Source organism: Pseudoselenomonas caprae (assembly GCF_008271345.1).
Taxonomy (GTDB): Bacteria; Bacillota; Negativicutes; order Selenomonadales; family Selenomonadaceae; genus Selenomonas_A; species Selenomonas_A caprae.
Genome location: NZ_VTOZ01000022.1, coordinates 1 through 50,748, shown reverse-complemented (window position 1 = coordinate 50,748; position 50,748 = coordinate 1). Strand labels below are relative to the sequence as shown.

The 50,748-nt window shown below is 51.9% G+C and carries 48 protein-coding genes and 1 pseudogene; 39 read left to right on the top strand and 10 right to left on the bottom strand.

Going from position 1 to position 50,748, the window contains the following annotated elements; all coding sequences use genetic code 11:
* The 13 genes from FZ041_RS10465 to FZ041_RS14840 all read left to right on the top strand — a co-directional run.
* The coding region (locus tag FZ041_RS10465) for a DapH/DapD/GlmU-related protein (RefSeq protein ID WP_304621481.1) at positions 1–371 on the top strand (371 nt) is incomplete at its 5' end.
* Positions 372–398: 27 nt separating this feature from the next.
* On the top strand, positions 399–1,487 hold the full coding sequence (locus FZ041_RS10460) for a DegT/DnrJ/EryC1/StrS family aminotransferase (RefSeq protein WP_149189505.1): 1,089 nt from the start codon (positions 399–401) through the stop codon (positions 1,485–1,487).
* 123 nt (positions 1,488–1,610) lie between these two features.
* Complete coding sequence (locus tag FZ041_RS10455) at positions 1,611–3,005, top strand: glycosyltransferase family protein (RefSeq protein WP_149189504.1); 1,395 nt, start codon at positions 1,611–1,613, stop codon at positions 3,003–3,005.
* 27 nt (positions 3,006–3,032) lie between these two features.
* Positions 3,033–4,019: a GNAT family N-acetyltransferase gene (locus FZ041_RS10450; RefSeq protein ID WP_222931156.1), complete on the top strand. Its 987-nt coding sequence runs from the start codon at positions 3,033–3,035 to the stop codon at positions 4,017–4,019.
* Between the two features lie 24 nt (positions 4,020–4,043).
* Positions 4,044–4,454 carry a sugar 3,4-ketoisomerase gene (locus FZ041_RS10445; RefSeq protein ID WP_149189503.1) on the top strand — a complete coding sequence of 137 codons (411 nt, stop codon included), beginning with the start codon at positions 4,044–4,046 and terminating at the stop codon, positions 4,452–4,454.
* A gap of 79 nt (positions 4,455–4,533) precedes the next feature.
* Positions 4,534–5,583 (top strand): acyltransferase, encoded by a 1,050-nt coding sequence (locus FZ041_RS10440; RefSeq protein ID WP_187626364.1) that lies wholly within the window; start codon positions 4,534–4,536, stop codon positions 5,581–5,583.
* A gap of 29 nt (positions 5,584–5,612) precedes the next feature.
* Positions 5,613–6,779, top strand: coding sequence for a nucleotide sugar dehydrogenase (locus tag FZ041_RS10435; RefSeq protein WP_149189501.1), 1,167 nt, complete (start codon positions 5,613–5,615; stop codon positions 6,777–6,779).
* A 16-nt stretch (positions 6,780–6,795) separates the two neighbouring features.
* Entirely contained in the window at positions 6,796–7,752 is a 957-nt protein-coding gene (locus FZ041_RS10430) for a glycosyltransferase family 92 protein (protein WP_187626363.1), read from the top strand.
* A 20-nt stretch (positions 7,753–7,772) separates the two neighbouring features.
* Positions 7,773–8,876 carry a polysaccharide pyruvyl transferase family protein gene (locus FZ041_RS10425; RefSeq protein ID WP_149189499.1) on the top strand — a complete coding sequence of 368 codons (1,104 nt, stop codon included), beginning with the start codon at positions 7,773–7,775 and terminating at the stop codon, positions 8,874–8,876.
* Positions 8,869–10,410, top strand: a complete 1,542-nt coding sequence (locus FZ041_RS10420) for a lipopolysaccharide biosynthesis protein (protein ID WP_149189498.1) — start codon at positions 8,869–8,871, stop codon at positions 10,408–10,410. The genes FZ041_RS10425 and FZ041_RS10420 overlap by 8 nt, the downstream gene beginning before the upstream one ends.
* Positions 10,411–10,412: 2 nt before the next feature.
* The gene (locus tag FZ041_RS10415) at positions 10,413–11,657 is read left to right on the top strand and encodes a Coenzyme F420 hydrogenase/dehydrogenase, beta subunit C-terminal domain (RefSeq protein ID WP_149189497.1); all 1,245 of its coding nucleotides are present in this window, start codon (positions 10,413–10,415) and stop codon (positions 11,655–11,657) included.
* A 98-nt stretch (positions 11,658–11,755) separates the two neighbouring features.
* Positions 11,756–11,947 (top strand): ribbon-helix-helix domain-containing protein, encoded by a 192-nt coding sequence (locus FZ041_RS10410; RefSeq protein WP_149189496.1) that lies wholly within the window; start codon positions 11,756–11,758, stop codon positions 11,945–11,947.
* Between the two features lie 4 nt (positions 11,948–11,951).
* Positions 11,952–12,308, top strand: coding sequence for a helix-turn-helix domain-containing protein (locus FZ041_RS14840; protein ID WP_255449355.1), 357 nt, complete (start codon positions 11,952–11,954; stop codon positions 12,306–12,308).
* A 13-nt stretch (positions 12,309–12,321) separates the two neighbouring features.
* Here the strand turns inward: FZ041_RS14840 and FZ041_RS14835 are convergent.
* The 3 genes and pseudogenes from FZ041_RS14835 to FZ041_RS10390 all read right to left on the bottom strand — a co-directional run.
* Positions 12,322–12,534, bottom strand: a pseudogene (locus FZ041_RS14835) (type II toxin-antitoxin system YafQ family toxin); the annotation flags it as partial.
* On the bottom strand, positions 12,527–12,796 hold the full coding sequence (locus FZ041_RS10395) for a type II toxin-antitoxin system RelB/DinJ family antitoxin (RefSeq protein WP_075428542.1): 270 nt from the start codon (positions 12,794–12,796) through the stop codon (positions 12,527–12,529). The gene FZ041_RS10395 and the pseudogene FZ041_RS14835, both read right to left, overlap by 8 nt.
* A 140-nt stretch (positions 12,797–12,936) precedes the next feature.
* On the bottom strand, positions 12,937–14,346 hold the full coding sequence (locus tag FZ041_RS10390) for an acetyl-CoA carboxylase biotin carboxylase subunit (RefSeq protein ID WP_149189493.1): 1,410 nt from the start codon (positions 14,344–14,346) through the stop codon (positions 12,937–12,939).
* Positions 14,347–14,629: 283 nt separating this feature from the next.
* On the opposite strand from FZ041_RS10390, the gene uvrC reads away from it, so the two are divergent.
* The 9 genes from uvrC (at position 14,630) to tadA (ending at position 23,704) form a co-directional block, all read left to right on the top strand.
* Positions 14,630–16,480: an excinuclease ABC subunit UvrC gene (uvrC, locus tag FZ041_RS10385; protein WP_149189492.1), complete on the top strand. Its 1,851-nt coding sequence runs from the start codon at positions 14,630–14,632 to the stop codon at positions 16,478–16,480.
* Positions 16,467–17,327: a PHP domain-containing protein gene (locus FZ041_RS10380; protein WP_149189491.1), complete on the top strand. Its 861-nt coding sequence runs from the start codon at positions 16,467–16,469 to the stop codon at positions 17,325–17,327. Before uvrC ends, FZ041_RS10380 begins: the two co-directional genes overlap by 14 nt.
* Before the next feature lie 30 nt (positions 17,328–17,357).
* Positions 17,358–18,332: a LacI family DNA-binding transcriptional regulator gene (locus tag FZ041_RS10375; protein WP_075428538.1), complete on the top strand. Its 975-nt coding sequence runs from the start codon at positions 17,358–17,360 to the stop codon at positions 18,330–18,332.
* Between the two features lie 165 nt (positions 18,333–18,497).
* Complete coding sequence (locus FZ041_RS10370; RefSeq protein ID WP_075441312.1) at positions 18,498–19,883, top strand: glycoside hydrolase family 32 protein; 1,386 nt, start codon at positions 18,498–18,500, stop codon at positions 19,881–19,883.
* Between the two features lie 27 nt (positions 19,884–19,910).
* Positions 19,911–21,209 carry an oligosaccharide MFS transporter gene (locus tag FZ041_RS10365; protein WP_255449354.1) on the top strand — a complete coding sequence of 433 codons (1,299 nt, stop codon included), beginning with the start codon at positions 19,911–19,913 and terminating at the stop codon, positions 21,207–21,209.
* A 114-nt stretch (positions 21,210–21,323) separates the two neighbouring features.
* Positions 21,324–21,485: a rubredoxin gene (locus tag FZ041_RS10360; RefSeq protein WP_075428535.1), complete on the top strand. Its 162-nt coding sequence runs from the start codon at positions 21,324–21,326 to the stop codon at positions 21,483–21,485.
* Between the two features lie 285 nt (positions 21,486–21,770).
* Entirely contained in the window at positions 21,771–22,739 is a 969-nt protein-coding gene (locus tag FZ041_RS10355) for a malate dehydrogenase (protein WP_075441314.1), read from the top strand.
* A 175-nt stretch (positions 22,740–22,914) separates the two neighbouring features.
* Positions 22,915–23,202 (top strand): hypothetical protein, encoded by a 288-nt coding sequence (locus FZ041_RS10350; RefSeq protein ID WP_075428533.1) that lies wholly within the window; start codon positions 22,915–22,917, stop codon positions 23,200–23,202.
* Positions 23,189–23,704 (top strand): tRNA adenosine(34) deaminase TadA, encoded by a 516-nt coding sequence (gene tadA, locus FZ041_RS10345; RefSeq protein WP_075441315.1) that lies wholly within the window; start codon positions 23,189–23,191, stop codon positions 23,702–23,704. Before FZ041_RS10350 ends, tadA begins: the two co-directional genes overlap by 14 nt.
* Before the next feature lie 19 nt (positions 23,705–23,723).
* On the opposite strand, the gene FZ041_RS10340 is transcribed toward tadA, so the two are convergent.
* Complete coding sequence (locus FZ041_RS10340; protein WP_149189490.1) at positions 23,724–24,428, bottom strand: tetratricopeptide repeat protein; 705 nt, start codon at positions 24,426–24,428, stop codon at positions 23,724–23,726.
* 79 nt (positions 24,429–24,507) lie between these two features.
* Here FZ041_RS10340 and FZ041_RS10335 point away from each other — a divergent pair, with 79 nt between their 5' ends.
* Positions 24,508–26,220: a phosphoethanolamine transferase family protein gene (locus tag FZ041_RS10335; RefSeq protein WP_255449347.1), complete on the top strand. Its 1,713-nt coding sequence runs from the start codon at positions 24,508–24,510 to the stop codon at positions 26,218–26,220.
* Between the two features lies 1 nt (position 26,221).
* Here FZ041_RS10335 and FZ041_RS10330 read toward each other — a convergent pair whose 3' ends face one another.
* The 5 genes from FZ041_RS10330 to FZ041_RS10310 all read right to left on the bottom strand — a co-directional run bounded on the left by FZ041_RS10330 (position 26,222) and on the right by FZ041_RS10310 (position 33,245).
* A complete protein-coding gene (locus tag FZ041_RS10330) occupies positions 26,222–27,853 on the bottom strand; it encodes an amino acid ABC transporter ATP-binding/permease protein (RefSeq protein ID WP_149189489.1) in 1,632 nt (543 codons plus the stop codon).
* Entirely contained in the window at positions 27,850–29,493 is a 1,644-nt protein-coding gene (locus FZ041_RS10325; RefSeq protein ID WP_149189488.1) for an ATP-binding cassette domain-containing protein, read from the bottom strand. Before FZ041_RS10325 ends, FZ041_RS10330 begins: the two co-directional genes overlap by 4 nt.
* 31 nt (positions 29,494–29,524) lie before the next feature.
* Complete coding sequence (gene cydB / locus FZ041_RS10320; RefSeq protein ID WP_149189507.1) at positions 29,525–30,538, bottom strand: cytochrome d ubiquinol oxidase subunit II; 1,014 nt, start codon at positions 30,536–30,538, stop codon at positions 29,525–29,527.
* Positions 30,538–31,905 (bottom strand): cytochrome ubiquinol oxidase subunit I, encoded by a 1,368-nt coding sequence (locus FZ041_RS10315; protein WP_149189487.1) that lies wholly within the window; start codon positions 31,903–31,905, stop codon positions 30,538–30,540. Before FZ041_RS10315 ends, cydB begins: the two co-directional genes overlap by 1 nt.
* 122 nt (positions 31,906–32,027) lie before the next feature.
* Positions 32,028–33,245, bottom strand: a complete 1,218-nt coding sequence (locus FZ041_RS10310) for an HAD-IC family P-type ATPase (protein WP_149189486.1) — start codon at positions 33,243–33,245, stop codon at positions 32,028–32,030.
* A 144-nt stretch (positions 33,246–33,389) separates the two neighbouring features.
* Between FZ041_RS10310 and ispE the strand changes: the two genes are divergently transcribed.
* The 8 genes from ispE to FZ041_RS10270 all read left to right on the top strand — a co-directional run bounded on the left by ispE (position 33,390) and on the right by FZ041_RS10270 (position 41,646).
* A complete protein-coding gene (ispE, locus tag FZ041_RS10305; RefSeq protein WP_149189485.1) occupies positions 33,390–34,250 on the top strand; it encodes a 4-(cytidine 5'-diphospho)-2-C-methyl-D-erythritol kinase in 861 nt (286 codons plus the stop codon).
* 42 nt (positions 34,251–34,292) lie between these two features.
* Positions 34,293–35,021 carry a GntR family transcriptional regulator gene (locus FZ041_RS10300; RefSeq protein ID WP_075441328.1) on the top strand — a complete coding sequence of 243 codons (729 nt, stop codon included), beginning with the start codon at positions 34,293–34,295 and terminating at the stop codon, positions 35,019–35,021.
* A 30-nt stretch (positions 35,022–35,051) separates the two neighbouring features.
* Positions 35,052–36,419 carry a bifunctional UDP-N-acetylglucosamine diphosphorylase/glucosamine-1-phosphate N-acetyltransferase GlmU gene (gene glmU / locus FZ041_RS10295; protein ID WP_075441330.1) on the top strand — a complete coding sequence of 456 codons (1,368 nt, stop codon included), beginning with the start codon at positions 35,052–35,054 and terminating at the stop codon, positions 36,417–36,419.
* A gap of 147 nt (positions 36,420–36,566) precedes the next feature.
* Complete coding sequence (locus FZ041_RS10290) at positions 36,567–37,514, top strand: ribose-phosphate diphosphokinase (protein WP_075441623.1); 948 nt, start codon at positions 36,567–36,569, stop codon at positions 37,512–37,514.
* Between the two features lie 132 nt (positions 37,515–37,646).
* Positions 37,647–38,321 (top strand): Crp/Fnr family transcriptional regulator, encoded by a 675-nt coding sequence (locus FZ041_RS10285; RefSeq protein WP_075441625.1) that lies wholly within the window; start codon positions 37,647–37,649, stop codon positions 38,319–38,321.
* Positions 38,322–38,452: 131 nt separating this feature from the next.
* Entirely contained in the window at positions 38,453–39,727 is a 1,275-nt protein-coding gene (locus FZ041_RS10280; RefSeq protein WP_149189484.1) for an SPFH domain-containing protein, read from the top strand.
* Positions 39,728–39,741: 14 nt separating this feature from the next.
* Positions 39,742–40,845: a TFIIB-type zinc ribbon-containing protein gene (locus FZ041_RS10275; RefSeq protein ID WP_149189483.1), complete on the top strand. Its 1,104-nt coding sequence runs from the start codon at positions 39,742–39,744 to the stop codon at positions 40,843–40,845.
* A gap of 12 nt (positions 40,846–40,857) precedes the next feature.
* Positions 40,858–41,646, top strand: a complete 789-nt coding sequence (locus tag FZ041_RS10270; RefSeq protein WP_149189482.1) for a TPM domain-containing protein — start codon at positions 40,858–40,860, stop codon at positions 41,644–41,646.
* 48 nt (positions 41,647–41,694) lie between these two features.
* On the opposite strand, the gene trxA is transcribed toward FZ041_RS10270, so the two are convergent.
* Positions 41,695–42,003, bottom strand: coding sequence for a thioredoxin (gene trxA, locus FZ041_RS10265; RefSeq protein WP_149189481.1), 309 nt, complete (start codon positions 42,001–42,003; stop codon positions 41,695–41,697).
* A 221-nt stretch (positions 42,004–42,224) separates the two neighbouring features.
* Between trxA and FZ041_RS10260 the strand changes: the two genes are divergently transcribed.
* The 8 genes from FZ041_RS10260 (at position 42,225) to FZ041_RS10225 (ending at position 50,588) form a co-directional block, all read left to right on the top strand.
* Positions 42,225–43,073 carry an undecaprenyl-diphosphate phosphatase gene (locus FZ041_RS10260; RefSeq protein WP_173371064.1) on the top strand — a complete coding sequence of 283 codons (849 nt, stop codon included), beginning with the start codon at positions 42,225–42,227 and terminating at the stop codon, positions 43,071–43,073.
* Positions 43,074–43,179: 106 nt separating this feature from the next.
* Complete coding sequence (gene pth / locus FZ041_RS10255) at positions 43,180–43,806, top strand: aminoacyl-tRNA hydrolase (RefSeq protein ID WP_149189480.1); 627 nt, start codon at positions 43,180–43,182, stop codon at positions 43,804–43,806.
* Entirely contained in the window at positions 43,799–45,040 is a 1,242-nt protein-coding gene (locus FZ041_RS10250) for a radical SAM family protein (RefSeq protein ID WP_075441340.1), read from the top strand. Before pth ends, FZ041_RS10250 begins: the two co-directional genes overlap by 8 nt.
* 4 nt (positions 45,041–45,044) lie before the next feature.
* Entirely contained in the window at positions 45,045–46,199 is a 1,155-nt protein-coding gene (gene nagA / locus FZ041_RS10245; RefSeq protein WP_149189479.1) for an N-acetylglucosamine-6-phosphate deacetylase, read from the top strand.
* A 225-nt stretch (positions 46,200–46,424) separates the two neighbouring features.
* Positions 46,425–46,982 (top strand): 4Fe-4S dicluster domain-containing protein, encoded by a 558-nt coding sequence (locus FZ041_RS10240; protein WP_255449346.1) that lies wholly within the window; start codon positions 46,425–46,427, stop codon positions 46,980–46,982.
* The gene (locus FZ041_RS10235; RefSeq protein WP_149189478.1) at positions 46,979–47,749 is read left to right on the top strand and encodes a 4Fe-4S binding protein; all 771 of its coding nucleotides are present in this window, start codon (positions 46,979–46,981) and stop codon (positions 47,747–47,749) included. The genes FZ041_RS10240 and FZ041_RS10235 overlap by 4 nt, the downstream gene beginning before the upstream one ends.
* 1 nt (position 47,750) lies before the next feature.
* The gene (locus FZ041_RS10230) at positions 47,751–48,296 is read left to right on the top strand and encodes a cytochrome c3 family protein (RefSeq protein ID WP_149189477.1); all 546 of its coding nucleotides are present in this window, start codon (positions 47,751–47,753) and stop codon (positions 48,294–48,296) included.
* A gap of 9 nt (positions 48,297–48,305) precedes the next feature.
* Entirely contained in the window at positions 48,306–50,588 is a 2,283-nt protein-coding gene (locus tag FZ041_RS10225; protein WP_255449345.1) for a molybdopterin oxidoreductase family protein, read from the top strand.
* Positions 50,589–50,748 lie beyond the last annotated feature (160 nt).

Genomic DNA, 50,748 nt, shown 5'->3' with positions numbered 1-50,748 from the left:
TGAATATAGGTGAATATGTGCATATTGGCTGCACTCATCGTGTTGTTATTGGTAATGACGTACTGATGGGAAGCAAGATATATATCACTGATCACAATCATGGCGTATATCGTGGTGATGAATGTGATAGTCCTGATAGTCTGCCAGCTGATAGGCGTTTGACTGAGGGAGAGTGTGTAGAGATTGGCGATAGGTGTTGGATTGGTGAATTTGTAACGATATTGTCAGGCGTTACCATTGGTGAAGGGTGCATTATCGGTAGCCATAGTACGGTAACACATGATATCCCCAAAAACTCTATCGCTGTAGGGAGCCCGGCAAAGGTGATAAAGCAATGGGATAAAACTTCGAAAAAGTGGTTGCGGGTTTGATTTTGAAAGGGGATAGATTCTGTGATAATGGCAAATAATCTGTTGCGGCAGTTTGAACTGCATAGCAAGGAATATGAAGATAAAGCGCTGGAGGTCTTGCGGTCTGGCTGGTATGTGTTGGGGAAGGAAGTTGAGGCTTTTGAGCAGGAATGGGCTGACTATATTGGAGCTAAGTATGCTGTAGGTCTGGCTAGTGGGCTGGATGCATTGTGGATCAGTTTCCGTTTGCTGGATATCAAGGCGGGGGATGAAGTCATTGTATGCTCCAATGCTTATATTGCCTGTGTGATGGGCATTACCATCAATGGGGCTACGCCAGTTTTTGTTGAACCCGATGAGTATGACAATATCGATGCAGATAAGATTGAAGCGGCAATTACAGATAAAACGAAAGCTATTCTGGCTGTACATCTCTATGGTCAAGCCTGTGATATGACGAAAATCATGGCGCTTGCCAACAAATACAATCTAAAGGTAGTAGAAGATTGTGCGCAGAGTCATGGTAATAAATGGCAGGGACAGACTGTGGGTACTTTCGGGGATGTAGGTTGTTTCAGTTTCTATCCAACTAAAGGATGCGGAGCATTTGGAGATGCGGGATGCATTATCACAAATAGTGAGGAACTGGCGAAGAAGTTCAAGGTGTTCCGTAACTATGGCAGTGAAAAGCACTATCACAATAAAGTGGTTGGCAGCAATAGCCGATTGGATGAATTACAGGCAGGGCTTTTGCGGGTAAAACTCAGCCACTTGGATGAATTCAATGCGGAACGTTGCCGTTTGGCGGATAGATATATGGAGGAGATAAAAAATCCTCATGTAAGACTGCCGAAAATTCGTACTGGAGCTGATTCCACTTGGCATCAGTTCGTGATTCACACGGATAAGCGGGACGAACTGCAGGCATTTTTAGCGGAGCGGGAAATCAAGACGCTGATTCACTATCCAATTCCACCACATCTTTCTGAGGCATATGCATATCTGGGGAAGAAAGTTGGCGACTATCCAATTGCAGAGAGGTATGCCAATGAAGTGTTGAGCCTGCCTATGTATAACGGTATGACGTCAAAGGAACAGACGGCAGTGATTGATGCTATAAACGAATTTTCTGTGTGAAGAGGATTCGAGAGAACTGACTTGTCATGGTGGTGAGAAATTATTAAAGGAAAAGTTTTTTCAGAAATCAGGCAGAAGAATTTGCTGCTTATAAGGCACTGTATTGCAGCGGGGAATCTTGCCTTGGCCATGCGTATTGTTTCCCTGCAAGCAAATATGTCCTACCAATATAATCAGTATTATTTGGATGGCGAACTAGAAAAGGTATGGCAATCGTTGTTGTCATACTTGCCTAGGGAGAATAAGCGTCAAGCTACAGACAGTAAACGGGTGCTATGGTATGACGCCTTTGGACTAGGAAATCGGGGGCTGGCATATATTTATCTGCAGGCACTTGACAAGTTAGGCTATGAAATCCTCTACATAACTTATGATGGTGTGCAGTCAACCTTGACACGAATAAATGAAATCGTGGGAATGGGACGACATAAAACCATTTTCTTGCCGCATGGGGATTTTATCAGTCAGTATGAGGCATTGACCAGACATATTATCGCATGGGGCGCGACATATAATTTCCTTTATACAACGCCACATGATGTGACGGGGATAGGTGCTTTTCAGAATCTGCCTGCCGGATTTCGGCGTTATCAAGTGAATCTGACGGATCACGCATATTGGCTTGGCATGGATGCTTTTGATATCTGCATTGAGTTCCGTGACTTTGGGGCGTATATTTCCCATGCCTTGCGGCAAATCCCCAAGAAAAAGCTGCGGAAATTGCCTTATTATCCTACGGTGGATAAAGAAGCCAAATTCCAAGGTTTTCCGTTTGATAGGAAAAATGGAAGCAAGGTGATGTTTTCTGGTGGCAGTATCTACAAGACGGTGGACAAGGAGAGCACATTTTATCAGATTGTAGCAGAACTTTTAACGGCAAATCCAAATCTCCTTTTTTGGTATGCAGGCAATAAAAGAGTTCCGGCCTTTAAGGCCTTGGAACAGAAATTTCCTGGACGGGTGACTTTTACGGCTGAACGCAGTGACTTGTATCAAGTATTGGAGAAGGTTGATGTGTATCTCAATACATATCCCGTGTCTGGGGCTTTGATGCTTCAGTATGCGGCATTGGCGGGAAAGGTTCCCTTTACCTTGATACATGATGATGATGCGTACGGTATTCTGCTTAGCGATGATGGTGTGTATTATTTGTCCCGGGATGAGATGGTAAGGAGTATCAATCGTTATATCAATGATGAGGAATATCGTCGTGACTTAGATATGCCTATGAAAGAGGCGGTAATAACACCTGATAAGTTTCAGGATAATTTACAGAAGCTGCTTACGGAAGATTATACGGATTATGGCATCAAATATCAGGCTGTGGATGTGGCGAGTTTCCAAAAGGTGTACAAGGAAAACTGGCAACGCGGTGATTGTTATCGCATGATAGTGGCCCAGAAAAATATATGGCTATACAGACATTACCTGCCAGAAATCTTTATATGGACTTGGTTGACCTTACAGGATGGTATATCCAAACTTGGAAAAAATTTCATTGGTAAACATAAAATTTAATATAAAATTAGGAGGCATAGATTTCCTTTGGAAAGTGATAAAGACAAAACACCCCCATATACTGGGGGACACTCTTATAATGTGTACCGCTATGATGATACATTTCACCAAAAGTGGAACGAATTTGTAAAGAATGCTCGTAATGGACATTTTATGTTCATACGGGAATATATGGAATATCACAGTGATAGATTTGCTGATTGTTCACTGATTATCCTTAATGAGAAAAATAACATCGTAGCATTGCTGCCAGCATCTACAAAGGATGGAATACTTACAAGTCATGGCGGGCTTACTTTTGGTGGTTTTGTGGTAGATAGCAAGATGACTGTGGAGCTGATGCTGGAGATTTTTGCATTGGTTAGGGGGGTTATCAAAGGATTAGGGATAAAGGAAATTATCTATAAATGTATTCCTTATATCTATAATCAGTATCCCGCGGAAGAAGACCGCTATGCTCTATGGCGCAATGATGCCCAGCTTTTCCGCCGTGATGTGTCCACAGCGGTGGTTCTCTCCACACCCTATAAGTATCAAAAAGGGCGTAAGTGGATGGTGGCTCGAGGACGTAAAAGCAATATTGATGTACATGAAAGCCAAGACTTTGCTGCATTTATGGATTTGGAAAACCGTGTACTGGCTGAATATCATCAAGCGAAGGCCGTTCATACGGCTGAGGAGATGAAGCTGTTAGCTGATAGATTTCCCGATAATATTCACCTGTGGGTGGGGGAAAGAGAGGGAGAACTTTTGGCAGGGGCGCTTGTCTTTGTTAATCGCAATGTGGTTCATACGCAGTATTTGGCTAATTCTCCAGAGGGCAGAGAATTGGGTGCTTTGGACAGGGTAATAGATCATCTACTGAAGGAAGCGTACGCTGGGTATAAGTATTTTGATTTTGGTACATCCAATGAGGAGCAGGGCAGAGTCTTGAATAAGGGCCTTATTGGCCAAAAGGAAGGCTTCGGTGCCCGGGCTGTGGTGCATGATTTCTATAGATGGAATATAACCTGACAATATAAATGAGGAGTAGTTCATATGACATTGAAAGAAAAATGCCCCATCTTGCAATTCAGTAATTTAGGGGATGAACGAGGAAAATTAGTGGTTATCGAAGGGGCACAGGCAATCCCTTTTGATATCAAACGGGTATTTTACATTTATGATTCGGATTCTATGGTAGTGCGGGGACAACATGCCAATCGGGAATCGGAGTTTGTACTCATTAACGTGGCGGGGCATAGCAAGGTGCGCATTACGGATGGAAAGGAGGAGTTTGTGGTTTCCTTGGATAAGCCCATGATGGGCGTATATATTCCCAAGATGATATGGAAAGATATGTATGAGTTTTCTTCGGATTCGGTACTGTTAGTGCTGGCCAGCACGCATTATGATGGTGGCGAATATATTCGGAATTACGATGATTATCTTAAGGAGATGGCGAATTGATTAATAGGTTGGTTGAGGAAAGAAGATGATGTTTTATCGGCTAGGTTGTAGTGAAAGAGGTTGATTAAAAGAATGGATTGTGTCAAAATTTCACAGACAGACAGACAGACAGACAGACAGACAGAATAATTATGACTTACTTCGAATAATAGCAGCTTTAGCAGTAATATGTAATCATACAACTGATTATTATATATGTCATCCACAGGAGAATGATTTATGGTTTTCTTGCGTAGTTTGGTCTTTGGTGTCTGTGGCTGTGCCAATTTTTTTTATGTTAAGTGGAGCTTTTTTGATTAGTAATGATAAAAATGCGGATTGTAGGTATTTTTATAAGCATTCACTAGGTAAACTGGGTATTCCTTTGCTTGTTTTTACCATCTTTTATATTTCTTGGTATGTGGGAATATCGCTAGTGAAAATGGCTTTAGGAAAAGAAGGTATAGTAGGGATAGTCTCTGTTGCAAAATATATAGTAACAGGTTGGCATGGGCATCCTCTATGGTTTATGTACACATTATTGGGGATATACTGTTTTATTCCATTGTTGGTTAGGATACGTAAGTATACAACTGTAAATTGTTTTCGAAAGTACGGTGCGATATTTTCATTATGGTGTGTGATTAGTTTTCTGGATATTAATATAGGGACATCTTGGAATATTGGCTTAGTAGCATGCTATATGGGATATGTGGTAAGTGGATATATATTGTATGATTTACTGCTAAGTAAGAAAAATAATTTTGTAGCTGCGATATGTTTAATCTGTGCTCTTTTGATAGGCGCTGGTAATGGCATGATGCTGTACGAATATGTTTTGGCAACGGGTGAGCTGAGAAATGTATGGGTTTCATCGGCGGGGGCACCGCTGATGGTAATAGAAGCAGTTTTGGTTTTTGTTGGTTTTGCATTTATCCGGATTAAAATAAATCTATTTCGATTATCGGTGTTAACATTCCCAGTTTATCTTATACATAAATTTGTTTTAGAAGTGTTGCAGAAAGCAAAATGTGAAATATGGCAATGGAATAGTTTTTGGGGAATACTGATTAGCGTTTTTTGTACATTTATATTATCTTTATTGTTGGCATGGATGTATTTAAAAATATATAGTGTTCTACGTAAATAGATGGTCGGTTTTTAGGAGGGAGTAAAAGTTTGAAAATAGCAATTGCAGGTACTGGGTATGTAGGACTATCGAATGGTGTTTTGTTGGCACAGCATAACGAAGTGGTAGCTTTGGATATAGTGCCAGAAAAGGTGCAGATGCTTAATCGAGGAAAGTCGCCAATCGTTGATGAGGATATTTCTGATTATTTAAGTAATCGCCAATTGAATTTTAGAGCAACGCTAGACCCGCAAGATGCTTTTGCTAGAGCAGATTTTGTGATTATATCCACACCTACCAATTATGATCCGGAGAAAAATTTCTTTGATACATCATCGGTTGAAACTGTAGTAGAGGAAGTTTTGAATATAAATGATAAGGCAACTATGGTTATTAAATCTACCGTGCCTGTTGGATATACAGAAAAGCTACGTAAACAGTATCATACAGATAATATAATATTTTCACCGGAGTTTTTGCGTGAAGGTAAGGCGCTGCATGATAATTTATATCCTTCACGTATTATAGTAGGTGAACAATCAAAGCGGGCTGAAGCCTTTGCCAAATTATTAGCTGATGGAGCAGTGAAAGAAAATATTCCAATATTGTTTACGGGCTCTACCGAAGCAGAAGCTATTAAACTTTTTGCTAATACATATTTGGCCTTGCGAGTTGCTTATTTTAATGAGTTGGATTCTTATGCAGAGGCGAGAGGGTTGAATACCAAGGAGATTATCCAAGGAGTAAGTCTTGATCCGAGAATTGGAGATTTTTATAATAATCCATCCTTTGGCTATGGCGGTTATTGTCTGCCTAAGGATACGAAGCAGTTATTAGCGAATTATCGTGATGTGCCGCAAAATTTAATTGCAGCAGTAGTGGAAGCTAACCGGACGCGTAAAGACTTTATAGCTGAAGAAATTTTAAAGAGAAATCCTAAAGTAGTGGGGATATACCGGTTGACAATGAAAACTGCCTCGGATAATTTCCGTGCGAGTGCTATTCAAGGTGTTATGAAAAGGATAAAGGCGAAAGGTATACCGTGTATTGTCTATGAACCAACTTTAAATACAGATGACTTTTTTCATTCTGAAGTAGTACAGAATTTGGATGAATTTAAAAAACGCAGTGATGTTATAGTTGCTAATCGTTGGCATGAAACATTGGCAAATGTACGGGACAAAGTATTCACTAGAGATCTTTTTAGTCGTGATTGACAGGGAAAGGCAAAGTATGGAATTTCGAGAGAGTAAGTATTTGATTTTTGATACACCCAAGAAGCTATCAATAAAATTTATTATTAAATGGATATTGGCAAAGGTAGCATCTCCATATTATAAGGTCATGTATTGGTGGACTGCGCCTAAGATACGACAAAAGAAATATACGGTGTCAATCTGTGCTATTTTTCGCGATGAAGGGGCTTATCTAAAAGAATGGCTTGAGTATCACTTGTTAATTGGTGTTGACCATTTCTATTTATATAATAATTTTTCTAAAGATAATTATTTGGAAATTCTTAACCCTTATATTGAGAAGGGCGTTGTTACACTTACCGATTGGCCTATACCACAAGGACAAATGGCAGCTTTTGCTGATTGTGCAGAAAAATATAGTGAGGAAACTAATTGGATTGGCTATATTGATTTAGACGAATATGTAGTACCTAATCATGACAATAATATAAAAGATTTACTAGCAAAGTTTACAAAGCGTCCATTGGTGCTCATTTATTGGCTTTATTTTACGTCTTCAGGGCATTTATATAGAAATAACGAAAATCTATTAACTGAAGATTTTACGGTGTGTTGGAAGAAATATGCTGATATAGGTAAATTGTTTTTTAATACAGCCTATGATTATGCGGATGATTTGCCGAGAAATCAGCATATGCATCATCGTTGGGCTCGTGTTGGTAACCACGTACTACCTCCAGTCAACGTATTTGATAAAGTATGTGCATGGGGAGAAAATCCAGTTCCAACTGATGACATGCCGGCTCAGATAAACCATTATGTGATAAAGTCTTATCAGGAATATGGTGAAAAGAAAAAACGTGGTGGTGGTGTGCATAAAGATATGCATGATGAACAATATTTTTGGGAGCATGAATTGATGAGTGCTAAAGCAGATTATCATATATTTAAATATATAATTTTGTTGAAGAAAAAGCTTAATGGATATAAATGACGTGCTCGTAGGAGGAAACATTGAAAATTGGAATTTTAACATCTTGGTTTGTGCCTAATTATGGGGCTTTTATGCAGGCGTATGCTTTACAGAAGGTGATAAGCGGACTGCGGCCGGATGATGATGTATTACAAATTGCTTACATTAACAAAGTTCATTATGACGTGTATTATAGCCTGTTTTATGCACCGCATAGATTCTGGCTTATAAATCCTCGTTTTTATAAGGATTTATGCAGGAGATTGTTGAATTGGTCTAAACGAGAGCAGTTAAAAGTATTTTTGGATTATTTTGCTAGAATTCCCCATACAAAAACGCTGAATGATAAGTCAATCTGTGAGGAAAAGTTTGATATAGTTGTCTTAGGTAGTGACATTATTTGGGATTACAGCCAACAGTCTTTTGGGAAGGATGAGTTTGTCTTTGGTAATCATATGCAGGTTGGAAAGGTTGTAGCCTATGCGCCCAGCTTTGGTACGGTGAAGGCAGATCGTGTGCCACCAGCCTATGTGGTGGATGGTTTGCAGAAGATGGGGGCTATAGCCGTGCGGGATGAAAATTCGGCAAGATTGGTAAAGCAGTACACGGGGAAAGATGCGTTGGTTGTGCTTGATCCAACGCTGTTGATGGATGCGAATGATGAGAAATTCGTCAAGCCTGATATTGAGGATTATATCGTGGTTTACGGAAGCAGCTTTACCACGGAACTGATTAACGGGGCAAGGGCGTATGCTGACAGTCATAATCTGAAGCTGGTATGTTTGGACAGCTTAGATGATACTTTTGACTGGTGCGATGTGAATATTAGTCAGGAGAGGCTTTCGCCCTTTGCCTGGTGTGGCTATTTCAAGCATGCTAAGGCCATCTTTACCTGCACCTATCACGGGTTGCTCTTTGGTCTTATCTTTCAGAAGCGGTTGATATTTAGCCCTACGCAATTCATTTTGGACAAAGCTTCATCATTGATTGATTATCTGGATTTGCGACAGGTGTTGGTGGAAATGACTGATTTTGCGGATAAGGCAGATTGGGATTGGGATTACAGTCGCATAAATGCCAAGTTTGCCGTAATGCGGGAAAAATCCATGGAGTATCTGAAGGAGTCGTTGAAGGTTAATGGCTGACAATGCAAAACGCGTGGCGAAAAATACGCTGGCACTGTATTTTCGTATGATATTTCTAGTTTTTGTATCTCTGTTTACAGTGCGGGTGGTTTTGCAGGTTTTGGGGGTGGAGGACTACGGCCTTTACAATGTAGTTGGTGGCTTTGTGGGACTCTTTTCCTTCTTCTCGGGAACCATGGTAAATGCTGCCCAGAGATATTTTGCCCTTAGCCTGGCCAGAAATGATTGGAAAACAGTCAACAAGACGTTTTCGCTCATTTTGGTCATTATTGCTGTTTTTGCCCTGCTTGTACTGATTCTCTGTGAAACAGGTGGCCTTTGGTTTTTGACCACGCAGATGACCATCCCAGCTGGTCGCATGATGGCGGCGCTGGTTGTTTACGAATTGTCAATTATAAGTTTTTTGGTGGTAATGCTGGGTTCGCCTTTGCAGGCACTATTGGTGGCAGATGAGAATCTGTCCATTTATGCGTTGGTATCAGTCTTTGAGGGGCTGGCTAAACTGGGCATTGTTTATGTTCTGCTGGCATTTGCAGGAGATAAGTTGATTATCTACTCAATTCTGCTATTTGGAGTAACCTTGGCGGTGCAGGGATTTTTCCTGTGGTATTGTCTGGGCAAATATCCGCAGCTGACGGTGCATATATATAGTAAGCGCAGTGAATACAAAGATGTTTTGGGATACATAAATTGGAATATCATTGGTGCTTTGGCACAAATTCTTAAAGGGCAGGGCGTCAATATCATCATCAATTTGTTTTTTGGCCCAGCGGTAAATGCGGCCCGGGGGATTGCCTATAACATCAATGCGGTGGTCATGTCCTTCTCACAGAACTTCATGAAGGCGGTTGATCCACAGATCATGAAGACTTATGCACTGGGAGAGGCGGAGAAGTTTCGCTTTATGCTGGTTATTTCCTCGAAAATATCTTATTTTCTGCTTTTTGTCATTGCATTGCCTTTGATGCTCAATATTTCCTATGTATTGGAGATGTGGTTGGGAACGCCGCCGGCACATACGGACCTTTTTGCTATATTAGTACTAATCGATGCTTTACTATCGGCACTAACTGATCCTTTGTGTACGGCAGTACATGCTGTGGGAAAAATGAAGTTCTACCAAATCGTGGTAGGCGGAGCCAGCCTGATGAATCTGCCGCTGTCCTATGGTTTGTTGGTTATCTGCCGGGAACCTTGGCTGCCCTTTGCCGTTGGAATTTTTATATCGCTGTTGATGGGATTTTTGCGGATGTATACGTTTCAGCGATTGTATCCTTTTAGCGGACGCAAATATTTTATCAAGGTGTATATTCCTGTGGGCTTAGTTACGTTGCTGGCTTGGGGGACGGGATATAATTTTTTTACTGATGCAGCTGATTTGGGGCAACTAGCAGGGCATAGTATTGGTTGTCTACTCTTGTCATGTATTTTTATTTTGCTGTTGGGCTTGAATAGGGAGGAACGGCAGCTGGTAGGAAAGATTTTTCCTATGGGCAAAGTCTTGGAGAAATTAAGGCGAGTTAAAGGAGAGTGATTGTGATTAAGAACGTCGCGGAAGTGAAACGGGAGACCTGCTTTGGCTGTACGGCCTGTATGGCTATTTGCAAATTGGGGGCCATTCATATGCAGGCTGATGCAGAAGGATTTATGGTGCCTGCCGTGGATGAAGAAAAATGTGTGAACTGTAGCGCTTGTACGAAGGTTTGTCCTGCCTTGCACCCTTGGAAGGGCCGGGAGGGAGAGAATAAGTTCTATGCCTTCCAGCATGAAGATGATACTGTATTGGTTAAAAGTACTTCAGGAGGAGCTTTTTCTGCAATTGCTAGCAGTGTAGATGATCCCTATGTATGCGGCTGTGTAATGGATGAAAAACTCTATGTGCGACATATTGTATCTCAGGCTGAAGAAGATATTGCCGCTATGCGAGGTTCGAAATATGTACAGAGCGATATGGGGAATGTTTTACGGGAGATTGGTGAAAAACTTTCAGCTGGGAAAAATGTAGTCTTTAGCGGCACATCCTGTCAGACGCATGGTTTACTGAATTATTTAGCAGCAGCAAAAATATCAACGGAGAATCTGATTACCATGGACTTGATTTGCCATGGTGTGCCCTCGAATCTTATGCATAAGGAATATGTGAAGAATTATGAGAAAAGCAAGGGCGTTAAAGGCGTAAAACATTATTTTAGAAGCAAGCGGCAGGGATGGGGATTGAGATTCATGCTCAAAAACTATGAACAACTGTTTGTTCATAGTGGACATAAACAAACAGTTGTTCATAGTTGCGTCGTTGCTGACAGGACTAGTTTGGAGTCCCAATTGTGGTTGAACATATTCTTTTCAGATTTGTGTCTGCGGGAGGCCTGCTACAACTGTCCTTATTGTACTGATAGCAAGCCTGCAGATATTACATTAGCTGATTTTTGGGGTATTGAAGAAACCGATGTAGATTTGGATTTTCCCAAGGGATGTTCCTTGCTTATTGGCAGAGGTGAGGGGATTAATATAGTAAAGAAATTGATAAAATTCAGGGCCTTGGATAAAAAGCAGGAATCTGTGGCAAGAAACTATCAAATACATTTAAATAGGCCAATAAAAAGACCTGCAAAACGAGATGATTTTTGGGAAGACTATCATAAGCATGGTTTTGATTTTGTGGCTAGAAAGTACTTGCGCTATGGAAAACGTTATAGCTTATTGATGTTGTTATACAATCTAGCTAATTTACTCAAAAATAAACGTTTGGCGCAAAAGATAGGGGGCTGGTTATTTTATTAACAGTCAGTCGGATTTGCGATTGTTTGATGAGTTAGTGATTTATACATAAATGATGATATTACAGATAAAAGAAGGTTTTGGAGAAGGAGGAATAGTGATTGTTTATTGTAAAAAAAAATTCCGAGATGATGAATAAGACATTTCGGTTGCCTGTTGATCTTATAGAAAGGTTGACGCAGGTGGCACAGTCGCAGGAGGTGTCGGTTAATAACCTAGTCCAGCAGTGCTGTGAGTATGCCCTGGGGGATATGGCAGGGGGAGGGAAGCCGGAGACGAAACAGAGGAAGTGAGTTTATGACGGAGCTTTCGAAGAATCTCCAGAGCATACGAGCGGCTCGTGGCCTGCGGCAACAGGATGTGGCCGATAGGCTGGGCATCAGCAGGGCTACCTATGCGAACTATGAGGCAGGACAGCGCAGCCCGAACAATGCTATGCTAATGAAAATCGCAGCTTTGTTTCGGGTGCGTGTAGATGATCTGTTGGGCTTTCAGGCAGATGAAAGCCATTTACTGCCTGAGGAGATTTCGCTATTGGAGCGTTTCCGGCAGTTACCCGCAGCCAAGCAGGAATTCTTTTCGCGGCTGGTTGATTTTGAGCTACAGGAAAATCTGAAGGCAGACGACAAGAAGGCATCGTTCTCGAAGAAATGAGAACGATGCCTTCTGTGCGGTAGATGAGCAACCAATTAGGCAGGATATGACATTCGCGGAACATGGCATAATTGCCAGAAAGTGCATGATCGCGGTGCTTTGGTTCTAAGGCTTTTCTCGATGCCAGTGTTTCAATGATTTTCTTGAGTTCGTGCATCGGAAGACCACGCTTTTTGGCTAGTTTGAAATCTTTTTTGAACTTTGTAGAGTAACGGACGTTAAGCATTCAGGTCATCCCACATTTCGTCTACTGTAGAAAAGGAACGACTAAGATTCTTTCCTGCCAGAGCGTCGTCTAAAACTTTTCTGGTTTCTGCATTGGGGATGTTGGGGGCGACAATATCAAAAGGAATGCGCCCTTGGTTCACAACCTGACGGCAGAAAAGATGGATTGCTGTGGACATGTTGAGTCCCATGCTTTTGAGTGCAGCTTCGGTTTCTTTTTTCAATGCTGAATCCATGCGCACTTGTATTGTTGCTGTAGCCATACTGATCCCTCCTATACGTATATTTTACAGCTGATATGTAGGTAAAGTCAATGAAATCGCAATGACTTGTAGTGCTTATTTTATATATGTGCAATAAAAAACATCGTTCTCGAAAAGGAGAACGATGTTTCAGTATTCGATTAAGCGAAGTACATGCCTTCACTGATGGTGTTGGCGAGTTCTTCTTCGTTCATGTCGCTGGTGTCTTTCGGCAGGGCTTCGTAGACGTCCATGCGGTTCTTGATGAACTGGGTGTCGATGTTGCCCGTGCGGAAGTAGGTGTCCTTGAGGATTTTCTTGTGCAGCGATACGGTGGTCTTGACGCCGTCGATGCGGAATTCCTTGAGGGCGCGCTCCATGATCTTGATGGCGTCGCCACGCGTGCGGCCATGGGCGATAATCTTGGCAATCATCGAGTCATAGTACGGCTCGATGGCAAGGCCTGCCGTTACGCCGCTGTCGAAGCGGACGCGGGGGCCGCTCGGCTCATGCAGGAACGTGATGTCGCCCGGAGACGGCAGGAAGTTGTTGTCCGGGTCCTCGGCGTTGATGCGGCACTCGATGGCGTGTCCCGTGAAGGAGACGTCTTTCTGCGTGAATTCGAGCGCTTCGCCGGCAGCGATACGGATCTGCGTGCGGACAAGATCGATGCCCGTGACGGCTTCGGTGATGCCGTGCTCGACCTGGATGCGCGGGTTGATTTCCATGAAGTAGAATTCGTTGTTCGAGAGGTCGAGCAGGAATTCTACGGTGCCGATGTTGGAGTAGTGGACGCTCTTGGCGGCCTTTACGGCGAGCTGGCCAACGCGTTCGCGCATATCCTGCGTCAGGGCAATCGATGGCGATTCCTCGAGGAGCTTCTGGTTGCGGCGCTGCAGCGAGCATTCACGCTCGCCGAGATGCAGGACTTCGCCGTAGTTATCGGCAACAATCTGTACTTCGATATGGCGGGAACGCTCGATGTAGTGCTCGAAGTAGTATTTCGTTTTCGTGATGTCGACGAGCAGGTTCAGGATGTTGCGCAGGTCTTCTTCGTTGCGCGCAACGCACATGCCTTTGCCGCCGCCGCCAGCAACCGGCTTGAGGATGACCGGATAGCCGACTTCCTCGGCTGCCTTCATGGCTTCTTCGTTGCTGGTCAGCGGATCGCTGCCTTTGGCCATCGGGATGCCCGATGGAGCAATCGAGGCGCGGGCGATATCTTTATCGCCGACGAGGCGGATGGTCTCCGGCATCGGTCCGATCCAGGTGATGCCAGCTTTCGTGACCTGCTCGGCAAAGTCAGCATCCTCGGAGAGGAAGCCGTACCCCGGGTGGATGGCATCGGCGCCAGATTCGCGGGCAGCAGCGAGCAGGGCTGCTTTGTTGAGATAGCTTTCCATGGCATCAGCCGGGCCGACGCAGATGGCGTGGTCAGCCAGACGGACATGCAGAGCCTTGGCGTCGGCTTCGGAGTATACGGCTACCGTTTCGATATCGAGCTCCTGGCAGGCGCGGATAATGCGAACGGCGATCTCGCCGCGATTCGCGATAAGAATGCGTTTAAACATAGGATTACCTCCTAAACTTAACAAAGTAAATATAAATAAGTTTAAATAAGTCTATTAGTGTCAAGCAACTGGTATTAGTACCTGTTCCTAACAAGACTTCATGAAGGAATTCTAGCACAGTTGTCTGATAAATGCAATGATAATTTTCGGTTATTGTAATAATTCTTTAGAAGAATTATTTATACTGTATACAGATTTGGCGTTTCATTTGATCGGTCAAATGGAGTATAATAAGAAGCATCGATTATAGGTGACGACAATATAGAAGAAAGGAAGTGAGCCGATGAACGAGACGGTGGAGGAAAAGCTCAAGCTGCTGCCTGATAAGCCTGGCGTCTACATCATGAAGAATGAACAGGGCAAAATCATTTATGTGGGCAAGGCCGTGGTGCTCAAGAACCGTGTGCGGCAGTATTTCCAGTCGAACAAGAACCATACGCCGAAGGTGCGGGCGATGGTTTCGCATATCGCGGACTTTGAGATCATCATGACGCATTCTGAGGTCGAGGCCTTGATTCTTGAGTGCAATCTTATCAAGAAGCATCGGCCTCGCTATAATATCAGTCTCAAGGATGATAAGAGCTATCCTTACGTCAAGGTGACGGTGCAGGAGGATTTTCCGCGCGTGTTCATCACGCGGCGGGTCTTGAAGGATGGGGCGCGTTATTTTGGCCCGTATACGAATGCGACGGCAGTTCATGAAAGCCTAAAGCTGCTGCGGCGTCTGTTCCCGCTGCGGACCTGCAGGCATCTGCAGGAGCGGCCGTGCCTTGAGTACCATATCAAGCGCTGCCTGGCACCTTGTGCCGGCAAGGTGGAGAAAGATGATTACGATGCGATGATCCGTGCGGTGTTGTTGTTTTTGGAAGGGCGCACCGATGATGTGGAGCGGGAGCTGCAATTCCGCATGGAGGCGGCGGCCGATGCCTATCATTTCGAGCTGGCGGCGCGATTGCGCGATCAGCTGCTGGCTGTACGCAAGGTAGCGGAGAAGCAGAATATCGTCACAGGTTCGGGCGATCAGGATGCCGTGGGCATGGCGCGTTCGGAAATCGGCGTCGTTGTGCAGATTTTCTTCATCCGTGCAGGCAAGATGATTGGCCGTGAGCATTTCCTGTTGCAGAGCACGGAAGAGGAAAGCGACGAGGCAATCCTGGCGGCTTTTTTGCAGCAGTATTATCATCGGGCCGCGTTTATTCCACGCGAGGTGTTGCTGCCGTTGGAGCTGCCAGCAGCTGAGCGCGAGCTGCTCGAAGCCTGGCTCAGTGAGAAAAAGCGCAAAGCCAAGGTGCAGATTTTGTGTCCGCAGCGCGGGACTAAGCATGATATCGTGGCAATGGCTGCGGGCAATGCGCAGAAATATCTGGCGGATGAGGCTGCACGCATCAAGCAGGCCAACGACCAGACACGCGGGGCAGTCGAGGAGCTCGGGCGTTATCTGGGGCTTAGGAATCCGCCTGACCGCATGGAGTGTTTCGATATTTCACATATCCAGGGCAGTGAGACGGTGGCGTCGATGGTCGTCTTTGAAGGCGGCCTGCCGAAGAAGTCGGACTATCGGCGGTTCAAGATCCAGAGCACGGAAGGCAAGCCGGATGATTTCCTGTCGATGCGCGAGGTGACAACGCGCCGCTATGTCGGTCTGCCGGAAAATGAGCTGCCTGATCTCATCGTCATTGATGGTGGTAAGGGTCAGCTCTCATCGGCACTGGAAATCATCCGCCAGCATGCCGGACATAAAAAGGTGCCGGTGGTTGGCCTGGCCAAGCAGTTTGAGCTCGTATTCCGTGAGGGCGAGTCAGAGCCGGTGGTACTGCCGCGCCATAGCCAGGCATTATACCTTATCCAGCGCATTCGCGATGAGGCCCATCGGTTTGCGATTACGTATCATCGCAAACTGCGCGGCAAGCGCAATCTTGTCTCGGTGCTTGACCATATCGTCGGTATCGGGCCGAAACGCCGGCAGGCGCTATGGTCGCATTTCGGCACGCTCAGCCGCATCAAGGCGGCTGGGGTTGAGGAACTCATGGCGGCGCCAGGCATGAACCGGCCAGCGGCGGAGGCCGTCTTTAATTTCTTTTTGGCACAACAGGAATTTCGAGGGAAGGATAAAGATATAAATGAAAACAGTTGATTTGCATGTCCATTCGCTGGTATCTGATGGCAGCTACCGTCCGGCTGAGCTGGTAAGGCTTGCCAAGGAGCGTGGCCTTTCGGCTTTGGCGCTGACCGACCACGATGTTATTGCGGGCAATGCGGAGGCCGCTGCAGCGGCAAAGGAAGCTGGTATCGAATTCATCCCGGGCATGGAGCTTGCGGCGACTTTTGGCGAGCGCAAGGTGCATATCGTCTGCCTTGGCTTCGATCCAGAGCATCCATCGTTTCAGAAGGTCTATAAGAAGATCCGCGCGGTCAAGGAAGGAAAAATTGAGGAAATCATCGCCTACGTCAGGGACAAGGGCGTAGATATTTCTGTAGAGAAGGTGCGTCCCTTTGCCTATGATGGCCCGTTTGACCGCTATGCCATCATGCGCTATCTGGTGTCGCTGCACATGTATGACCGTGCCCAACCGCTCTGGGATAATTATCTCGATCCGGCAGCCGCTGAACTCGGGCTCAATAAGACGATCACGGTCGAGGAAGCGCTGCCGCTTATCCATGAGGCGGGTGGCGTGACATCACTGGCGCATTTCCATAAGAATATCGGCCTCAAGGGGTTGACGCGTGAGCAGCAGGAAGAGGCTATCTGTTATCTGCATAGTCTTGGCCTTGATGGGATGGAGCGTTATTATCCAAACTATACCGAGGAAGATAAGGCGTTTGCTGCAGCCATGATTGCAAAATACAGTCTGCTGCCAACGGGCGGCACGGATTTCCACGGCACGAACCGTCCGGGAATCGAGCTAGGTACAGGTATTGACAACAATATGGCCGTGCCGTATGAGTTCTTTGCCCAGGTCAAGGCGCATTGCGGGAAATGATAGGATAAGACACGGGATTAGAGGATAGCAATGGTTAGGATAAAAGATGTAGCGAAAGAAGCAGGGGTAGCAGCAAGTACTGTATCATTGGTCATGAACAAGAAAGGCTATGTTTCGGAAGCAACACGGCAAAAAGTCGAGGCTGCCATGAAGAAGCTCAAATATGTGCCGAGTGAGGTAGCGCGCAATCTGTCTCTTAGCCGGACAAATACGATCGGTGTCATCATGCCATCGGTATCGCATCCATTTTTTGGTGAGGTCATCGAAGCACTGGAGGCTGCGCTTTATGACCAGAATTGCAAGATGATGCTATGTTGTACGCAGCATAAAGAAAATGGGGAGCGGACCTTTGTGGATATGCTCAAGCGGCGGACTATGGATGGCATCATCATGGGGGCCCATTCACTGGATGTTTCGCTGTATGCAGATGTCCAGCAGCCGATTGTGGCCTTTGACCGTTATCTGAATGATCGGATTCCGATTGTGCATTGCAATCATAAAAAAGGAGGACAATTGGCGGCGGAGCGCTTTTTGGCGCATGGGTGCAGGCATATTGTCGAAGTCATAGGTTATCAAGGGGTACAGACGCCAGCCAATGAATATCATTTCAATGCGGCAGATATCTTACACGCGCATGGGGTAAGAGTGGACGTGGTTGAGATGCCGTGGAATGCGTTTGATTATCCGAGCTTTGCAGCGGCAGCACAGCAGTTATTCCAGCAGTATCCGGATGTAGATGGCGTACTGGGAGCAGATTTGGCTATTGCGGCGTGTTTGCATGTCGCTGCCGCGCTGGGGCGGCGTGTCCCTGATGATTTGCGCTTGCTTGCCTATGATGGCACAGCGGTGACGCGGATGGGGTTAGAGCCGATCACTGCTGTGCGGCAGCCGATTCGTGAATTGGCGGAGCTATCGGTACGTAAAGTGCTGCAGATGGTCAATGGTACGTATGAAGACGGGCCTTGGGTTATCGATCCGTTTATCCTGGATGGCAATACTTGTTGATTCCTATTTTTTATTATATGCTATATATTTGCCGCAAATACTATTGACAAATCGTATTTGCGGCGTTATTATTAATACATCGAACCGATTCGATATTGGTTCGATGTATTTTTGAATAAATCTCGAACCGGTTTGAGAGAAAGAAGAAGCTATGGGGGATAATCGATGAAAGAAAAAATACGGGTGAATAATCAAAGATATAGACTAGGGTATCATTTGATGACCAGCGGCGGATGGATGAATGATCCCAATGGTTTTTCCTGGTTCAAAGGCTATTATCATATGTTTTATCAGTATTATCCATATGCGGCTGAATGGGGGCCGATGCATTGGGGGCATGCGCGGAGCAAGGATTTGGTACATTGGGAGACGCTGCCTGTTGCGTTGACACCAGATGAAGCGGAGGATGGCTGCTTTTCTGGCAGTGCGGTTGTCTATGAGGACAAACTTTGGCTGATCTATACAGGCCATCATTTGACCGACCCTGCAGACAGCGAGGCGTTTTATCAGGATCAGAACCTTGCGTGGTCAGAGGATGGCGTTCATTTCGTGAAATATGAAGGAAATCCGGTCTTGCAGGTACCGGCGGATAATACAAAACATTTTCGCGATCCTAAGGTTTGGCAGGAGGCGGGGACTTTCTATATGGTGCTGGGGAGCCAAGGGCAGGACGGCTTAGGACGGGCGCTGCTCTATCAGTCGAAGGATCTCAAGCAGTGGGAGAAGGTCAGTGTCTTAGCAAAAGCTGCAAATGTAAAAAGTGAAGGTTATATGTGGGAGTGTCCGGATTTCTTCCCTCTGATGGGGCAGGACGTTTTACTGATGTCGCCGCAAGGGTTAGAAGCGCAGGGCGATCGGTTCCGCAATCTCAATCAGACGGGCTATATGCTGGGACAGGTTACAGATGACAAGGAATTCATTCGCGGCCAGTTCGAGGAAATCGACCATGGGCATGATTTTTATGCTACGCAGACCATGCTGGCACCAGATGGAAGAAGAATCATGGTAGCGTGGATGAATGCTTGGGATTCGCCCATGTATGAAAAGACAGATGGCTGGGCGGGGGCTTTGACGATTCCTCGGGAATTATCCATAAAGGATAATCATATATATCAGCGGCCGATTCAAGAAATGCAGCTGCTGCGCGAGAAAAAATTATGGGATGGCAATCTGGCTGCTGGAAAACAGCTGGCGATACCACGTACGGCTGAAGTGGAGCTGGTTTTTGGGGATATCCCCGATGGCAAGCAAAAGCTTTTGGAATTGAGTGATGGACAGCAGACGCTTAGTTTGGAGATAGATAGGAGGGACAGGCGTCTGATGCTTAGGCGTACGACGGAGGATGGTGAGCGGTCGCTCACCATGCGTTCGGCGGCGCAGCTGGATTTGACGGTGTATATTGATAATAGTTCTGCAGAATTGTTTGTGAACGAGGGGGAATTTACGTTTACCGAACGGATTTATTGGCAGAACGATTTGACGATGCAGCTTCCCTGGGGGGCTGAAGTTGCTAAGGTTTACGCCTTGGAGGCACAGGCCAATCAATATTGACCGCTAGATAATCGGGGCAGAAATGGTATGGATAAAGGGGGATTTACCATGAAATTTCTACAGGCATTTCAAAATCCATTTTATCGTGTTGGTTCTACACAGTTGTTGTTATTCTTTATGGGCTGGGGAATCTGGTGGTCATTTTTCCAGATATGGCTCACGACAAAACAAGGTTTTTCGGGGACTCAAGTAGGTACGATTTTTTCGTTTGGCTCGGCGGTCGCGCTGGTCTTGATGTTTGTTTATGGTTCGATTCAGGATAAACTTGGCATGAGGAAAAATCTGTTGCTGGCTTTGATCGGGTTACAGATATTCATAGCACCGTTCTTTACCTGGGTGTATGTACCGATGCTGGAAAACAATTTTTTCCTTGGTGCGATGGTTGGTGCGATTTACTTGGCAATTTCGTATTTGGCAGCTTGCCCTGTGTTTGAGGCTGTAACTGAGCGCATGAGCCGGCGGTATCATTTCGAGTATGGACAGGCAAGGGCTTGGGGCTCCTTTGGCTATGCTGTGGCAGCGCTGGCCGCCGGATTCCTCTTCACCATCAATCCGTATCTGATCTTTTGGACGGGGTCGGCGATTTCTGCCATATTGTTCGTGAGCTTGCTGGTATGGAGACCTGAGCGTGACACGAAAAATCTGGCGCATTATGAGGATAAAGAAGAGAGCAGAAAAGATAATAAAACACCATCGATGCGAGAGATCCTGGGTGTATTCAAAATCTTTGACGTTTGGAAGATTATACTCTTTGTGGTTATGAGCTGGACGTTTTATACGGTGTTCGATCAACAGATGTTTCCGGAGTTTTTCACCCGTTTCTTTGCAACGCCGGAACAGGGGCAGCAGGCTTATGGTGTGCTGAACTCCGTTGAAGTATTTTTGGAATTCCTGATGATGGGGTTGGTGCCTGTATTCATGAGAAAGATTGGTGTCCGCAAGGCCATTCTCCTCAGCTGTGCAATCATGATCTTGCGTATCGGCGGCTGCGGCTTGGTTACGAATCCGTTCGGTGTAGCAGTGATTAAGCTGTTGCATGCTCCGGAGACAGCACTGTTTATTTTGGCCATCTTCCGTTATTTTACGCTCCATTTCGATACGCGTATCTCGGCGACGCTCTATATGGTGGGCTTCCAGATTGCTGCGCAGGTTGGCCAGATTATTTTCTCGGCTCCTTTAGGAGCACTGCATGATTCAATTGGTTATCAGCCGACATTTCTGGTGATCTCTGGAATCGTGTGTGTGGCAAGCGTGTATGCCTTTGTTGTTCTGCGGAAGGATGATCAATGCGTAGAAGGCCAGCCGCTGGAGGCGGTGCTCGAGTGACGTGGCCTCGCTGCAGCCGGGAAAAATAATTGCAGGGAGGCAGGAATTCATCTTTGGTGAGGCGAAGTGTACTCCTAGGATAACAGGTGTGTAGATATTTTAGGAGGTTCGGTTATGAAGACTTGGGTTTGCTCGGTTTGTGGCTGGATTTATGATGAAGAAAAGGGAGATCCGGATTACGATCTGGCTCCAGGCGTTCCTTTTGAAGAGCTGCCGGATGATTTCGTCTGCCCGCTCTGTGGTGTCGGCAAGGACATGTTCGAGGAACAGTCGTGACGAGTGGATAGGGATGGATCCTGTCCACTCTGTATGGTCAAAGAGGCCCTTTATGAAAGGGGCCTCTTTTATTTTCTGACGAATTGTTAGCAGGTCTTATGATAATAATCATAATTTATGATAAAATAAGAAATTTCAAGGAAAGTCATTGCTTTTTTGGTCGCACTTTGTTATAATTTACACGTAATGAATCATAAGTGTGATTCATAATAATAGGCATTCCGAAAGCGGTTTCCATTATGGTAGTGGAGGTGCCGTTTTCAAATTATAAGGAGGCAATCTATTATGAAAGTAACAGTTGTTGGTGCAGGTAACGTTGGTGCTACCGTTGCAAATGTCCTGGCAGTCAAGAATTTCTGCAGCGAGGTCATGCTCGTGGATATCAAGAAGGGCTTTTCCGAAGGTAAAGCCATGGATATCATGCAGACGGCACATATGCTGAACTTCGACACGCGGGTCATCGGTGTAACGGCCGAGATCGGGGATGAGAATGGCTATGCGCCGACGGCTGGTTCTGATGTCGTTGTCATCACGTCCGGCATGCCGCGTAAACCGGGCATGACGCGTGAGGAGCTCATCGGCGTCAATGCTAAGATTGTCAAGAGTGTTGTCGATCAGGCACTCAAATATTCGCCGGATGCTATCTTCATCATCATTTCCAACCCGATGGATGCTATGACGTTCCTGACGCTCAAAGACTCCAAACTGCCGCGTAACCGCGTTATCGGCCAGGGCGGCATGCTCGATAGCAGCCGTTTCCGTTATTTCCTGTCCAAGGCTCTGCAGGAAGCTGGCTATCCGGCTACGCCGACCGATATCGATGGCACGGTCATCGGCGGTCACAGCGACAAGACGATGGTTCCGCTCACGAGCCTTGCTACGTACCGCGGCATCCCTGTAACGCAGCTCCTCTCCAAAGAGCAGCTGGATGAGGCTGTTGCCCAGACGAAAGTCGGCGGCGCTACGCTGACGGGCCTGCTGGGCACCTCCGCTTGGTATGCTCCGGGCGCTGCAGCAGCTGCTATGGTCGAGGCTATTGCCCTTGACTCCAAGAAGCTCATGCCGTGCTGCGTATACCTCGATGGCGAGTATGGCGAGAAAGACCTCTGCATCGGTGTACCGGTTCTGCTCGGCAAGAACGGTATGGAGAAGATCGTCGAGTACAAACTCGAGGGCGATGAGAAAGCTAAGTTCGATGAGAGCGTAGCTGCTGCTCGCAACACGAACGCAAAACTCGGTGATGCACTGAAATAATCCAGTGATGAAACTGGATCAATAGAGATAGGGGCATGTGCGGTTGGCACATGCCCCTATTTTCATAAAATCTTGTAAAATATCGGCAAAATGCTTAATGTTTGCTGGAAATTTGACGATATAAACTATGTAAGGTATGATAATAACCGCTGCCATCACCAGGGAGGTGGTTGATATGGTAGACCGCATTGAAAGAGTATCCCGTCTCAAGGGAATCGATTCAGGCATTGGTAAGTTCTTTGAGCGCAAGGAAGGCTATGAGGACGATCCAAAGAAAAAGAAACAGTTTGCTGACGTGCTCGACCGCGAGCTGGCCAAGGATACACGGCCAGAGAACGAGGCAGGGCCCGGCGCGCCGAATGCTTACCGTTTGGAGATTTCGGCCCGGCCTACCCAGTCGTTGTTCTATCGCGGAGGCGTAGACCTCAGCAAGGTAGAAGGGAAGATCCATGACGCTGGATGACGAGAAGTATATGAGGCTGGCACTGGCGGAAGCGCAGAAGGCCTATGACAAAGAAGAGGTGCCCATTGGCGCTGTCCTTGTGGATGAGGATGGCGCTGTTGTGGCGCGTGGGCATAATATGCGGGAGAACTGGCATGATGCGACGGCCCATGCCGAGCTCATTGCCATCCAGCAGGCGTGCAAGGATCTGGGGCGCTGGCGTCTGTCAGGGCTCACGCTCTATGTGACGATCGAGCCGTGCCCGATGTGTGCTGGAGCTATCGTCATGAGCCGTGTTGACCGTGTGGTATATGGCAGTACGGATGCCAAGGCCGGTGCCTGCGAGTCGGTATTCAATATCCCGGGGAATCCGACACTCAATCATCGCCCGGAGATTACAGCGGGGATATTGCAGCAGGAATGTGCGGACATTATGAAGCGGTTCTTCAAGATGCGCCGGGAACAGCGCAAAGCCGCAAAAAAAAAGCCTTCCCCTATGGGGAAGGTGGCAGACGAAGTCTGACGGATGAGGTAAAGGGTTATCAGATATCCCAGTGCAATTTTTCTGGATTAGGCGTGGCTTTGTCGACCTCGCTGAGGATCCACGAGGCATTGTCGTGGGTGGCAGCAAAGGCCTTTTCGAGACCTGCTTCGTATCCGGCAGGGATTTCCATGCTATGGATGGCCATGTGCATGTAGTCCTTGGCGACAAGCGTCACACCGCGTTCGGCTGAGAGCTGGGCCTTGAAGCGGTAGCCATAGTAGAGATAGCTGTTGTGCTCGACCGGGATGTCCTTGTAGGCGGCGATGCGCTCATCGGCCTCGCTTTCGGCTTCGTTGGTCATGCCCAGTTTGTGCATGAGATTCCAGCGGTCAGCCCAGAGTTCGCCGCGCAGGATGTATTTGTAGAGGAAATCCGTGCCCTCAGCAAGTTCGATGGCCTGATTGATATGCGTCAGGGACTCGTCGTTCTGGCCAAGCTCCTTTTCAAGCGAACTGAGACGCTGCAGCGCATATACCTTCTCCTCGACCTCTTCGGATTTTTCCTCGTCGGGCTCAGCCTCGACGACACTGTGGAAGAGTTCGAGGGCTTCGTTGGTCTTGTCGATGCCCTGCATGGCGAGGAAATGCGCAAGACGCGCGCGGGCCTGCCAACTGTCCATACCGCCCATGAACAGCGATTCGGGCGGCTTGGCCGGGGAATCCATTACGACGTGCACCAATTTATGAAATTCATCTTGAGTCATGAAAAAAACCTCCTGAACGTGATATAATGATAACATTATATCATGAATCCTGTGATTTGGCAGGGCAGGAGGTCTTTTTGTGCGATTGAAGGCGTTTATTCTCAAGCTGTGGGCCCGGATGCAGCAGGCCGTTGAGTCGAGGTCAGGCTTGATCCTCAGCCTGTTTGGGCTGAATTTCTTTACGATTGCCTGGCAGAATATCCACATGTACAAGGGCAGCCAGCTCGATGTGCTCGGGGTGGATGCCTTGTTCCTGCTGGCGGCAGCGACGCTGGTGGTCAGCGTGCTGGGCTGCGTACCTCTGCGGAAGGTGCGCACGATGCTGGCAGCGCTCTTGCTGGGAATATCCGCTGTGCTGGCGGCGCTGGAGTGTTTTTCCATCTACCACTATGAGGCGCTGGTCGGTGCGGGCATCATCACGGCTGTCTTGCAGACGAACAGGCAGGAGGCTGGCGAGTTTTTGCGCATGTATGTGGGCTGGCCGGGCTTGGCGATTGGCCTGCTGTTCTTGGGGGCATGGGGCGCCTTGCACCGTCATCCGCTCAAGCTGCAGTTCCGGCCCTGGACACGGCACTGGCGCAGCCGGGCCCTGCCGCTGTTCTTGTTGGCTGGTGGTGCTGCGGGCGGCTGCCTGTGGCAGTTCTATCATTCGTTTGTCATCAACGATTCGCTGGATATTCCGGCTGTGCGAGTGGCCCGGGCCATGGATACGTCGGTGCGCAACATCCGGGCTTTCGAGGAGCTGCGCCAGCAGGCGGCTGCGGATGTGACGCTTACGGCTAACGGCAGCGATGTGCCCTATGTCGTGTTCATCCTCGGCGAGTCGACCAACCGGGAGCGCATGCACCTGTATGGCTATCCGTTGGAGAACACGCCGAATCTCGATGAGCTGGCAGCGAAGGGGGAGATCGCCGTGTTCCGTGACACCATCGCGCCGCAGGGCGCGACGGTGGCGGTGCTGCGCGAGCTGATGACCTTCAATGATGCGGAGTCGGACAAAGAGTGGTACGAATACAACAATCTCATCGATGTCATGAAGGCTGCGGGCTATCGCACGTACTGGCTGTCCAATCAGGAAAGCTCGGGCATCTGGGGCAATGTCGGGCAGCTGTTCGCGGAACGCAGCGATGTGCGCCGCTATACGCAGCTGCGCGAGTCCCATGAGGAAGGGGGCAGGCTCGATGAGGAGCTGTTCCCGCTGGTCGACGAGGCTTTGCAGCAGCCTGCTGCGAAAAACTTCTATGTATTGCACCTGATGGGGGCGCACAGCCTGTACTACTTGCGCTTCCCGTATATCTTCACGAAGTTTTCCCTGGACGATATCCCTACGCCGCAGAATGACCTGTCAGAGGAAAAGCGTACGGAAATCGCCCAGTATGAGAATGCACTGTTCTACAATGACTTTGTCGTAAGCTCGCTGATGGGGAAATTCCAGGATAAGGAAGCCCTGGTCATCTACTTGCCGGATCATGGGGAGACCATCTACGACAACGGCAGCAATTTTGCTGGTCATGTCGAGGAGAACCCCAATCGTCAGCAACTCGAAGTACCGTTGGTGTTCTGGGCCTCGCCTGCATACCGCCAGAAGCACCCGGAGAAGTGGCAGGCCATTTGTGCGGCTGTGAACCGGCCCTATATGACTGATGATATGATCCATACCCTGCTGGATATCCTGGATATCCGGACGTCGGAGTTCAATCCAGCGAAAAGCGTCATCAATCCGGCCTTTGCTGCTGACCGCAAGCGTATGGTGCGCGGGCGTGACTACGATGCAGATATGAAAACGAAATGATTCAGAGTCTCACGACTTGCTGGACGCGGGCTGCGGCCAGCGGATCGTGGGTAATGATGAGCAGCGTCCGCTGCTTTTCATCGAGTTCGTCAAGAACAGCGGTGAGAAGGGCGGACGCTGTTTTTTCGTCGAGCCCTGCGGTCGGTTCGTCAAGGAGCAGGATGGGGGCAGGGCGGGCGATGGCCAGCGCTGTCAGCAGCCGGTTGCGCTCACCACCCGAGAGATTTCCTGCGCTGCTGGTGAGCGGGCTGTCGAGTCCTGCTGGCAGCTTTTCGATGACGGCGGCTAGCTGGGCAACCTGCAGGCTGTGCCAGATCGCTTCGTCGCTGATGCCGGGGATGAGCCGCAGGAAGAGGGAGCGGATGCTGCCGGCAGGAAGATCGCAGCCTTGCAGGGGGGCGGAGAAATATTCTCGCTGCTGGGCAGGGGACAGGCTGGTGCTATCCTGCCCCTGCAGGCGGATGGTACCGGCAGGAACTGGCCAGCAGGCCGTGAGCAGGCAGCCAAGCGTGGTCTTGCCACTGCCGCTGTCCCCGAGGATGGCAGTATGTGCTCCGGCTGTCACCGTAAAGGAAATGTCGTGCAGGATCGGCATTTGCTCGTGGTAGCCAAAGGTCAGATGGCTGACGGCAAGCAATGGCGCCGTGGCAAGCGGGGAAGAGGCCGCAGATGCGGGGGCAGGGCAGGTGGCGGCAATGGGGACGGAAAAGAGCGGCGCTGCTGCCTGCTGGCTCTCCTGGAAGGCGCGGGCGGCTGCTGCCAGCGGCTGGAACTCGCTCTGCAGGGCCAATAGGAGAAAGAGCCAGACCGTAAGCTCGATGAAGGTCAGTATCCCGGAAAGGGCGGCAGAGGTCAGGCTGGCGAGGAGCAGGATGAGGACGAGTGCATCAAGGACTTGCAGCAGGAGGTCGCTGTATAGTGTCTGGTGCTGGCCTTGCTGCTGCTCCTGACGCAGCTGGCGAGCAAGTGCTGCCAGGCGGGATTGTACGGCTGGCAGACTGCCAGCCGCCAGCAGTTCCGCCTGGCCTGAGGCGGCATCCAGGAGCGCACTGCGATAGGCGGCCTTGGCTTGGCCGCCAGCTGTGCCATGGGGTGTTTCCAGCAGACAGGGCAGGAGCAGATGGGAAAGCCAGAGCAGCGGTAGCAGCAGGCTGACTGTGCCGATGGTGCCGAAGAGCACAAAGGAGGCCAGCAGGCTGAGCAGCAGGCTGGCAATGGGCGGCAGCAGCGCACGCAGGTAGAACTCACGCAGAGTCTGGCAGCTGCTGGTCAGCTGATGCAGCCATAGTCCCTGGGATGCCATTCCCGTGCGCAGGGGCAGGGTGGCGGCTGCTTGGTCGTAGAGCTTCAATTGCAGCTGGGTATGGCTGTGGAAGGCTAGCTGATGGGAGAACCAGCGGTCTGCGTAGCGGAAGACCGCGCGGCCGATGCCGCAGGTGCGGACGATGGTGATGCCGAGAGCCAGCGCAGCCAGTGGCGGCTGCAGTGCGGCCGAGGTTATGAGCCAGGCGGCTGCTCCCATAAGGCCGAGCGCACAGATGGCCGCGGTCAGGGAGGCGGCTGCGGCAGCCGCCAGCTGGCCGGGGGCTGCCAGCCGCAGCAGAGGGCAGAATAGCTGGTAAACGGATTTCATGGGCGATCGGCTCCTTCCGTAGGATAGGGGGCAAGGTGGATGATCTTATCGGCTATGGCCTGGATGGCGGGATGATGGGAGATGATGACGAGGGTGCGCCGGTGGGCAAAGGCGGTCAAGGCGCGGATGATTTGCTGCTCCAAGGCTTCGTCCATGCCGGCGGTGGGCTCGTCGAGCAGGGTGACCGGGCGGTTCTGCAAGAGGGCACGGGCAAGGCCTAGGCGTTTGCGTTCGCCCTGGGAAAGGGGCAGGCCGTTGCCGCCGAGTTTAGTATCGAGCCCTGCAGGCAACCTGTGCAGAAGGCCGTCAAGGGAGGCGAGACGCAAGGCCTGGCGGATGCGTTCAGCTGGTACATCTTGGAAAAGGCTGACGTTTTCTTGCAGGCTCGCAGCGTAGAGATGCGGCTGCTGCGGGACATAGGCGATGAGTTTTTGCCGGCTGGCAGCTGCCATGGTCGCCAGGGGCTGGTCGTTCAGCAAGACCAGCCCTTGGTCGGGCGGCAGCAGGCCAGCCAGGAGCTTCAGCAGGGTGGATTTGCCGCAGCCGCTGGGGCCTGTGATGACGGAAATCTTATGGGCGGGGAATGTTTCCTGCTGCAGGCCGAGGAGGATGTCCTTGGTGCCCGGATAACGGTAGCGGATGTCGTGCAGATGGATGGCTGGCGGCAGCTGCAATTGTTCATGATGGCCATCAGCCGCAGCTGGCTGGGGGGCGAGGACAAAGGCCTGCAGTTTTTGCCAGGCGGTCAGGGATTCGATGGCGGCATGGAAGATGATGCCGCCTTGCCGCAGGGGCTGGTAGAATTCTGGGGCCAGAAGCAGGAGCAGGAGCGCCGTGCGGAAGGCGAGGGCATTGTCCAGCAGCCGCAAGCCGGTGCTTACGGCGACGATGGCAATCGACAGGGTCGTGATGAGCTCCAGGGCAAAGGAACTGGCGAAAGCCAGCTTGAGTACCTGCAGGGAGGTCTGCGCAAAGCCCTGGCTGAGCGCTCGGAGATCCTGACGCTGTGCTTGTTCTTGGGCGAAAAGCTTCCAGGTCATCATGCTGCGAAGCATGTCGTCGAAGCCGGCATTGAGCTGCTGGAGACGATGCCATTCCCGGCTGCTGGCGGCTTTGGTGGCCTGGCCTATCAGATAGAGCAGAAAGGGGGCAATCGGCAGGGTAAGGGCGAAGAGCAAGGCGGTCAGCGGATCGGCTGCAAGGGCAGCGGCGAGGATGACCGGTGTGCGGAACAAGAGTGCACTGGTCACTGGCAGTGCCTTGCTGAGCAGGTGGTCGAGCCTATCGACGGTTTCGGTAGCCTGCAGTGACAAGGCTGCCGGTGATGTGGACGTAGGGGGAACGTGCTGGTGCAGACGCAGGCGGCACGTCTCGCGCCAGCTGGCGGACAGGCGGATGATGATGCGGCGCTGCTGGAAGCTTGCCAGCAGCTGCAGGCAGAGCATAAGAAACAGCGCCAGCAATACTGGCGCTGCAGCAGGAAAGTCCGTGAATGCATGCTGATAGACCTTGGCAACCAGCCCGGAGAATTGCCAGGCGGTTGCCAGCAGCAGCAGGCTGTGCAGGAGTTCCAGGCCGGCAAGAGCGAGCAAGGAAGTCTTATAGGTGGTGATGATTTCTTTGCAAAGTTGTTTGGTCATGATTCCTCACTGTTCTTGACCGGTCAGTTACTCAATGGGTGTCATTGCAATCGTTGGGGGAAATGCGCTGGCGGAAGATCCAGTAGGTCCAGCCTTGATAGATCAGGACGACAGGAACCAGGCAGGCCGCTGCGATTGTCATGATGGAGAGTGTGTAGTGGGTAGAGGCGGCATTGACGATGGTCAGCGACCAGGCAGGATCGAGACTGGATACCATGAGCCGCGGGAACAGTCCGGCAAAGAAGCCGACGGTAGTGGCGGTGATGGCCAGCGAGCTCAGCACGAAGGCCAGGCGGGAATGCCCCTGGAACAGGCGCAGGTACCCCACGATGAATGCGGCACCAGCGGCCAGGAGACACAGTCCGCCTAGAGCGCTCTGGAAGAGATCGGTGTTGAGGAAGGTCAGCAGCAGGCAGAAGACAAAGGCGATGATAGCCAGAGCTCCAGCCTTGGCTGCGAGTGTCCTGGCCCGTAGGGTGAGTCCGTGGCTGGCCAGCCGTTGGGTCAGGAAGGCGGCCCCGTGGAAGGTGAAGACAAAGAAGAATGTCAGTCCGCCGATGATGGTGTAGGGGGTCAGCAGGTCAAAGAAGCCTCCCAGATAGATCATTTTCTCGTTGATGGGCAGCCCCTGGATGAGGTTCGTGACGGCGACACCCCATAAGAAGGCGGGGACAGCACTGCCGAAGCAGATTGCCCCCTCCCAGAAATGGCGCCAGCACGGCGACTCATGACGGCCGCGCAGCTCGAAGGCCACGCCGCGCAGGATGAGGGCGACGAGCATCAGGAACAGGGCGAGATAGAAAGTCGAGAACATCGTGGCGTAGACGTGGGGAAAAGCAGCGAACAGCGCACCGCCAGCGGTGATCATCCAGACTTCGTTGCCATCCCAGACCGGGGCGATCGTGCGCAGCACCTGTGAGCGTTCGTTGTCGTGCGGACTTATGAAGGGCAGCAGGATGCCGACGCCGTAGTCGAAGCCCTCGAGCAAGAAAAAGCCTGTGAACAGGACGACGATGAGCACAAACCAGATCAGATGGAGTTCCATCATGAATCCCTCCCTTCAGCAGGAATCGACGCCGTGCGGATATGACGCAGGGCGATGTAGAGAGCGGCGATGGCCAGCAGCAGGTAGAGGGCCGTAAAGCCGATCATGGTCAGCCAGACTGAACCGGCAGTGAGATTGGGCGAAACCGCATCGGCTGTCTTCTGCAGGCCAACGACAATCCAGGGCTGACGGCCGGCTTCTGCGATGAACCAGCCAGCCGAATTGGCAAGGAAGGGCAGTGGCAGCAGGAAGGGCAGGGACTTGAGCAGAAGCGGGAAGGCCATGACGCGATCCATCTTCGCCAGCAGTGCGATGGCGAAGGCCAGCATCAGCATGAAGCCGCCAGCTGCCACCATGATGCGGAAGCTCCAGAACAAGGCCGGCACGTCTGGGCGATAATCACCGGGGCCGTACTTTGCCTGGTATTCTTTCTGCAGGGCGTTGATTCCCTTGACCGCACCTTCGGGCTTATTGTAGAGCATGAAGGAAAAGACGCCGGGCACAGCCAGCTCGCAGTCGTTGCGGTTTTTCTCCATGTTGATGTCGGCCATGATGGCAAAAGGTGCCGGATCTTCGGTTTCCCAGAGGGCCTCCATCGAGGAAAGCTTCATGGGATTGGCCTCAGCAAGATACTGCGTGTGCATATGGCCGCTGCCCATGACTCCGAGGAGCCCGATGGCCATGTAGATGGCGCCAGCCTTGAGCGTCTGCGTGAATGCGTGACGGGAGGCTTCGTCATGGAGCACTTTCCAGGCGGAGATGGCCAACACGATAAAGCCGCCAGTCGAGATGCCTGCAAACAGTGCATGGGAATACTCGCCTAGGACATAGTGGTTCGTGAGCAATGCGGAGAAGTCGGTCATGACAGCGCGGCCATTTTCGATGGCATAGCCGACTGGATGCTGCATGAAGCTGTTGGCGACGAGGATCCAGAATGCCGAGATATTGCTGCCGATGGCGACGAGCCAGATGCAGGCACAGTGGAGTTTCTCAGACAGCTTATCCCAGCCGAAGACCCAGATGCCGAGGAAGGTCGACTCAAGGAAGAACGCCGTGAGTGCCTCAAGGGCCAACGGCGCGCCGAAGATGTCGCCCATGAAGCGCGAGTACTCGGACCAGTTCATGCCGAAGTGGAATTCCTGCACGATGCCAGTGACGACGCCCATGGAAAAATTGATCAGGAAGATCGTGCCGAAGAAGCGTACCAGCTTACGGCAGGTTTCCTTCCAGGCCGGGCGCTTGGTGCGCACATAGCACGTCTCGAGCAGGGCGACGAAGATCGACAAGCCCAATGTGATCGGGACGAACAGGAAGTGATACGTTGTCGTGATGGCGAACTGCCATCGGGATAAGAGCAAGGCTTCCATATGATTCCCTCCTTTGCTATATAGATGCAGACATAAATTCACCTTTATTATAAATCAGAAAATTAAGAATTACAATAAAATAAAAACACCGCTTCCGTTTGCGAAAGCGGTGCTGGCGACAATCAAGCGCGCAGTGAATTGAGCAGGATGAGGATAGCGGCAAGGAGCTGTCCGGCAGCTGCGCAGAAGGGAGGCAGGAAGGGCCCGCCAAAGACGTGCAGCAGACCCAGGGCTGGCGGCAGCAGCAGGAGCCAGGCAATGGCGGCAAGGATGCGATTGGCCTTGACGATGCTCATGGTACTGCGGCTGATGGTAAGCAATGACGAAAAATCCCAGAGCTTGCCGCTTTTGAGGACGATGGAAAAAGCGGGCGGTGTCTGCGGGGCGTCCGCCGAGACGGAAGTTTCGGGCAGCGCGCCAACGTGGATGCTGAGATCGGCAGCAGCCATGGCGGGCATATCCGTAGCCGGATTGCCTGCCATGGCCAGCGTTGCACCATGGGCACGCAGCAGCTGGATCTCGCGGACCTTGTCCTGGGGGGAGAGGTTCGCATGGGCTTCATCGATAGCAGCCTGCTTGCGGACCGCGTTGGCTGTGCGGCGGCTGTCACTGGTCAGCATGACAAGTTTCAGTCGCTGGCGGTGGAATTTGTGGAAGGCCGTGATGTTGTCCTGCGGGATCTCGTCGGCCATGGCGATGATGCCACGGCAGTATTTATCGTTGGCGACGAATACAGTTGTCTGTCCGCGCTGGGATAGCTGGTCGGCCTTGGTCAGCAGGTTGGCACTGATCTCGATGCCTTCTTCCTGCAGCCATTCGCCTCTGCCGACCCGCAGCGGTGAGCGGTTGATCAGGGCCTCTACGCCGTAGCCGGGGAATTCGTTGGCGGCCGACAAACGCTGGAGATGCAGCCGGCGTTCGATAGCGGTCTGGTAGATGGCCTGGTAAAGTGGCTGGCTGGAATCGCGTACAGCCGAAGCGGCGAGCGCGAGCAAGGCGCCTTGGCTGATGCCCTCCGGAACGAGCGCGGCGACATAGGGTCGGCCTTCTGTGACGATGCCGCCCTTGGCGACGGCAAGCGTATCGATTTTTGCCGTCTCGGCAATCACTGCCGGACTGGCAAGATCGATTTCCTCCTTTGCGGCCCGTTTCGCACCGCGGGCAAGGGCGACGGGGCGCGAGAGCCAGAGCGGTATGGGCAGGCCAGCCAGCAGGATGGCAGCAAAGATATTGATGGTTTCGGGGAGCGGCAGTCCGGTGGAATACCAATAGCCGCTCATTCCGGCAGCGAGCAATACGGCCAGGACGGTGAAATAACGGATGTTTGCTTGTTTTTTCATGCGTATGACCTCATTTTTTCAGTTTTCTGATTCTTATTATCCTGCAAAAAGCAGAAATGTGCAATAGATTAGGGGGAAACACTTGAACCCGTGGGGAATTATTGCTATCCTTATAAAGAAAAGTTTGCGAAAGGACGTGGTTTCGTGATTAAAGTGGAGGGCAATGCCAAGATAAATCTCACCTTGGACATTCTGGGCAAGCGTCCCGACGGCTATCATGAAGTGGCGATGGTCATGCAGTCGATCGGCCTCAGTGATACAGTGGAAATGGAGAAGACGGATGGGCCCATCGAGCTGACGATCAATGTGCCATGGCTCAAGGCCGATGAGAAGAATCTGGCCTGGCGGGCAGCGGCATTGATCAAGGAAGAATACAAGCTGGCGGGTGGCGTGCGTATGAAGCTCACCAAGCGCATCCCGGTGGCTGCGGGCCTGGCAGGTGGCAGTACCGATGCTGCTGCTGTGCTGCGCGGCATGAATGAGCTGTATGCACTGGAGCTCTCCGAGGAGAGACTCTGCGAGCTTGGCGCACGGCTGGGCTCGGATATCCCCTTCTGCCTGCTGGGCGGCACGATGCTGTCGACGGGACGCGGTGAAGTGCTCAAGCGGCTGCCGGATCTGCCAGCAACGTGGGTCGTGCTGGCGAAGCCGCGCATCTCAGTCTCGACGGCCTGGGCTTATCAGAATTATGATGAGCAGGGGGCGAAGGATCATCCGGACAATGAGAGGATCCAGCAGGAAATTGCCCGCGGCGACCGAAAAGCTGTGGCCGGATTATTGTGCAATGTGCTCGAAAGTGTTACTATTAAAAAGTATGATGTGATTTCCCAGTACAAGCAGATGATGATGCAGCAGGGCGCCATGGCCAGCATGATGTCTGGCAGCGGGCCGACCGTTTTCGGCTTGGCAGAGAGCAAGGAGACGGCTGACAGGATTGCTACGCATATGCGCGAGCATACCGATGCCTATGTCTATGTCATCCGCACGACGGGGAAGGTACAGTAAACGTAGAATATCACTAAGCTACCAGAATTGAGGGAATCGTAAATGGACAACAGATTAGCTCCCATTAAGCTTGACAGCTATCAGCCGTTGCGCGAGGTCGTGTGTGAGTCTCTGCGCGAGGCTATCCGCAATGGCGTCTTGAAGCCAGGTGAACGCATCATGGAAATCCAGCTGGCCGAGGAACTCGGCGTCAGCCGTACACCGGTACGTGAGGCAATCCGCAAGCTGGAGCTCGAAGGCTATGTTGTCATGATGCCGCGGCGTGGTACTTACGTGGCGAGCATGTCGATACGTGACATCAATGAAATCTTTGAAATCCGCACGGCGCTGGAATCGTTGTCGAATGGGCTGGCAGCCGATCACATCACGGATGAGGAGCTTGAGCACCTGCAGCGCCTGCTCGTCATCATCGGCGGTTATATCAAAGAGGGCAACATGGAAAAGATCGTCGAGACGGACATCGAGTTCCATGATACGATGTACCATGCTGCCCGCAATACGCGGCTGGTCGGCATCATCTCGAATCTGCGTGACCAGCTGACGCGTTTCCGCACGCTGTCCATGTCGTATCCGGGCCGCCTCGAGGCTACGCTGGAGGAACACCGCTTGATCGTAGAAGCCATTGCCCAGGGGGATCGCAAGGCAGCCAGCAAGGCCGCTGAGCGTCACATGGAGAATTCGGAGAAGACGCTGCTCAAGGCGATGGAGATCATGGACAAGAAGAGCGAGACCAAGACGAAAGCGAGAAAGAAAAAAGCCGAGGACAAATAAACCTTGGAATGATAAAGGAGTAATTTCAACATGTCTGATTTAGTTACAGTTATCCTGGCTGCCGGCAAGGGCACCCGCATGAAATCCAAACTGCCGAAGGTCCTGCATAAAGCAGCTGGCAAATCCATGGTACAGCATGTCATCGATGCCGCTAAGGCTGCTGGTGCCAAGCGCAATATCGTGGTGACGGGCTTCGGCGGCGATGTCGTCCGCGAGGCCATCGGGGCTCAGGCTGAGTTCGTCGAGCAGAAAGAGCAGCTCGGCACGGGCCATGCGGTCATGCAGACGGCAGACCTCTTGCAGGACGAGACGGGCACGGTCATGGTGCTCTGCGGGGATACGCCGCTCCTGACGGGGGACCTGCTGAAAAAACTCTTTGATTCCCATGTCGAAGCACAGGCGAAGGCCACGGTGCTCACGGCTATCATGCCGGATGCTACGGGCTATGGCCGCATCATCCGCATGGCGGATGGCTCTGTGCAGAAGATTGTCGAGCATAAGGATGCTACGGAGGAAGAGCGTCAGGTAAAAGAAGTTAACTCCGGCATCTATTGCTTCGATGCCAAGGCTCTGTTTGAGTCTCTGAAGAAAGTCACCAATGACAACGCGCAAGGTGAGTATTACCTGCCGGATGTCCTCGAAATCCTGCAGAAGCAGGGGGAGAAGATCTGGGCTGTGGCTGCCGATGATTACGAGTCGACGCTGGGCATCAACTCCCGCCAGCAGCTGGCCGGTGCGGAAAAGATCCTGCGCCGCCGCAAGAATGAGGAGCTCATGGCTGAAGGCGTAACGCTGATGGACCCGGATACGACTTATGTCGATGCCGATGTCAAAGTCGGCCGCGATACGGTCATCTATCCGATGACCTGGCTTGAGGGCGATACGGTCATCGGTGAGGAATGCGAGATCGGTCCGAGCATCCGTTTCCAGAACGTCAAAGCAGGCAATCGCGTGACGGGACAGTTCACTTATGCCCATGACTGCGAGCTGGAGGATGGCGTCATCCTCGGCCAGTTCACCCATATCCGTCCGGATACGCATCTGGCTGAAGGCGTCAAGATCGGCAATTTCGTCGAGGTCAAGAACTCCACGGTCGGCAAAGGTTCCAAGCTGCCGCACCTTTCCTACATCGGCGATACCGATATGGGCTCGGGCTGCAACATGGGCTGCGGCACGATCACGGTCAACTATGATGGCAAGACCAAGTTCCGCACGAAGATCGGCAACGATGCGTTCATCGGCTGCAACTCGAATCTCGTCGCACCGGTCGAGGTTGAAGATGGTGCCTATGTAGGGGCAGGTTCCACCATCACCAAGAAGGTGCCGAGCAACACGCTGGCCATTGCCCGCGCACGCCAGACGAATATCGAAGGCTGGAAAGACAAGCGCAACAGCTAAGCAAAGTTTTAATAAATTTTTAAAAACAAATAGAAAGCTTTATGTTATTTTGGTACAAACAGTGCTATACTGTTGTATAAAGGGTGACTTTGCTCACTCAGGAGAAGAAAACTTTTAGTACAAAACGATTTGGAGGATTTTTACAAAATGGCTTTAGACACTGGAAATTTATGCATCCTTACCGGTAACGCGAATCCGGAACTGGCAAAAGAAATCGCTGACCATATCGGCGTCAATCTCTGCGATGCATATGTCGGTCATTTCAACAATGGTGAGACGCAGGTCATGATCAGCGAGAGCATCCGTGGCAAGGATATCTTCATCATCCAGCCGACGTCCTATCCGGTCAATGACAACCTGATGGAGCTGCTTATCATGGCAGATGCCTGCAAGCGCGCTTCGGCACACAGCGTTACGGCTGTAGTCCCGTACTATGCTTATGCCCGTCAGGATCGCAAGACCCGTGGCCGTGAGCCGATTTCCGCAAAGCTCGTCGCTAACCTCATGGTTACGGCTGGTGTTACCCGCGTGGTTACCGTTGACCTCCATGCCGGCCAGATCCAGGGCTTCTTCGATATCCCGGTCGATCATCTGGCAGCAGCTCCGGTCATTGCCAACTACTTCCGCGAGCAGAAGCTCGAGGATGTCGTCGTCGTATCGCCGGACCTCGGCGGTGTTACGCGTGCACGCGTACTGGCTGACCATCTCCATGCGCCGATTGCTATCATCGAGAAGCGCCGTCCGAAACCGGGCTGCGCTGAGGTCATGAACCTCATCGGCGATGTTGAGGGCAAGACGGCTATCATCATCGATGATATCGTTGATACGGCTGGTTCCCTCTGCGAAGGTGCCAAAGCCCTCCAGAAGCGCGGTGCAAAACGCATCTTTGCTTCCTGCTCCCATGCAATCCTCAGCGATCCGGCTGTTTCGCGCATCAACGAGTCGCCTATCGAGAAGCTCGTCATCACGAACACGATCCCGCTGCCGCCGGAGAAGAAATCCGACAAAATCGTTACGCTGTCCTTGGCCGATGCTCTTGGTGACGTAATCATGCGCATCCAGAGCCACCGTTCGGTCAGCCAGCTCTTCCGCTAATCGTATAAAGTGGTTTTCCAAGCAGTCTGCTCGCAGGAGCAGGCTGCTTTTGTGCATGAGTTACAGAATCCGGCGCTGCGTTCCAGTATAATAGGAACAGAGAGTTTCTGAAGGGGAGGAATATGTTTGGAAATGAATTCGAGTGTTACAGACTTGTTCATCCAGCACTTTGATTTCTGGCCGCATCTGTCGGAAGCGGAGAAGGATCTGATCAGTGCACATACCAATATTGTCCGCTATGCGAAAGGGACGCAGGTCCATCAAGGGCCTTTGGATTGTATCGGTGTCCTGCTCATCAAGAGCGGGCAGCTGCGTGTCTACACGATGTCTGAGGATGGCCGTGAGGTCACGCTCTACCGCCTGTTCCCTGATGATGTCGGCATCCTGTCGGCGGCCTGTGCCCTGGATGCCGTGACCTTTGATGTCTATATCGATGCCGAGGAGGATACGGAGGTGCTGCTTACCGATGCCGTGGCCTTCCGCAAGCTGGCAGACACCAATGTGTATGTGCGCTGCTTTGGTTACGAGAAGGCATCGAACCGCTTGTCAGAGATGCTCTGGAAGATGCAGCAGGTCCTGTTCCTGTCCGCCGACCGGCGGCTAGCCATTTTCCTGCTCGAAGAGAGTGAGAAGCTGGGCGGCGATGAGATCCATATGACCCATGAACAGATTGCCCGCTTCATGGGGACGGCCCGCGAGGTGGTGAGCCGGCTGGTCAAGTATTTCAGCCAGGAGGGCTGGGTGAAGACGGCCCGTGGCTGCATCCGTCTGACGAACCGTGAGGCTCTGCGCGATTTGGCTGGCTGAGCAAATAGCAGGAAATACGCTGAGAGATGGCGAAAAAGTCATTATCTCAGCGTTTTTTAGTGTATGTATTGTATAATGAGGGCGTTTTGTTGATGGCAGGCAGAGAGCCTGAGCCAGAAAGGGGAAAGAATATGGGACTGATCAAAGCAGCTGCTGGCGCTGTAGGTGGCGTATTAGCAGATCAATGGAAAGAATTCTTCTACTGTGACAGCCTGACGGCAGATGTCCTGGCAGCAAAGGGACAGAAGCGCACGAGTGCCAGGAGCTCGAATACGAGCGGTGAGGATAACATCATTTCCAATGGCTCGACCATCGCTGTCAATGACGGGCAGTGCATGCTCATCGTCGAGCAGGGCAAGGTTGTCGATATCTGTGCCGAGCCGGGCGAGTATGTCTATGACAAGTCAACGGAGCCTTCGATATTCGGCGGCAACCTGCGCGAGGATATCCAGGCAGTCTTTGAGCGCATTGGCCATCGTTTCACCTATGGCGGCGACACGGGGAAAGACCAGCGCGTCTACTATATCAATACGAAGGAAATCATGGGCAACAAATACGGTACGCCGAGTCCCATCCCCTTCCGTGTCGTCGACCAGAACATCGGACTGGATGTGGATATTTCCATCCGCTGCTTTGGCGAATACAGCTATCGGTTGACTAATCCGATCCTGTTCTATACGAATGTCTGCGGCAATGTGGAGGAAAGCTATGATCGCAGTGCGATCGACAGCCAGCTCAAGACGGAGCTCATGACGGCATTGCAGCCGGCCTTTGCCAAGATTTCAGCAATGGGGATTCGTTACAGCGCTTTGCCGGGACATACGCAGGAGATCGCTGATGCCCTCAATGAGGTGTTGAGCCAGAAATGGGGACAACTGCGCGGCATCGATGTCGTGTCGTTCGGTGTCAGCAACGTCAGCGCCAGTGAGGAGGATCAGCAGCTCATCAAGGAAATCCAGCGCAATGCGGCCTTCCGCAACCCGACGATGGCGGCTGCTCACCTTGTGGGCGCTCAGGCCGAGGCGATGCAGGTTGCGGCGGCCAATGAAGGCGGCATGGGAGCGGCCTTGGGCTTTATGGGCATGAACATGGCGGGGCAGGCTGGCGGCATGAACGCTGGCAATCTCTACGCGATGGGACAGCAGCAGGGGGCGCAGGCATCTGCTGCGGCAGCCGGCAGCTGGACCTGTGAATGCGGGACAGTCAATGAGGGCAAGTTCTGCTCGGACTGTGGCAAGGCGAAACCAGCAGCGGCAGCTTGGACGTGCAGCTGCGGGCATGCTGGCAATACGGGCAAATTCTGCTCCGAGTGTGGTAAGCCAAGGCCGGCAGGTCCCTGGACCTGTGGATGCGGCGCGGTAAATGAAGGCAGATTCTGTTCGGAGTGCGGCAAGCCGCGTCCATAAAAGGAGGGAGATTGATGGCAGAGACCTCTGTGAATTACAAATGCCCGAATTGCAGTGCGCCGCTTTCGTTCCAGCCCGGTAATGAGAAGGTCAGCTGTGAGTATTGCGGCAACGAATTCGAGGTAAAGACCATCGAGGAAATGTTCCAAAAGGAACAGGAGCGAGCTGCCCGAGCTGCTGAGGCGCAGGAAGCCAAATGGGCGACGGAGCAGGCGGGAGGCCAGTGGGCAGAGGAAGAGGCTGCGGTCCTGCGCGTCTGTACTTGTCCTTCCTGTGGTGCCGAGCTTGTCTGCGATGGCAATACGATGGCAACGGAGTGTGTATACTGTGGCAATCCGACCATGATACCGAAGAACTTCGATGGCATGCTGAAACCTGACTATGTCATCCCGTTCAAGAAGACCAAGCAGGATGCGGTGGAGGCCCTCAAGGAGTTCTACAAGGGTAAGTGGCTGCTGCCAGCAGAGTTCAAGGCGCAGAATCGTCTGGAGGCCATCCAGCCGATGTATGTGCCGTTCTGGCTGTTTGATTCCTCGGTGTCAGCGCATGCGGGATTCCGCGCTACGCGAGTGCGCGTCTATGAGACTTCAGATGAGCGCATCACCGAGACTTCGTATTATGATTGCGAGCGCAGCGGCTCGATGGATTTTGCGCGCATTCCTGTGGATGGCAGTGAGAAGATGGATGATGCCTATATGGAAAGCATCGAGCCCTTTGACTATGCCGAGATGGTGCCATTCAGTACGGCGTTCCTGACAGGGTTCCTGGCCGATAAATACGATGTCGATGCCGAGGCATCGGTGCCGCGGGCTGACAAGCGTGTCGAATACAGTGCCGTAGGCGTGCTCCAGGAAAGCGTCATCGGCTATGATTCGGTATCATGCCAGTCCTCGGCCGTGATCAAGAACAGCGGCCAGGTAGCCTATGCGATGGTGCCTGTATGGATACTGACGACGCGGTATAAAGGGGAACCTTATACTTTCATGATGAATGGGCAGACCGGCAAGGTCGTCGGCAGCTTGCCAAGCGATAAGCGCAAAGAGGTGCTCTATCCAGCGGCTGTGTTCCTGCTGCTGCTGCCGCTCATGTATTACCTGGCGAAATTTTTTGTTGCTTGAGGAGGGGACGCGATGAAGAAGAGAATCGTTGCTTTGTTGTCAGTCCTCATCCTAGCTGTGATGATGACGACGGCATTTGCTGCTGGCAGCCTGACTGTCCCGCAGCATGAGAATGGCCCGGTGCCAAGTGTGGTGGATGAAGCCGGCCTATTGACGGACGCACAGCGGCAGGAATTGATGAGCCAGATCGATCAGGTGGAACGCGATCATGGCGTCCGGATTGCTGTGGTCACGCTTAAATCCCTGCACGGCAAGCAGCCGGGGGCGACAGCTGACAGTATCCTTGACCGGGATTATGCGGATGGGACTCACGGCAGCATGGTCTTGCTGCTGGCCATGGATTCCCGTGACTGGTATGTGTCGACGGACAATACGATGCGCAAGCGCATCACCGATGAAGGCGGGTTCAAGCATCTTTCCGAGGCGTTCCTGCCGCCGCTTAAGGAAAAGAAGTATGCGAAAGCCTTCCAGATGTATGCGGCGACGGCCGATGAAATGCTGGGCTATTATGAAGAGCAGGGGGAGCCGTATGATCCGGCCAGCGATTTCAACCTGTTGGCGCTTATCATAGCGGTGGTACTGGCGGGGCTCGTTGCAATCGGCGTCTGGCAGATCCTGGTCAGGCAGCTCAACAATGTCATGCATGCAGTAGCTGCTGACACGTATCTGCAGCAAGACAGCGTTGCGCTGACGGAGCAGAGTGATACATATCTTTATACCAGCGTCACGCGCACGCGGAAAGCGAAAAGCAGTAGCCGCAGCTCTGGCGGCAGCCATGGTGGTGGCGGTGGCAAGTTCTAGGACATGATAAAAGCCTTCCCGGTTTTGGGAAGGCTTTTTCCTATGCACTTACTGGATAAGTGATTCGATATTTTCTTTAGGGATGAGGCCGACGGACTCGTTGACTTTCTGGCCGTCCCTGAAGACAATCAGCGTGGGGATGCTCATGACGCCGAACTGAGCGGCGAGCTCCTGCTGCTCATCGACGTTGATCTTGCCGACTTTCACTTCACTGTGCGCAGCGGCGACTTCATCGATGAGTGGGGAGAGCATGCGGCAGGGGCCGCACCATGGTGCCCAGAAATCGATGAGTACTGTGCCTTTGGCATCGAGGACTTCGGCTTGGAAATTTTCATTGGTGATGGTGATTGCTTCCATGAGATACCTCCTAGGTAAGTAACAGGATTCTGTATGGTTCGTTTCGTTACCTGCATTATAGCAGTGGAGGAAAATTGTTTTCAGTGACCGGCTCACACAGAGGTGTGCAGACAATAAAAATATGCTGATTTTTTGCTGATACGCATGCATAAGGACGGCGGCTGTGCTATAATGGGACTTGTTTTTGAAACTGAACACGGATTTTAGGAGGAAGTAGTACAGTGGATCTAAGTATCATAGAATTATTGAAAACAATCATCCTCGGTATTGTCGAGGGCTTGACCGAATGGCTGCCCGTATCGAGCACAGGCCATATGATTCTCGTGGACGAGTTCATCAAGCTGGATGTCAGCAAGGCATTCATGGATATGTTCCTGGTGGTTATCCAGCTCGGTGCTATCCTGGCGGTCGTGGTGCTGAACTTTGAGAAACTCAATCCCTGGTCGTCGTGGAAGTCGCGCCAGGAGAAGCGCGAGACGATGCAGCTCTGGGCCAAGGTCATCGTAGCATGCCTGCCGGCAGCTGTCATTGGCCTGGCGTTCAACAAATACATGGAAGAGCATTTCATGACGGCACCGGTCGTTGCAGCAACGCTTATTTTCTATGGTATCATGTTCATCCTGGTCGAGAATTATAACAAGCGCCGCCGCCCGCGCGTCAATGAGCTTCGCCGTCTCGACTACAAGACAGCGCTCATCATCGGCATGTTCCAGGTATTGTCGCTGGTTCCGGGAACGAGCCGTTCGGGAGCGACGATCCTTGGTGGTATCCTGTTCGGCACGAGCCGCTATGTAGCTGCTGAGTTCACTTTCTTCCTGGCTATCCCGGTCATGTTCGGTGCGAGCCTGCTCAAGATGGTCAAGTTCGGCTTCCATTATACAGGGGCGGAGATCGTCATCCTGCTGGTCGGCATGGTGACGGCTTTCATCGTTTCCATCCTGTCCATCAAGTTCTTGCTCAGCTACATCAAGACGAATGACTTCAAGGCCTTCGGCTGGTACCGTATCGTTCTCGGTATCATCGTCATCGCTTATCTGCTCTTGGTTGGCGATCCGACGGCTGACAACTGATGCATACAGCAGCTTTCCTTTGGGAGGGCTGTTTTTTTATGGCTTGCCGTTGCTGAATAACTTTACTATAATGGGAGTTACAGTTTTGATGGGAGTGAAAACCAGAATGAAGATAATTGCAGGCCTGGGAAATCCGGGCAGTGAATATGCCAAGACGAAGCATAATGTCGGTTTTATGCTTGTCGATGCACTGGCCGAAAAGCTGGGTGTGACGGAGTGGAAGGATAGATTCGACGCGAAGATCGGCGAGGCCCGGATCGGTACCGAGAAAATCCTGCTGGTGAAGCCGCAGACTTATATGAATGAGAGCGGACAGGCTATTGGCCCGTTGATGAATTTCTACAAGTCAGCGCTGGAAGACCTCATCGTCGTCCATGACGATATGGACATCCCCGCTGGCACGATCCGCATCCGCAAGAAGGGCAGCGCAGGCGGCCATAACGGCATCAAGTCGATTCTCGCGCATGTGGGGGATGAGCATTTTGCCCGCGTGCGCATCGGCATTGGCCGTCCGCTGCCAGGCTGGACGGTGGTCAATCATGTGCTGGCACCGTTTACGGCTGAGGACGAGCCGAAGATCCGTGAGGCCATCGCCTATCTGCTGCCCGCGGTGGAATGCATCGTGCGCGATGATGTCGATATGGCGATGAACCAGTATAACCCGAAGAAGCAGAAGAAAAAGAAGGCGGCACCAGCCGGCGGGGAAAAGGAAGGAGAGGCAGTCAATGCATGAGAGGATTACGGCAGTCTATGCCGATGAAGAGGGAAATATCCTCGATGCGCCAGGCATGCAGGGCATGGGGCGCACGGGGCGTGAGAATATCCTGCTGAAGCCTGAGGATCTGATTCCGCTGCCGGAGAGTGCAGATCTCATGCTGCTGCCGGATCGCCTGGCTGTGGGCTGCACGGCAGATGGCGAGGTCATGCCGATAAGCGGCCTGGCTGTTGCGGCAATCCTGCCTGCCGGCTATACGCGCCTTTACATGCCCGCCTATGAGCGGGCCGAAGAGGCTGAGCGCCTGCCGCTCTATGGCTATACGGCCGTGGTGGTCTACAAGGATGAGCTCTATTGTGCGGCGGTCTATACCGATGAGAACGACAAGTGGGATCCGGTCCACTACAATACGAAGGAACTCAAGAATCTCGTCAAGCGCACGAAAAAAGATCTGCCGGGCAACCGCATTGTCGAGCAGGTCGGCGGCTGCTCCCTCAACTGGCATTGCTGCACGGCACAGAATCTCTTCTATCGCCGCTGGGAGTGCGGCATCCCGACCTCACCAGTCTGCAATGCCAACTGCTTTGGCTGCATTTCGCTGCAGCCGGCAGAGTGCTGTCCTTCGCCGCAGGAGCGCATCAAGTTCCGGCCGACGCCTGAGGAGATCGCCGAGGTGGGCATTTACCATCTGAGCGTGGCCCCCGATGGCATCATCAGTTTTGGCCAGGGGTGCGAGGGCGAACCGTCGTTGGCGGCTGACAATATCGCAGCCGGCATCAAGCTGATCCGTGCCAAGACGAGCAAGGGGCAGATCAACATGAACTCGAATGTCGGCTGGACTGAGGGCGTAAAGAAGATCGTCGATGCCGGGCTCGATTCGTTGCGCGTCTCGATCATCAGTGCGCGTGAGGAAGGTTATGATGCTTATTACCGGGCCAGCTATCATCTGGAGAACGTCAAGGACTCCATCCGCTATGCCCTGGAAAAAGGTGTCTATGTATCCTTGAATCTCTTGTACTTCCCGGGCTTCAATGACCGTGAGGAAGAGCTTGCCGCTTGGCAGGAATTCTTCCGGGAGCTGCCCGTGCAGATGATCCAGGTGCGCAATCTCAATATCGATCCCGATGCGTTCCTCGATATCATGCCGGAGCCGCAGGGCAAGGCCGTGGGCACGCGCAGATTCATCGAGACGCTGCATGCGGAGTTCCCGCAGCTGGTCATCGGCAGTTTCAGCCACTACGTGGAGGATTGACGCTATGATTGCAATCATCAATGGCCGGTTCATCCTGCCCGATGCCAAGGGGGACTTTGCCATCGTGACGGACAAGGCGATCCTTTGCGAGGGGGAGCGCATCGCAGCCATCGTTGATGCGCAGGAAGCGGCAGCTCTGCCCGCAGAAAGCATTATCGATGCTGGGGGCGGCTATGTAGCGCCGGGCTTCCTCAATGTCCATGTGCATGGCTGCGATGGGATGGATACGATGGATGACGATGCGCAGGCCTTGCCGCGCATGGCAAGATTGCAGGCCAAGACCGGTGTCACGGGCTTCCTGCCGACGACGATGACCTGTGCATGGACGGAAGTGGAAACGGCATTTGCCCATATCCGCCAATGCATGCAGAAGCAGCCAGAGGGAGCGCGCGTGCTTGGTGCGCATATGGAGGGCCCCTTCATCAGTCCGGCCAAGAAAGGGGCGCAGGCCGAAGAGAATATCCGCCAGGCGGATTTCTCGCTGGTCGAGCCGTGGCAGGATGTTGTGCGCATTATCACACTGGCACCTGAGGAGCTGCCGGATCCTGCTTTTGTTGCATCCTGTGAGCAGGCAGGCATCACAGTCTCCATCGGCCACACGGCGGCTGACTACGATACTGTGATGGATGCCATCGAAAAACATGGCGTCCACCATATCACGCACCTCTACAATGCGATGACGCCGTTTCATCATCGCAACCCCGGTGTGGTCGGTGCGGCACTGGATTCGGCGTCCAACTGTGAAATCATCGCCGACAATGTCCATGCGCATCCAGCCGCCCAGCGGCTGCTGTACCGGGCCAAGGGCGGCAGGCATATCATCCTGATCACCGATTCGCTGCGGGCCTGCGGCATTGGCGACGGGCCATCAGAGCTTGGCGGGCAGGCGGTATTTGTCAAAGGTGAGCTGGCGACGCTGGCCGATGGGACAATCGCGGGCAGTGTGGCGACGATGAACCGGTGCGTGGCCCACTTCTGGGAGAATACAGGAGCGCCGCTGCCGCTGGTCATCGAAATGGTGACGAAGACCCCCGCACAGGAATTGGGCCTTTATGAGGAGCTCGGCTCGCTGGCGGTTGGCAAGCGGGCCGACATCGTGATCTTTGATGATGCGGTCGGTATCCAGCGGACAATCATTGGCGGCAAGTCGTTGGACTGAATCTGACGGCCGTCACATAAGAGATACAGAACTGTTGAGCAATCGGCAGTTCTTTTTTTATGCAAAAAGTGCGCAATCTGACAAGTGATTGATTTTTATCACAAAATTTTCAGACGCGTGACTGCAGCAACGTCAGACAATGATAATAACCGCTATAATTATAGTAATAACTGCGGCCATTTGCGCTGCAACAAGAATGACAGGGGATTATGGGGAAGGATGACTATGGAGAGACGCACGTTTATCAAAATGGCGGCGGGTGCGGGACTGCTCGGCTTGGTCTTTGGCGTCAGCAAGGGCAGAGCGTCGCCCAGGCTCAGGCCGCCGGGGGCGGAGGATGAGGAGACGTTCCTGGCCAAATGTGCCCGTTGCGGCAAATGCGCCGAGGTATGCCCGTTGGGCTGCATTCAGATCGCACACGCGGAGGATGGCATTTTGTCGCTGGGGACACCGTATATGACGCCGCTGGAACATCCCTGCGACCTTTGCATGAAATGCACCGAAGTCTGCAGTACAGGTGCATTGAAGACAATTCCGAAGGAAGAGGTGCGCATGGGCATTGCGGTCATCGACAAGGATCTCTGCATTGCGCGCCGCGATGATGACTGCCAGACCTGCTATCGCACTTGCCCGCAATATGGCAAGGCAATCAAGCTCGAGAAGCTCAAGTACCCGGTCATCGATCCGGACTACTGCACCGGGTGCGGCATGTGTGAACATGTCTGTCTGGGCAATCCGAAGGCAGTCCATGTCAAGGTGCGGGAACAGGAGGCGAAGCTATGAAGTATAAGCGTAAGTATATTCGCCGCCTGATCCAGCTGGCAGCTATCGGCTGGCTGCTGCCGCCGGTATATTTCCTGGGGACGGTTTGGATCGGGACGTATATATCGGCCGATTTCTTTGGGGTCGGTTTGACCGATCCGCTTTCGGTATTGGAGATCACCCTGGCGGGCAGGGCCTTTTGGCCGGCCCTGTGGCTGTCGGCATTGCCGCTGGTTGTGCTGGCGCTGCTCCTGGGGCGCGTATTCTGCAGCTATATCTGTCCGTTGAATTTCCTGCTGGAGCTTTTGCCGCGCAGGCAGGACAGGCAGCTGACGCTGAAGATACTGCCCATCGGTATCTTGATCCTGGTGCTGCTGCTGTCGCTGCTGTTGGCGGTTCCCGTCAATAACACGCTGTCGCCGGTCTTTGCGCTGATGCGTGTGTTGTTGTTCGGCTGGGGCCTTGAGCTGCTGCTGGTGGCAGTGGCAGCAGCCAGCGCATTGCGCTGGGGGCAGAAGATATGGTGCCGGGCTATCTGTCCGCTCGGTGCGGTGTATGGATTGCTGGGAATCAAGCGCCGCTTGTTCCTGCAGGTCGATGCAGCCAAATGCGTCCGCTGCGGCAGATGCCGGGCGGCATGTTCGATGGGGACATACCCAGGGGGCAGCAGCTGGAAGGAAGCATATATATGCACGAACTGTGGCGACTGCTTGGATGTCTGTGACAAGGATGCAATCAAGTTTATATGGAGTGGAAAGGGAAAAGACACTCTAGGGGAGGGAAAGTAAGATGAAATTATCAGAATTGCCAGATAAGAAATTCAAGCTCAAACACATCGCTATCGCAGGCCTGGCCTGCATTGTCCTGCTCGGTGCGTCGACGGTTATGATCGAAGCGACGAATACGACGTCGTTCTGTTCAACGACTTGTCACGAGATGGAGCCGATGGCGAAGAGCTATGACCATTCGATCCATGCCAAGGTCGGTGTCGGCTGTGCTGACTGTCATGAGAAGCCGGGCCTTCAGGGCACCATCGCCTCGAAGTGGCAGGGCACCCAGGAGCTTTTCCTGCATGTGACCGGTCAGGTGCCAGATCCGATCAAGATGACCGATGCGCATAAGAAGGTCAACTGCTATATCTGCCATCAGGATAAGATCATGAACAGCGAAGTGGCGGCAAAACACAAAGACCCGCATACGGCCAAGCACTTTGAGAATGGCATGAACTGCCTGACCTGCCATACGGGTGTGGTCCACGATGATAAGGTCAATATGGATGTGCCGGGGCGTGAGCGCTGCTATACCTGTCATCTGGATAATATGGGCAAGCTGTAAGGAGGCATAATGATGAAATCGATAACGCGTAGAAATTTCCTGAAGGCGATGGCCGTTTCCTGTGCCATGCTTACAGCCGGATGTACCTCGAAAGACCGCGATACACAGAATGGCCCCAAGGGGGCCGAAGATGCCGAGAAATGGGTGAAGGGCGTCTGCCGTTACTGCGGTACCGGCTGCGGTGTGCTGGCTGGTGTCAAGGGCAATAAGATCGTGGCCGTAAAAGGCGATCCGGATTGCGCGGTCAACAAGGGACGTCTTTGTGTCAAAGGCATACTGCTGCCGAAGATCATCAACACGAAAGACCGCGTGCTGCATCCATTGATCAAGAAGAATGGCGAGTTCGTCGAGGCTTCCTGGGATGAAGCCCTTGACCTCATCGTCTCCAAGATCAAGGAGTCGGTTGACCAGTATGGCCCGGATTCCATCGGTTTCTACGGTTCGGGGCAGACGTTTGCCGAGGAGACTTATGTAGCGCAGAAGGTCATCCGTGCGGGCATCGGTACGAACAACATCGATGGCAATCCGCGTACCTGCATGGCGTCGGCTGTCGCAGGTTTCATGACTTCGTTTGGTGAGGATGAACCGTCGGGCACCTATGCCGATATCGAGGAGGCCGATACATTCTTCATCATTGGTGCCAATCCGGCCGAGGCGCATCCAGTGCTGTTCTCGCGCCTGATCGACCGCAAGAATTCCAACCCCGATGTCAAGGTCATCGTGGCAGACCCGCGCAAGACGCGCACGGGCGATATCGCCGATTACTATCTGGAATTCATTCCAGGCCGTGACCTGGCCCTGCTGAACTCGATGGCGCAGGTCATCATCGAGGAGAATCTGATCAATCAGGGCTTCATCGACCGTCATACGGAATTCATGAAGGGGACGGATAAGCTGTCCTTTGATGCGTATAAGGCCTTCCTGCAGGATTACACGCCGGAGAAGGTCGAGGCGGTTTCGGGGATCCCCGCACAGACTATCCGCGAGGTAGCAAGACTGTTTGCTGCTCCGGGGCGCAAGACCATGTCGCTTTGGTGCATGGGTCTCAACCAGCGCACACGTGGCGTCTGGGTCAACAACCTTGTCCACAACCTGCACCTGCTGACGGGCAAGATCTGCTCACCAGGCAATTCGTCCTTCTCGCTGACTGGCCAGCCAAGTGCCTGCGGCTCTGTCCGCGAGACGGGTGGTCTTTCTCATATCCTGCCAGCACACCGCCTGGTGGCAAATGCAAAGCATCGCGAAGAGCTGGCCAAGATTTGGGGCATAGATCCTGCGCGGATGCCGAGCAAGCCTGGTTATCATACGCTGGCAATGTTCAAGGCTGCTGTCGAAGGCAAGCTCAAGTTCCTTTGGGTCATGTGCACGAATCCTGGACAGTCGCTGCCGAATCTTGAATATTACCGTCCGGGCATGGAGAAGACATTCATGGTCGTTTCGGAGGCGTATCATCCAACGCGCACGTCCGAGCTGGCTGACGTTGTCCTGCCTGCTGCCTTGTGGATGGAGAAAGAAGGCGTCTATGGAAATGGTGAGCGCCGCACGCAGCATCTGGCGAAGGCAATCGATCCGCCGGGGGAGGCCAAGCCGGATCTGGAAGTCCTCATCGAGGTGGCAAAGCGCCTCGGCTATGAGGAGCTTGTCCCGTTCAAGACCCCAGAAGATGTCTGGAAAGAATATCAGAGATGCCAGGAAGGTACAGCGATGCAGCTGGCTTCGTATGACCGCCTGCGCAAGGAGCATGGCCTTACCTGGCCAGTGCCGGGGGATGACAAGCCAGAGACGTATATCCGTTACGCACGTCCTTGGGATCCGTACGTCAAGGAGGATGCGCCGGATGGCATCGAATTCTACGGCCGTCCGAACGGGCGCGCAGTCATCTGGGCACGGCCGCAGGTCGACCCGCAGGAGAATCCGGATGCGGAGTACCCGTTCTATCTGACGACGGGACGTATCCTGGAGCATTGGCATACGGGAACTATGACCTTCAATGTGCCGGAGCTCAAGAATGTTGTCGGGGAGATGTATGTCGAGATCCATCCGGAGGATGCAGCTGGTCTGGGGATTGCAGATGGCGATGAAGTGGATGTGATTTCACGCCGTGCGACTTGTACGCTCAAGGCGCATCTCAACGGTCGTGGCCGCCCGCGCAAGGGCCTGGTCTATGTGCCGTTCCACGATCAGGTCAAGGAGCGCATGATCAACCGTGTGCTGCTCGATGCCTTTGATGCGGCATCCAAGCAGCCTGAGTATAAGGTCTGTGCTGTGAGACTGCAGAAGCATCAAGCCTGAAGACGAGGCATCTTGCTTGATGGGAAAAAAATATAGGGGCTGTGAAATAACACATCCCTAGTAACAAAGGCGGTCCGCTGACTCGAAAGAGTCGGCGGACCGCCTTTTATGGTAAAATTTACATACCACATGAAAATTTCAACCACCAAATATTCTAAAC

What these genes read in the sequence shown, in the direction of transcription:
- FZ041_RS10340 (WP_149189490.1), bottom strand. Translation starts at nt 24,428, where the DNA reads ATGACTCAAGATGAATTTCATAAATTGGTGCACGTCGTAATGGATTCC.
- tadA (WP_075441315.1), top strand. Translation starts at nt 23,189, where the DNA reads ATGACGCTGGATGACGAGAAGTATATGAGGCTGGCACTGGCGGAAGCG.
- FZ041_RS10460 (WP_149189505.1), top strand. Translation starts at nt 399, where the DNA reads ATGGCAAATAATCTGTTGCGGCAGTTTGAACTGCATAGCAAGGAATAT.
- nagA (WP_149189479.1), top strand. Translation starts at nt 45,045, where the DNA reads ATGATTGCAATCATCAATGGCCGGTTCATCCTGCCCGATGCCAAGGGG.
- FZ041_RS10235 (WP_149189478.1), top strand. Translation starts at nt 46,979, where the DNA reads ATGAAGTATAAGCGTAAGTATATTCGCCGCCTGATCCAGCTGGCAGCT.
- glmU (WP_075441330.1), top strand. Translation starts at nt 35,052, where the DNA reads ATGTCTGATTTAGTTACAGTTATCCTGGCTGCCGGCAAGGGCACCCGC.
- FZ041_RS10325 (WP_149189488.1), bottom strand. Translation starts at nt 29,493, where the DNA reads ATGACCAAACAACTTTGCAAAGAAATCATCACCACCTATAAGACTTCC.
- uvrC (WP_149189492.1), top strand. Translation starts at nt 14,630, where the DNA reads ATGAACGAGACGGTGGAGGAAAAGCTCAAGCTGCTGCCTGATAAGCCT.
- FZ041_RS10315 (WP_149189487.1), bottom strand. Translation starts at nt 31,905, where the DNA reads ATGGAAGCCTTGCTCTTATCCCGATGGCAGTTCGCCATCACGACAACG.
- trxA (WP_149189481.1), bottom strand. Translation starts at nt 42,003, where the DNA reads ATGGAAGCAATCACCATCACCAATGAAAATTTCCAAGCCGAAGTCCTC.
- FZ041_RS10285 (WP_075441625.1), top strand. Translation starts at nt 37,647, where the DNA reads ATGAATTCGAGTGTTACAGACTTGTTCATCCAGCACTTTGATTTCTGG.
- FZ041_RS10375 (WP_075428538.1), top strand. Translation starts at nt 17,358, where the DNA reads ATGGTTAGGATAAAAGATGTAGCGAAAGAAGCAGGGGTAGCAGCAAGT.
- FZ041_RS10360 (WP_075428535.1), top strand. Translation starts at nt 21,324, where the DNA reads ATGAAGACTTGGGTTTGCTCGGTTTGTGGCTGGATTTATGATGAAGAA.
- FZ041_RS10290 (WP_075441623.1), top strand. Translation starts at nt 36,567, where the DNA reads ATGGCTTTAGACACTGGAAATTTATGCATCCTTACCGGTAACGCGAAT.
- FZ041_RS10445 (WP_149189503.1), top strand. Translation starts at nt 4,044, where the DNA reads ATGACATTGAAAGAAAAATGCCCCATCTTGCAATTCAGTAATTTAGGG.
- FZ041_RS10250 (WP_075441340.1), top strand. Translation starts at nt 43,799, where the DNA reads ATGCATGAGAGGATTACGGCAGTCTATGCCGATGAAGAGGGAAATATC.
- FZ041_RS10275 (WP_149189483.1), top strand. Translation starts at nt 39,742, where the DNA reads ATGGCAGAGACCTCTGTGAATTACAAATGCCCGAATTGCAGTGCGCCG.
- FZ041_RS10240 (WP_255449346.1), top strand. Translation starts at nt 46,425, where the DNA reads ATGGAGAGACGCACGTTTATCAAAATGGCGGCGGGTGCGGGACTGCTC.
- FZ041_RS10390 (WP_149189493.1), bottom strand. Translation starts at nt 14,346, where the DNA reads ATGTTTAAACGCATTCTTATCGCGAATCGCGGCGAGATCGCCGTTCGC.
- FZ041_RS10420 (WP_149189498.1), top strand. Translation starts at nt 8,869, where the DNA reads ATGGCTGACAATGCAAAACGCGTGGCGAAAAATACGCTGGCACTGTAT.
- FZ041_RS10280 (WP_149189484.1), top strand. Translation starts at nt 38,453, where the DNA reads ATGGGACTGATCAAAGCAGCTGCTGGCGCTGTAGGTGGCGTATTAGCA.
- FZ041_RS10395 (WP_075428542.1), bottom strand. Translation starts at nt 12,796, where the DNA reads ATGGCTACAGCAACAATACAAGTGCGCATGGATTCAGCATTGAAAAAA.
- pth (WP_149189480.1), top strand. Translation starts at nt 43,180, where the DNA reads ATGAAGATAATTGCAGGCCTGGGAAATCCGGGCAGTGAATATGCCAAG.
- FZ041_RS10270 (WP_149189482.1), top strand. Translation starts at nt 40,858, where the DNA reads ATGAAGAAGAGAATCGTTGCTTTGTTGTCAGTCCTCATCCTAGCTGTG.
- FZ041_RS10365 (WP_255449354.1), top strand. Translation starts at nt 19,911, where the DNA reads ATGGATAAAGGGGGATTTACCATGAAATTTCTACAGGCATTTCAAAAT.
- FZ041_RS10310 (WP_149189486.1), bottom strand. Translation starts at nt 33,245, where the DNA reads ATGAAAAAACAAGCAAACATCCGTTATTTCACCGTCCTGGCCGTATTG.
- FZ041_RS10350 (WP_075428533.1), top strand. Translation starts at nt 22,915, where the DNA reads ATGGTAGACCGCATTGAAAGAGTATCCCGTCTCAAGGGAATCGATTCA.
- FZ041_RS10430 (WP_187626363.1), top strand. Translation starts at nt 6,796, where the DNA reads ATGGAATTTCGAGAGAGTAAGTATTTGATTTTTGATACACCCAAGAAG.
- FZ041_RS10330 (WP_149189489.1), bottom strand. Translation starts at nt 27,853, where the DNA reads ATGAAATCCGTTTACCAGCTATTCTGCCCTCTGCTGCGGCTGGCAGCC.
- FZ041_RS10230 (WP_149189477.1), top strand. Translation starts at nt 47,751, where the DNA reads ATGAAATTATCAGAATTGCCAGATAAGAAATTCAAGCTCAAACACATC.
- FZ041_RS10355 (WP_075441314.1), top strand. Translation starts at nt 21,771, where the DNA reads ATGAAAGTAACAGTTGTTGGTGCAGGTAACGTTGGTGCTACCGTTGCA.
- FZ041_RS10225 (WP_255449345.1), top strand. Translation starts at nt 48,306, where the DNA reads ATGATGAAATCGATAACGCGTAGAAATTTCCTGAAGGCGATGGCCGTT.
- FZ041_RS10380 (WP_149189491.1), top strand. Translation starts at nt 16,467, where the DNA reads ATGAAAACAGTTGATTTGCATGTCCATTCGCTGGTATCTGATGGCAGC.
- FZ041_RS10370 (WP_075441312.1), top strand. Translation starts at nt 18,498, where the DNA reads ATGAAAGAAAAAATACGGGTGAATAATCAAAGATATAGACTAGGGTAT.
- FZ041_RS10300 (WP_075441328.1), top strand. Translation starts at nt 34,293, where the DNA reads ATGGACAACAGATTAGCTCCCATTAAGCTTGACAGCTATCAGCCGTTG.
- cydB (WP_149189507.1), bottom strand. Translation starts at nt 30,538, where the DNA reads ATGGAACTCCATCTGATCTGGTTTGTGCTCATCGTCGTCCTGTTCACA.
- FZ041_RS14840 (WP_255449355.1), top strand. Translation starts at nt 11,952, where the DNA reads ATGACGGAGCTTTCGAAGAATCTCCAGAGCATACGAGCGGCTCGTGGC.